This is a genomic window from Sphingobium sp. ZW T5_29 (assembly GCF_044987515.1).
Classification (GTDB): domain Bacteria; phylum Pseudomonadota; class Alphaproteobacteria; order Sphingomonadales; family Sphingomonadaceae; genus Sphingobium.
In genome coordinates this window covers 54478-109879 of the sequence record NZ_JBJDRM010000014.1, presented here as the reverse complement: position 1 = coordinate 109879, position 55402 = coordinate 54478, and the positions used below count along the sequence as shown (strand labels likewise).

At 63.5% G+C, this 55402-nt stretch carries 56 protein-coding genes, 1 tRNA gene and 1 riboswitch (2 of these 58 running past the window's edge); of the genes, 34 read left to right on the top strand and 23 right to left on the bottom strand.

Annotation, left to right across the window (positions count from 1 at the left end):
- From ACI3KQ_RS13195 to ACI3KQ_RS13180, 4 genes are all read right to left on the bottom strand, one after another.
- A protein-coding gene (locus tag ACI3KQ_RS13195) for an electron transfer flavoprotein subunit beta/FixA family protein (protein ID WP_404958310.1) crosses the window boundary here: on the bottom strand, nucleotides 1-63 show its 5' end (the start). Its footprint begins 687 nt before the window's first position; only the first 63 of its 750 coding nucleotides appear in the window; it begins with the start codon at nucleotides 61-63; the stop codon falls past the left edge of the window.
- Nucleotides 64-174: 111 nt separating this feature from the next.
- The gene (sucC, locus tag ACI3KQ_RS13190) at nucleotides 175-1374 is read right to left on the bottom strand and encodes an ADP-forming succinate--CoA ligase subunit beta (protein ID WP_404958308.1); all 1200 of its coding nucleotides are present in this window, start codon (nucleotides 1372-1374) and stop codon (nucleotides 175-177) included.
- 140 nt (nucleotides 1375-1514) lie between these two features.
- Nucleotides 1515-1847 carry a hypothetical protein gene (locus ACI3KQ_RS13185; RefSeq protein WP_404958306.1) on the bottom strand — a complete coding sequence of 111 codons (333 nt, stop codon included), beginning with the start codon at nucleotides 1845-1847 and terminating at the stop codon, nucleotides 1515-1517.
- A gap of 94 nt (nucleotides 1848-1941) precedes the next feature.
- On the bottom strand, nucleotides 1942-2121 hold the full coding sequence (locus tag ACI3KQ_RS13180) for a hypothetical protein (RefSeq protein WP_404958304.1): 180 nt from the start codon (nucleotides 2119-2121) through the stop codon (nucleotides 1942-1944).
- 333 nt (nucleotides 2122-2454) lie between these two features.
- Here ACI3KQ_RS13180 and ACI3KQ_RS13175 point away from each other — a divergent pair, with 333 nt between their 5' ends.
- From ACI3KQ_RS13175 to ACI3KQ_RS13160, 4 genes are all read left to right on the top strand, one after another.
- Complete coding sequence (locus tag ACI3KQ_RS13175) at nucleotides 2455-3831, top strand: glycosyl transferase family protein (RefSeq protein ID WP_404958333.1); 1377 nt, start codon at nucleotides 2455-2457, stop codon at nucleotides 3829-3831.
- A gap of 508 nt (nucleotides 3832-4339) precedes the next feature.
- Nucleotides 4340-4879, top strand: coding sequence for a hypothetical protein (locus ACI3KQ_RS13170; RefSeq protein WP_404958302.1), 540 nt, complete (start codon nucleotides 4340-4342; stop codon nucleotides 4877-4879).
- Between the two features lie 57 nt (nucleotides 4880-4936).
- Nucleotides 4937-5851, top strand: a complete 915-nt coding sequence (locus ACI3KQ_RS13165; RefSeq protein WP_404958300.1) for a sulfite exporter TauE/SafE family protein — start codon at nucleotides 4937-4939, stop codon at nucleotides 5849-5851.
- Between the two features lie 8 nt (nucleotides 5852-5859).
- The gene (locus ACI3KQ_RS13160) at nucleotides 5860-6612 is read left to right on the top strand and encodes a TIGR02186 family protein (RefSeq protein WP_404958298.1); all 753 of its coding nucleotides are present in this window, start codon (nucleotides 5860-5862) and stop codon (nucleotides 6610-6612) included.
- A gap of 3 nt (nucleotides 6613-6615) precedes the next feature.
- Here the strand turns inward: ACI3KQ_RS13160 and ACI3KQ_RS13155 are convergent, their stop codons facing one another.
- A complete protein-coding gene (locus ACI3KQ_RS13155) occupies nucleotides 6616-7047 on the bottom strand; it encodes a DUF488 family protein (RefSeq protein ID WP_404958296.1) in 432 nt (143 codons plus the stop codon).
- 105 nt (nucleotides 7048-7152) lie between these two features.
- Here ACI3KQ_RS13155 and ACI3KQ_RS13150 point away from each other — a divergent pair, with 105 nt between their 5' ends.
- The 8 genes from ACI3KQ_RS13150 to ACI3KQ_RS13115 all read left to right on the top strand — a co-directional run bounded on the left by ACI3KQ_RS13150 (nucleotide 7153) and on the right by ACI3KQ_RS13115 (nucleotide 13983).
- The gene (locus ACI3KQ_RS13150; protein ID WP_404958294.1) at nucleotides 7153-8148 is read left to right on the top strand and encodes an aspartate carbamoyltransferase catalytic subunit; all 996 of its coding nucleotides are present in this window, start codon (nucleotides 7153-7155) and stop codon (nucleotides 8146-8148) included.
- A gap of 32 nt (nucleotides 8149-8180) precedes the next feature.
- The gene (locus tag ACI3KQ_RS13145; protein WP_404958292.1) at nucleotides 8181-9404 is read left to right on the top strand and encodes a dihydroorotase; all 1224 of its coding nucleotides are present in this window, start codon (nucleotides 8181-8183) and stop codon (nucleotides 9402-9404) included.
- Nucleotides 9405-9472: 68 nt separating this feature from the next.
- Nucleotides 9473-9548, top strand: a tRNA-Trp gene (locus ACI3KQ_RS13140).
- Nucleotides 9549-9715: 167 nt separating this feature from the next.
- Nucleotides 9716-9922: a preprotein translocase subunit SecE gene (gene secE / locus ACI3KQ_RS13135; RefSeq protein WP_404958290.1), complete on the top strand. Its 207-nt coding sequence runs from the start codon at nucleotides 9716-9718 to the stop codon at nucleotides 9920-9922.
- An 81-nt stretch (nucleotides 9923-10003) separates the two neighbouring features.
- Nucleotides 10004-10540, top strand: a complete 537-nt coding sequence (gene nusG / locus ACI3KQ_RS13130) for a transcription termination/antitermination protein NusG (protein ID WP_167301860.1) — start codon at nucleotides 10004-10006, stop codon at nucleotides 10538-10540.
- 252 nt (nucleotides 10541-10792) lie between these two features.
- Nucleotides 10793-11224 (top strand): 50S ribosomal protein L11, encoded by a 432-nt coding sequence (gene rplK, locus ACI3KQ_RS13125; RefSeq protein WP_404958288.1) that lies wholly within the window; start codon nucleotides 10793-10795, stop codon nucleotides 11222-11224.
- A gap of 4 nt (nucleotides 11225-11228) precedes the next feature.
- Complete coding sequence (gene rplA, locus ACI3KQ_RS13120) at nucleotides 11229-11927, top strand: 50S ribosomal protein L1 (protein WP_404958286.1); 699 nt, start codon at nucleotides 11229-11231, stop codon at nucleotides 11925-11927.
- A 307-nt stretch (nucleotides 11928-12234) separates the two neighbouring features.
- Nucleotides 12235-13983 carry a DEAD/DEAH box helicase gene (locus ACI3KQ_RS13115; RefSeq protein ID WP_404958285.1) on the top strand — a complete coding sequence of 583 codons (1749 nt, stop codon included), beginning with the start codon at nucleotides 12235-12237 and terminating at the stop codon, nucleotides 13981-13983.
- A 43-nt stretch (nucleotides 13984-14026) separates the two neighbouring features.
- Here ACI3KQ_RS13115 and ybaL read toward each other — a convergent pair whose 3' ends face one another.
- Complete coding sequence (ybaL, locus tag ACI3KQ_RS13110; protein WP_404958283.1) at nucleotides 14027-15667, bottom strand: YbaL family putative K(+) efflux transporter; 1641 nt, start codon at nucleotides 15665-15667, stop codon at nucleotides 14027-14029.
- 321 nt (nucleotides 15668-15988) lie between these two features.
- On the opposite strand from ybaL, the gene ACI3KQ_RS13105 reads away from it, so the two are divergent.
- The 7 genes from ACI3KQ_RS13105 (at nucleotide 15989) to ACI3KQ_RS13075 (ending at nucleotide 21294) form a co-directional block, all read left to right on the top strand.
- Nucleotides 15989-16153 (top strand): hypothetical protein, encoded by a 165-nt coding sequence (locus ACI3KQ_RS13105; protein WP_404958281.1) that lies wholly within the window; start codon nucleotides 15989-15991, stop codon nucleotides 16151-16153.
- 288 nt (nucleotides 16154-16441) lie between these two features.
- Entirely contained in the window at nucleotides 16442-16741 is a 300-nt protein-coding gene (gene rplU, locus ACI3KQ_RS13100) for a 50S ribosomal protein L21 (RefSeq protein WP_404958279.1), read from the top strand.
- A gap of 36 nt (nucleotides 16742-16777) precedes the next feature.
- Entirely contained in the window at nucleotides 16778-17047 is a 270-nt protein-coding gene (gene rpmA, locus ACI3KQ_RS13095; protein ID WP_167301866.1) for a 50S ribosomal protein L27, read from the top strand.
- 273 nt (nucleotides 17048-17320) lie between these two features.
- Nucleotides 17321-17896: a GNAT family N-acetyltransferase gene (locus ACI3KQ_RS13090; RefSeq protein ID WP_404958277.1), complete on the top strand. Its 576-nt coding sequence runs from the start codon at nucleotides 17321-17323 to the stop codon at nucleotides 17894-17896.
- A 154-nt stretch (nucleotides 17897-18050) separates the two neighbouring features.
- A complete protein-coding gene (gene obgE, locus ACI3KQ_RS13085) occupies nucleotides 18051-19148 on the top strand; it encodes a GTPase ObgE (RefSeq protein WP_404958275.1) in 1098 nt (365 codons plus the stop codon).
- Nucleotides 19149-19242: 94 nt separating this feature from the next.
- The gene (gene proB, locus ACI3KQ_RS13080; protein ID WP_404958273.1) at nucleotides 19243-20373 is read left to right on the top strand and encodes a glutamate 5-kinase; all 1131 of its coding nucleotides are present in this window, start codon (nucleotides 19243-19245) and stop codon (nucleotides 20371-20373) included.
- A gap of 6 nt (nucleotides 20374-20379) precedes the next feature.
- A complete protein-coding gene (locus tag ACI3KQ_RS13075) occupies nucleotides 20380-21294 on the top strand; it encodes an NAD-dependent epimerase/dehydratase family protein (protein WP_404958271.1) in 915 nt (304 codons plus the stop codon).
- A gap of 36 nt (nucleotides 21295-21330) precedes the next feature.
- On the opposite strand, the gene ACI3KQ_RS13070 is transcribed toward ACI3KQ_RS13075, so the two are convergent.
- Together ACI3KQ_RS13070 and radA are read right to left on the bottom strand one after the other, a co-directional pair.
- Nucleotides 21331-21849 carry a CvpA family protein gene (locus ACI3KQ_RS13070; protein WP_404958269.1) on the bottom strand — a complete coding sequence of 173 codons (519 nt, stop codon included), beginning with the start codon at nucleotides 21847-21849 and terminating at the stop codon, nucleotides 21331-21333.
- A gap of 10 nt (nucleotides 21850-21859) precedes the next feature.
- Complete coding sequence (gene radA, locus ACI3KQ_RS13065) at nucleotides 21860-23227, bottom strand: DNA repair protein RadA (RefSeq protein WP_404958267.1); 1368 nt, start codon at nucleotides 23225-23227, stop codon at nucleotides 21860-21862.
- A gap of 100 nt (nucleotides 23228-23327) precedes the next feature.
- On the opposite strand from radA, the gene ACI3KQ_RS13060 reads away from it, so the two are divergent.
- The 7 genes from ACI3KQ_RS13060 (at nucleotide 23328) to ACI3KQ_RS13030 (ending at nucleotide 29489) form a co-directional block, all read left to right on the top strand.
- A complete protein-coding gene (locus ACI3KQ_RS13060; protein ID WP_404958265.1) occupies nucleotides 23328-24023 on the top strand; it encodes an endonuclease/exonuclease/phosphatase family protein in 696 nt (231 codons plus the stop codon).
- Nucleotides 24020-26425, top strand: coding sequence for a patatin-like protein (locus ACI3KQ_RS13055; RefSeq protein WP_404958263.1), 2406 nt, complete (start codon nucleotides 24020-24022; stop codon nucleotides 26423-26425). The genes ACI3KQ_RS13060 and ACI3KQ_RS13055 overlap by 4 nt, the downstream gene beginning before the upstream one ends.
- Complete coding sequence (locus tag ACI3KQ_RS13050) at nucleotides 26388-26861, top strand: hypothetical protein (RefSeq protein WP_404958261.1); 474 nt, start codon at nucleotides 26388-26390, stop codon at nucleotides 26859-26861. The genes ACI3KQ_RS13055 and ACI3KQ_RS13050 overlap by 38 nt, the downstream gene beginning before the upstream one ends.
- Nucleotides 26862-26943: 82 nt before the next feature.
- Entirely contained in the window at nucleotides 26944-27351 is a 408-nt protein-coding gene (locus ACI3KQ_RS13045) for a metallopeptidase family protein (protein WP_404958259.1), read from the top strand.
- Nucleotides 27348-27950, top strand: coding sequence for a heme ABC exporter ATP-binding protein CcmA (gene ccmA, locus ACI3KQ_RS13040; protein ID WP_404958258.1), 603 nt, complete (start codon nucleotides 27348-27350; stop codon nucleotides 27948-27950). The genes ACI3KQ_RS13045 and ccmA overlap by 4 nt, the downstream gene beginning before the upstream one ends.
- Nucleotides 27947-28594, top strand: coding sequence for a heme exporter protein CcmB (locus tag ACI3KQ_RS13035; RefSeq protein WP_404958256.1), 648 nt, complete (start codon nucleotides 27947-27949; stop codon nucleotides 28592-28594). Before ccmA ends, ACI3KQ_RS13035 begins: the two co-directional genes overlap by 4 nt.
- A 7-nt stretch (nucleotides 28595-28601) precedes the next feature.
- Nucleotides 28602-29489 (top strand): DMT family transporter, encoded by an 888-nt coding sequence (locus ACI3KQ_RS13030; RefSeq protein WP_404958255.1) that lies wholly within the window; start codon nucleotides 28602-28604, stop codon nucleotides 29487-29489.
- A 5-nt stretch (nucleotides 29490-29494) separates the two neighbouring features.
- Here the strand turns inward: ACI3KQ_RS13030 and ACI3KQ_RS13025 are convergent, their stop codons facing one another.
- Nucleotides 29495-29773, bottom strand: a complete 279-nt coding sequence (locus ACI3KQ_RS13025; protein ID WP_404958253.1) for a chorismate mutase — start codon at nucleotides 29771-29773, stop codon at nucleotides 29495-29497.
- Between the two features lie 101 nt (nucleotides 29774-29874).
- On the opposite strand from ACI3KQ_RS13025, the gene ACI3KQ_RS13020 reads away from it, so the two are divergent.
- The 7 genes from ACI3KQ_RS13020 (at nucleotide 29875) to ACI3KQ_RS12990 (ending at nucleotide 38482) form a co-directional block, all read left to right on the top strand.
- The gene (locus ACI3KQ_RS13020) at nucleotides 29875-30903 is read left to right on the top strand and encodes a polyprenyl synthetase family protein (RefSeq protein ID WP_404958251.1); all 1029 of its coding nucleotides are present in this window, start codon (nucleotides 29875-29877) and stop codon (nucleotides 30901-30903) included.
- 92 nt (nucleotides 30904-30995) lie between these two features.
- Nucleotides 30996-31775, top strand: a complete 780-nt coding sequence (locus ACI3KQ_RS13015) for a TSUP family transporter (protein ID WP_404958249.1) — start codon at nucleotides 30996-30998, stop codon at nucleotides 31773-31775.
- Nucleotides 31776-31813: 38 nt separating this feature from the next.
- Complete coding sequence (hrpB, locus tag ACI3KQ_RS13010) at nucleotides 31814-34270, top strand: ATP-dependent helicase HrpB (RefSeq protein ID WP_404958247.1); 2457 nt, start codon at nucleotides 31814-31816, stop codon at nucleotides 34268-34270.
- A gap of 60 nt (nucleotides 34271-34330) precedes the next feature.
- On the top strand, nucleotides 34331-34609 hold the full coding sequence (locus ACI3KQ_RS13005) for an ETC complex I subunit (RefSeq protein ID WP_404958245.1): 279 nt from the start codon (nucleotides 34331-34333) through the stop codon (nucleotides 34607-34609).
- A 117-nt stretch (nucleotides 34610-34726) separates the two neighbouring features.
- On the top strand, nucleotides 34727-34972 hold the full coding sequence (locus ACI3KQ_RS13000) for an acyl carrier protein (protein WP_404958243.1): 246 nt from the start codon (nucleotides 34727-34729) through the stop codon (nucleotides 34970-34972).
- A 133-nt stretch (nucleotides 34973-35105) separates the two neighbouring features.
- Nucleotides 35106-36368, top strand: a complete 1263-nt coding sequence (spt, locus tag ACI3KQ_RS12995) for a serine palmitoyltransferase (RefSeq protein ID WP_404958241.1) — start codon at nucleotides 35106-35108, stop codon at nucleotides 36366-36368.
- Nucleotides 36369-36508: 140 nt separating this feature from the next.
- Complete coding sequence (locus tag ACI3KQ_RS12990; RefSeq protein ID WP_404958331.1) at nucleotides 36509-38482, top strand: ATP-binding protein; 1974 nt, start codon at nucleotides 36509-36511, stop codon at nucleotides 38480-38482.
- Here ACI3KQ_RS12990 and ACI3KQ_RS12985 read toward each other — a convergent pair.
- Nucleotides 38439-39323 carry a hypothetical protein gene (locus ACI3KQ_RS12985; protein ID WP_404958239.1) on the bottom strand — a complete coding sequence of 295 codons (885 nt, stop codon included), beginning with the start codon at nucleotides 39321-39323 and terminating at the stop codon, nucleotides 38439-38441. The genes ACI3KQ_RS12990 and ACI3KQ_RS12985 overlap by 44 nt on opposite strands.
- A 391-nt stretch (nucleotides 39324-39714) precedes the next feature.
- On the opposite strand from ACI3KQ_RS12985, the gene ACI3KQ_RS12980 reads away from it, so the two are divergent.
- Nucleotides 39715-40623, top strand: coding sequence for a GDSL-type esterase/lipase family protein (locus ACI3KQ_RS12980; RefSeq protein WP_404958237.1), 909 nt, complete (start codon nucleotides 39715-39717; stop codon nucleotides 40621-40623).
- Nucleotides 40624-40749: 126 nt separating this feature from the next.
- Here the strand turns inward: ACI3KQ_RS12980 and ACI3KQ_RS12975 are convergent, their stop codons facing one another.
- The 13 genes from ACI3KQ_RS12975 to ACI3KQ_RS12915 all read right to left on the bottom strand — a co-directional run.
- Nucleotides 40750-41391, bottom strand: coding sequence for a DUF938 domain-containing protein (locus ACI3KQ_RS12975; RefSeq protein WP_404958235.1), 642 nt, complete (start codon nucleotides 41389-41391; stop codon nucleotides 40750-40752).
- Nucleotides 41388-42959 (bottom strand): aminomethyl-transferring glycine dehydrogenase subunit GcvPB, encoded by a 1572-nt coding sequence (gcvPB, locus tag ACI3KQ_RS12970; protein ID WP_404958233.1) that lies wholly within the window; start codon nucleotides 42957-42959, stop codon nucleotides 41388-41390. Before gcvPB ends, ACI3KQ_RS12975 begins: the two co-directional genes overlap by 4 nt.
- Complete coding sequence (gcvPA, locus tag ACI3KQ_RS12965; protein WP_404958231.1) at nucleotides 42956-44314, bottom strand: aminomethyl-transferring glycine dehydrogenase subunit GcvPA; 1359 nt, start codon at nucleotides 44312-44314, stop codon at nucleotides 42956-42958. The genes gcvPB and gcvPA overlap by 4 nt, the downstream gene beginning before the upstream one ends.
- 147 nt (nucleotides 44315-44461) lie before the next feature.
- Nucleotides 44462-44833 carry a glycine cleavage system protein GcvH gene (gene gcvH, locus ACI3KQ_RS12960; protein ID WP_404958229.1) on the bottom strand — a complete coding sequence of 124 codons (372 nt, stop codon included), beginning with the start codon at nucleotides 44831-44833 and terminating at the stop codon, nucleotides 44462-44464.
- 27 nt (nucleotides 44834-44860) lie between these two features.
- Nucleotides 44861-46012, bottom strand: coding sequence for a glycine cleavage system aminomethyltransferase GcvT (gene gcvT / locus ACI3KQ_RS12955; protein ID WP_404958227.1), 1152 nt, complete (start codon nucleotides 46010-46012; stop codon nucleotides 44861-44863).
- Nucleotides 46013-46191: 179 nt separating this feature from the next.
- Nucleotides 46192-46291, bottom strand: a riboswitch (glycine riboswitch).
- A gap of 107 nt (nucleotides 46292-46398) precedes the next feature.
- Nucleotides 46399-47556, bottom strand: coding sequence for a deoxyguanosinetriphosphate triphosphohydrolase (locus ACI3KQ_RS12950; RefSeq protein ID WP_404958225.1), 1158 nt, complete (start codon nucleotides 47554-47556; stop codon nucleotides 46399-46401).
- A 10-nt stretch (nucleotides 47557-47566) separates the two neighbouring features.
- On the bottom strand, nucleotides 47567-49405 hold the full coding sequence (locus ACI3KQ_RS12945) for an SPOR domain-containing protein (protein ID WP_404958223.1): 1839 nt from the start codon (nucleotides 49403-49405) through the stop codon (nucleotides 47567-47569).
- A gap of 115 nt (nucleotides 49406-49520) precedes the next feature.
- Nucleotides 49521-50978 (bottom strand): cell division protein FtsZ, encoded by a 1458-nt coding sequence (gene ftsZ, locus ACI3KQ_RS12940; RefSeq protein ID WP_404958221.1) that lies wholly within the window; start codon nucleotides 50976-50978, stop codon nucleotides 49521-49523.
- 109 nt (nucleotides 50979-51087) lie between these two features.
- Complete coding sequence (gene ftsA, locus ACI3KQ_RS12935) at nucleotides 51088-52374, bottom strand: cell division protein FtsA (protein WP_404958219.1); 1287 nt, start codon at nucleotides 52372-52374, stop codon at nucleotides 51088-51090.
- A gap of 3 nt (nucleotides 52375-52377) precedes the next feature.
- On the bottom strand, nucleotides 52378-53334 hold the full coding sequence (locus ACI3KQ_RS12930) for a cell division protein FtsQ/DivIB (protein WP_404958217.1): 957 nt from the start codon (nucleotides 53332-53334) through the stop codon (nucleotides 52378-52380).
- Nucleotides 53327-54286, bottom strand: coding sequence for a D-alanine--D-alanine ligase (locus ACI3KQ_RS12925; protein WP_404958215.1), 960 nt, complete (start codon nucleotides 54284-54286; stop codon nucleotides 53327-53329). The genes ACI3KQ_RS12930 and ACI3KQ_RS12925 overlap by 8 nt, the downstream gene beginning before the upstream one ends.
- A gap of 64 nt (nucleotides 54287-54350) precedes the next feature.
- Nucleotides 54351-55268 (bottom strand): UDP-N-acetylmuramate dehydrogenase, encoded by a 918-nt coding sequence (gene murB, locus ACI3KQ_RS12920; RefSeq protein WP_404958214.1) that lies wholly within the window; start codon nucleotides 55266-55268, stop codon nucleotides 54351-54353.
- Nucleotides 55250-55402 carry the 3' portion of a hypothetical protein gene (locus ACI3KQ_RS12915; RefSeq protein ID WP_404958213.1) on the bottom strand. It continues 45 nt past the right edge of the window, so 153 of the gene's 198 nt are visible here — the last part of the coding sequence; the start codon falls outside the window, past its right edge; the stop codon is at nucleotides 55250-55252. The genes murB and ACI3KQ_RS12915 overlap by 19 nt, the downstream gene beginning before the upstream one ends.

Genomic DNA, 55402 nt, shown 5'->3' with positions numbered 1-55402 from the left:
CGCCTTCACACGCGGCTTCACATTATAGTCAATGACCCGCTTCACGGGCACAAGGATCTTCATCGCAACATCCTTTCGTTTCAGGCCACAGCCCGCATATGCGGGCAAGGACGCAGGCGCCCCCTAAAGACCGCCTGCGCCCCATGGTGTTTGTTCAAATGGCTGGAAAGTGCCTCAGGCTGCCTTCCTCACTTCCGCCACGATCTTCTTTGCCGCGTCGCCCAGGTCGTCCGCAGGGACGATGGCGAGGCCGGACGAGGCCAGAATGTCCTTGCCCTGCTGGACGTTCGTGCCTTCCAGGCGAACGACCAGAGGAACCGACAGGTCAACTTCCTTGGCGGCGGCGACGATGCCCTCGGCAATGATGTCGCACTTCATGATGCCACCGAAGATGTTGACGAGAATGCCCTTCACCGCCGGGTCCTTCAGGATGATCTTGAAGGCCGCGGTCACCTTCTCCTTATTGGCGCCGCCGCCGACGTCCAGGAAGTTGGCGGGGAATTCGCCGTTCAGCTTGATGATGTCCATCGTCGCCATGGCCAGGCCAGCGCCGTTCACCATGCAACCGATGTTGCCGTCCAGCTTGATGTAGGCGAGGTCATATTCGCTCGCTTCGACTTCGGCCGGATCTTCCTCGGTCAGGTCGCGCAACTCGGCAATGTCCTTGTGACGGAACATCGCGTTACCGTCAAAACCCACCTTGGCGTCCAGCACCAGCAGGTTGCCCTGCTCGGTCAGCGCCAGAGGATTGACTTCGATCTGCTCGGCGTCGGTGTCGAGGAACGCGGCATAGAGCGAGGACGCAACCTTGGCGGCCTGCTTCGCCTGATCACCAGTCAGGCCCAAAGCGGCAGCGACCGAACGACCGTGATGCGGCATGAAGCCCGTGGCGGGGTCGACACCAAAGGTGTGGATTTTTTCCGGGGTCGAGTGAGCGACCTCTTCAATGTCCATACCACCTTCGGTCGATACGACAAAAGCGATCCGGCTGCTTGCACGATCGACCAGCAGCGCCAGGTAGAATTCCTTCGCGATGTCCGCGCCGTCGGTGACATAGAGACGATTGACCTGCTTGCCCGCGTCACCGGTCTGGATGGTGACCAGCGTATTGCCCAGCATGTCGGTGGCATGCGCCTTCACCTCGTCCAGGTTGAAGGCCAGGCGGACGCCGCCCTTTGCTTCTGCGCCAAGTTCCTTGAACTTGCCCTTGCCGCGGCCACCGGCGTGGATCTGCGACTTCACGACATAGAGCGGCCCCGGCAACTTCTTGGCGGCTTCGACGGCTTCTTCAACCGTGAAGGCGGCGTGGCCGGCAGCAACCGGCGCACCATATTTCGCCAGAAGTTCCTTGGCCTGATATTCGTGAATGTTCATGGGCCCGGCCCGTCCTTTCGCCTGAAAAGCTGTTTCAGCGGCTAAAGCACAGGCCCATCCGGGACTCCAGCGCCATTTCGCAAAATCACTTTGCAAAATTGCCAAATGGATTTGACCTGCCTGACCGGTTTATTGCAGAATCACCCTAGCAGCGTGCACGCAATGGCCGCTTTGCTGGTCACGATAAATATTTCAGGATCCTCGATCGCCCGCAGTTTGTGCAGGAAACGATCGACCGACAGAGCCCCCATGTGTGAGTTGCGGAGAGAGGCTAGTGACTGGACACGTCTGAGCTGCGCCAGGCTAAGGCGGTCGGCCATCCTTTCCGCCATGCACCCGGCGGTCACTGGGGGCAGACCGGCATCCGTCAGGCCAGCGCGCAAACGCGCTTCAGGCGACAGCGTCGCACAAGAGCCAAGGAGAAGCGCCGCAGGAAGCAGGCAACCAAGAATATGGAAAGATCGGACTGTCATGACCCGCCCATGGCTTCCAAAGCCTGAACGCAGCGTAAACGGTTGAGAGTCCGCGCCCTGGCAGAACTCGTTCACTACGGATTTTAGCGGAAGATCAGTGCGCGAGATTCACAAGCCGTGCATTTTCCCGCCGATAAGCGTCAATTTGATCGGAATAGCCGCGCGCGAGACTTTCATAGGCGATCTTTCCCTGTTGCGACCGACTCAGCTGCGCGCGGATCAGAGAAACCTGCTGCCTGCGCAGAAGATAGTTCACGTCCTTCTCTCCGGTCATTCACACCCTCCTATCTTGTCGTTTAAAGACATTGGCGGGATGCCGCGACTCTTCGCGAGTCGTCATTATGGCAAAGCGACCATAGCAGTCGCTCCAAGCCCTAGCGATTCGTCCCGACGCGCCAGAGGAGCATTCCAGCGAGAAAAATGAGCCTGGGGGCCGGGACTATGAGCACAACTTTGCCCATTCAAGTCCATCGATAACATGCCTCACCCCGCCTTACGTGGCAGGCAACTATTTGTCTTTTTTAAGAAAAGGCCAAAATATAATTGAAACCCCGGTCTGATGGTGGCAACCGCGCCACTCCATCAGGGGGGCGTCATCATGGGGGAAATGCTGGTCGCCACTCTGGCGATCATTCATCATGAGATTCTGCTGTTCGCGGTCGTGGGCCTTGCAGTGGGCGGCATAGACGATTTTCTCGTGGACGTAGTTTTCTTGTGTCGTCGATGGTGGCGCAATTTCACCGTTTATTCGCGGCATTCCCGGATGACCACGGCAACGCTGCCCAAATCGTCCAACCCCGGCCGGATCGCCATCTTCGTTCCCGCCTGGGGTGAAGCGGATGTCATCGGCCCCATGCTCCGCAATGCTTTGGCGCAATGGAAAATAGGCCAATATCGCATTTTTGTCGGCGTCTATCCGAATGACGAGGCCACGCTAGACGCCGTTGCCCAAGTCGCCAAGAATGAGCCGCGCCTCATCCTTTGCGTCAATGAAAAGCCCGGCCCCACGACGAAGGCTGATTGCCTGAACCTGCTATGGCGTACCATGCTACAGGAGGAAGGTCACACCGGCTGCCGATTCAAGGCTATCGCCCTTCACGATGCCGAAGATGTGGTTCATGCCGACGAAATCCGCCTGTTCGACCTCATGATCGATCGGTTCCCGCTGGTTCAATTGCCGGTCCTTCCGCTTCCTGGGCAAGGCAGCTGGTGGGCACGGGCTATCGCCAATCATTACTGTGACGAATTTGCCGAAAGCCACGGAAAGTCCCTGACTGTCCGCGAAGCGATGGGAGCTTCCATGCCTTCGGCCGGAGTAGCTTGCGCCTTTGACCGCGACATTTTGGAAAAAATGGTCGATCCGGGCAATGGCGGTCCGTTCGATCCCGCTTCCCTCACAGAAGATTATGAGGTTGGCCTGCGTATTGCCGACATGGGCGGTCGCGGCGTTTTCATCCGCATGCGCGACAGCGACGGACAACTGGTCGCCACTCGGGAATATTTCCCTGACAGCCTGCACGCCGCCGTTCGGCAGAAAGCGCGTTGGATCATCGGGATTTCGTTGGCGGGATGGGACCGGATGGGTTGGCACGGCGGACCCACCGAATGGTGGATGCGAATTCGCGATCGGCGTGCTGCACTGGCCGCCTTCATCCTGTTTGCCGCCTATATCGCATTTCTGCTTTGGTGGATTCTTCAGGTCGGGGCCTGGTTCGGCTTGGGGGACGCCTATCGGCCTTCTCCAACCGTCGAACTGCTTCTCTGGCTGAACTTCGCCTTCTTATCCTGGCGCGTTGCCATGCGCGTCGCCTTTGTCAGCCGGGATTATGGCTGGCGCTATGGATTAGGCGCAATTCCCCGAACCTTCCTGGCCAATTTAATCTCCTTGTTTGCGGCCCGGCGCGCCGTTTCCCGCTATCTCGATTCGCTGTTCGGCAAATCGCTGGTTTGGGAAAAGACACAGCACCGCTTCCCACCAATATAAGGTCCGCATGAGAACAAATAATAGCGGTCGCCCGGTTCGCTTCTTTGTCCTGCTGATGAGCAGTTGGGCGGCGGTCCGTTTCTTCAGCGCGATGAATGAAGGGCTGGACCCGCCCGTCAGCCCTGCACCCGACACACGGACCCCATCATTTGCCGGGATGAACGGAACATTCCGGCATATAGCGTCGCGTAACCCGATCCCTCTTCTCCACCAACGACCACATCCTCTTTTGCTGGATGCACTGTCGCCCAAGCCAATAAGGCTCCGCCGTCGATCATCGCTGCCCGTTCCAACAGCGGTTCAAAGCAGTTTTCTGGCATATCATGATGCCAGGCCAGGCGATGCCTTCATCCCTTCACCGGCCCTTCCACCCGGCATTTCGGCTGCATCGGCAAATCCCGGTCAAAGCACCAGATGGCGGGGCAGCGCATGGACGCTGTGGCGCGAAGGTAGTTCCACGTCAGCGGATGCCGCACCCATAGGTCGGTTGGGCGGATCGCAGGCGGGTATGCGACTGGACTATGATCTCACGCCTCACGCGCAGGGTCGCATCACGGCATATGGACGTTTCAGCGCCGCGCTGAACAGCCCTGCCTCACCTGAGTCGGCCTTGGGCGTCAGCTGGCAACCGATCAGGACGTTATCAATTACATTTGCAGCGGAACGCAGGATCGCGGCGGGCCGGGGCGCGCGGGACGCCAATGCCCTGCTGGCCGTCGGGGGATTTGGACCGACGCAGCTTCTGCCCGGATTGGAAGCTGAAGCTTATGCTCAGGGCGGCGTGGTCGGCTTTCGCGCACGCGATCTGTTTGCCGACGGCAAGTTTTCGCTCCTGATCCCGATTGCGAAGTCGCCTCTCAAGCTGGGGGCCAGCATTTCAGGAGGCGCGCAACCCAGCGTCGAAAGGCTGGACATAGGACCCGAAATACAGCTGCGACTGCCGTTACCGCGGTTGGCCACCCGTTTGAGCCTGGAATGGCGATCGCGCGTTGCCGGTCACGCCGCTCCACCATCCGGCCTGGCCGTGACCCTGGGTGCTGATTTTTGATCATCTGACGCGCACCGCCTTTATCTCGCCGCGCATTGGGCTTAACTCCATGGCTCAATGGATCTTTACCTCCCCGTCGCCAACCTGTCGGTCAACGCACTGGTGATCATCGCCCTGGGTGGCGTGGTCGGCCTATTGTCGGGCATGTTCGGCGTGGGCGGCGGTTTCCTGACAACGCCGCTCCTCATCTTCTATGGCATCCCGCCGACGGTGGCCGCAGCTTCCGCCGCAAGCCAGGTGACCGGCGCAAGTGTCTCTGGCGTGTTTACGCACATGGCGCGGGGAACGGTGGATGTGCGCATGGGCGGCGTGTTGACCGCCGGCGGCATTGTCGGAGCGGTGATCGGTGTTTTCCTGTTTCGCCTGTTCCAGGCCCTGGGCCAGATCGATACCATGATCGGCATTCTCTATGTCCTGATGCTGGGTGGCATCGGAATGCTGATGGCGAAGGAATCTATTCAGGCGCTCATCGCGCTCAAGACCGGAAAGCGGCCAGCAGCGCGCAAGCGGCGTCATCATCCGCTCGTTTCAGCATTACCGATGCGTTGGCGCTTCTACCGTTCGGGCCTGTATATTTCTCCGCTAGCGCCGCTGCTGCTCGGTATGGCCACGGGCATATTGACGATGTTGCTGGGCGTGGGCGGCGGCTTCATCCTGGTGCCTGCCATGCTCTATCTTCTGGGGATGACGACCCAATCGGTGGTTGGCACGTCCCTGTTTCAGATTTTGTTCGTGACCATGGCGACGACGATGATGCATGCCATGACAACGAAGGCGGTCGATCTGGTGCTCGCGCTGCTGTTGCTGATCGGCAGCGTCACGGGCGCGCAGATCGGCACGCGCATTTCCATGAAAGTGCGGCCCGAATATCTGCGAATTCTTCTCGCCTCGATCGTCCTCCTGGTGGCGGCGCGCATGGCGCTGGGCTTGGGATTCCGGCCAGACGAAATCTATACGGTCGAAGTCAATTGAATCGCCGCATGCGTCCACTATGGCTCGGGCCAGCGCTGCTGTTGCTGAGCGCCGCAGACCAGCCCATATTGGTGCCCGACGTATCGCAGCGCGAAGTGGAAATTCAGTACAGCTTCACCGGTGCGGACCTGCTGCTATTTGGGGCCATCGTCTACCCTGATGGGCGGCAACCCAAAAAGCCCGCCGATATTCTGGTCGTCCTGAAAGGTCCCGACCAATCGATCACGATACGTGAAAAGCAAAAAGTGGCTGGCATCTGGATCAATGCAGACACAGCCCGCTTCCGGTCCGCACCCAGTTTCTACGCGATGGCGTCCTCCCGCCCCATCGAACAGGTCGTGGACCAGCGCACCGCCGCGATTTACGAAATGGGCGTTGAAAAGCTCCAGCTATCCCCCTCCTCTCTCAATGAAAGCGCGGAACTCGATCGGTTCCAGGCGGGGCTGATCGACCTTAGGGAACGCGCTGGGCTGTATGTCGAGCGTGCTGGCACGGTGGAAATCACCGGGGGCGTTCTGTACCGCGCCCGCTTACCCTTGTCGGCACGGGTGATTGTGGGTGACTACACTGCCGAAACCTTCCTGGTGCAGGATGGCCGCGTTGTGGCCGCCGCAGTCCGGGACATCACCATCCGCAAATCCGGTTTTGAACAGTTCATGGCGGTGGCGGCAGAACAGTGGCCGTTTCTATATGGCTTGACCGCCATAGCTCTGGCGGTCGGAATGGGCTGGGCCGCCGGAGCGATCGCACGCCGGTTCTAGGCCTCAGGGATTAAGATCGACCCGCTCGTCCTCCGCAAACAGCATTTCCAGTAAAAGCGACCGATGACAGGCGCTCGCCTCCCGTTCAAAACACAAGAGCGCAGTCGGCCGCTCAGCCGCCATCTCCCGAAGCTGCTCGGACGCGACCACCGCCTCCGGCAGATCAAGCTGCGCTGTATAAATCTCCCGCAGCTTCACATGATCGCCCTTGCGCGCGGCCTCCCGGCCCTCAGGCGGCGTTCCCAACGCTTTCAAGCCCACATAGTCGATGCCCGCCTCGCGAAGCCCGGCCGCCAAAATATTCTTGGAAAAGCCGGGCCGCCGGGACAATGGCACGGCCCTGACGTCGGCCAGCAGCGTCACTCCCGCCTCCTGCAGAGCGGCGATGACCTCCGCCTGGGTCGCGCCCTCATATCCAATCGTGAAAATCCGCATACAGCAAACATAGGAAGGGCGAACGACTTTCCAACATCGGGTCTTCCGCTCAACAATCCCCGTCGATCTTGCCCTCTTTCTCGCCCTCGCTTAAAGGGTCCGTTCATGCCCGACATCACCGTTCCATCCGCCTCGCCTGACTTGACCGGTCGGGCGCTGTTTCCGCATCGGCATCTGCTTTCCATCGCGGACCTGAAGCCGTGGGAAATCCGCTTCCTGCTCGATGAGGCGGAACATTGGGCAAAGACCAATCGCGACAATGCCCGCAAACATGATGGCCGGCTGGCAGGGATGACGCAGATCAACGCGTTTTTCGAAAACAGCACGCGCACGCTGCTGTCGTTCGAGATCGCGGGCAAGCGGCTGGGCGCAGATGTCGTGAACATGCACGCCAGCCAGTCGAGCGTGAAGAAGGGCGAAACCCTGATCGACACCGCGATGACGCTGAACGCGATGGCTGCCGACGTGATCGTCATTCGCCATGCGAGTTCCGGCGCGGTGGCACTGATCGCGGACAAGGTCGACTGCCCCGTGCTCAATGCAGGCGACGGGTGGCACCAGCACCCGACCCAGGCATTGCTCGACGCGCTGACCATCCGTCGGCGCAAGGGAGGGTTTGAAGGGTTGATCGTCGCGATCTGCGGCGACGTGCTGCACAGCCGGGTCGCCCGATCCAACATGCTTTGCCTTGCCGCGCTCGGCGCTCAGGTGCGGGCGGTCGCCCCCCCGACACTGATGCCGCCAGAGGTGGAGATGCTGGGCGCGACGCCTTTCTACCGCATGGACGACGGACTGGATGGCGCTGACGTGGTGATGATGTTGCGCCTTCAAAATGAGCGGATGGACGGAGCGTTCATCCCCTCGCCGCGCGAGTATCATATGCTCTACGGCCTGACGCCTGAACGGCTCGCGATCGCCAAGCCGGACGCCCTGGTGATGCACCCTGGCCCCATGAACCGGGGGGTCGAAATCTCCAGCGTCGTGGCGGACCATCCTGAACGATCGGCCATCACGGAACAGGTCGAAATGGGGGTCGCCATCCGCATGGCATGTTTGGATGTGCTGACCCGCAACGCGCGCGGGGTGGAGGGATGGTCTTGAACATCCCTGCCAATAACGAGGAATCCTTGGGCATGAACAAGCTCGCCATCGTCAACGGAAAGCTGGCCGATCCCGCCGGTCAGGACCTCACCGACGGGGTCATCCTGATCGAGGGCGACCATATCATAGCGGCGGGTAATGTCGCCGTGCCGGACGACGTGGATCGGATCGACGCTGCGGGACTGGTGGTTGCGCCTGGCCTGGTCGACCTGGGCGTCTTTGCGACCGACAAGCCGGCCTTTCACTTCGGCGGGATAACCCGGGCGGCCCTGATGCCCGATCAATCATCGCCCCTGGATGAATCGGGCCTGATCCGCCAAGCCACGCGAGCGGGCAAACCTGATTTCTGGGTCCACCCGATCGCCGCCGCGACGCGCGCGCTGAAAGGGACCGAACTAGCCGAAATCGGCATGATGCAGGCTGCGGGGGCCAAGGCAGTCGGCACCGGGCGGCAATGGATCGCGGATTCCGGCGTGATGATGCGCGTGCTTGCTTATGCGTCGGGCCTGGGGCTGACCGTCATCACCCATGCAGAAGATGGCGGACTTACCGGGAAAGCCGTTGCCACCAGCGGCGAAACCGCCACTCGCCTGGGCCTGCCCCATGCCCCAGCCTGCGCCGAAGCCATGGCGATCGCGCGCGACATCATGTTGGCGCGCGTGACCGGCGCGGCAATCCACTTCCGGCTCGTCACCACAAAGGCGGGCTTCGACCTGATCCGCGCCGCGAAAGCCGAAGGGCTGAACGTCACCTGCGGCATCAGCCCCGCCTATCTCTTCCTGGCTGATAATGCCGTCACGGATTTCCGCACCTTTGCGCTGATGTCGCCGCCGCTGCGGTCGGAGGATGATCGAAAAGCCTCGCTCGCGGCAGTGGCGGACGGAACAGTCGACGTGATTACGTCCAGCCATGATCCCAGAGGGCCGGAGGATAAGCGACTGCCGTTCGCGGACGCCTCGCCCGGCATGGCGGGGGCCGAAACGCTGCTGGCCCTGTCGCTCAACCTGGTCCGCGACGGGCATGTATCGCTCAACCGGCTCATGGCCCTGCTCAGCGCCAATCCGGCAAGGATATTGGGCGTCAATGCAGGCAGCTTCGCGCCGGGCAGCGCGGCGGATCTCATCTTCATCGACCCCGATACGCCCTGGATAGTGGATTCGGAAAGAATGGCGGCGCAGGCAGGAAACACGCCCTTCGACCGGATGCCCGTGCAAGGCCGTGCACGCCGCATAATGAAGGGCGGCGTTTTCCTTTGACGGATGGCGCGATTATCTCCCTTGCCCTCCCCGGCAGGCCACGCTAAAGCGCCGTCCTTCGCCGGCACAGGAGTGTAGCTCAGCTGGTAGAGCGTCGGTCTCCAAAACCGAATGCCGGGGGTTCGAGTCCCTCCACTCCTGCCACGTCGCGCCTGCTTATCCTTGATTTTTCAGGGGTTCGGGGCTAGGCGGCAAAGCGAAGATGGGTCGCGGAGCCAGCGGCCGCACCCCCGGACGCCGACATGGCGGGATCGGGAGGGCGGACTGTTGCTTCGCGCTTTGGTGTTTGGTTCGAAGGTTTAGAGGCAACGATGGCGAAGGTTTCTCCGGGCGAATTCGTCAATCAGGTGAAGACTGAGGCGTCGAAGATCGTATGGCCGACCGGCCGCGAAACGGTGATGACCGCAATCATGGTCGCCATCATGACGACGGTGCTGGGCCTCTTCTTCTTCGGCATCGACACCTTCTTCGGCGCGATTGTTCAGTGGCTGCTGGCGTTCGCCGCCAATCAGGCCTGAACGATTATTTGTGGCGCGATTTCCGATCCAGCCGGTTTGACCGGCTTCGAAATTGCTCTGACGGGAGTTTGAGACGGTAACATGGCGCGCTGGTACATCATCCACGCCTATTCGGGCTTCGAAAACAAGGTCAAGGAATCGATCCTGTCCGAAGCCGAGCGCATGGGCCTCTCCCAACTGGTCGAGCAGGTGGAAGTCCCCACCGAGACCGTGACCGAGGTTAAGCGCGGCAAGAAGGTGCAGGTCGAACGCAAGTTCATGCCTGGCTATGTCCTTGCCAAGCTGGCGTTGAACGACGACATCTATCACCTCGTCAAGAACACGCCGAAGGTGACGGGTTTCCTCGGTTCCTCCGGCAAACCGCAGGCGATCAGCGAAACCGAGGCAGCTCGCTATTTCGGCGCCCGCAAGGAAGCTGAAGCCGCGCCGAAGCACAAGGTCAGCGTCGATTACGAAATCGGCGACAGCGTCAAGGTGCTGGACGGTCCCTTCGCCAGCTTCAACGGCACGGTCGAAGAACTGGATTTCGAAAAGAACCGGGTCAAGGTGTCCGTGTCGATCTTCGGCCGCGCGACGCCAGTCGAACTGGACTTCGAACAGGTCGAACTGTCGAAGTAAGAATTTCCCTCTCCCGCAAGCGGGAGAGGGCAGCGAGACTTGGCGGCTCAGCCGCCTAGTCGCAGCGGGAGAGGGCTTAACCCCCTCTCCAAATCGGTCTAAGCGGCGAGCCGCTAAGACCTCCTAGTCCTCTCCCCTGAAGGGGCGAGGATATATATGCAGTGCGGGAGGCTTTCTTCGGAATGCCGCTTGACCGCTAAACTTGAACCGGTGGATTTGCCCGCAAATCTGCCAGCAACAGAGTGAGTGAAAATGGCCAAGAAGATTACGGGCTATATCAAGCTCCAGGTGCCCGCTGGAGCCGCCAACCCCTCGCCGCCGATCGGTCCGGCGCTGGGTCAGCGCGGTGTGAACATCATGGAATTCTGCAAGGCGTTCAACGCCTCGACGGAAAAGATGGACAAGGGCACGCCGCTGCCGACCATCATCACCGTTTATGCGGACCGTTCGTTCAGCTTCGTCACGAAGCAGCCGCCCGCCACCTATCTGATCAAGAAGGCGGTTAACCTGAAGTCGGGTTCCAAGGAACCGGGCAAGGTCGTCGCCGCCCAGATCAAGCGGTCGCAGCTCGCCGAAATCGCCCAGGCCAAGATGGTTGACCTGAACGCGAACGACATCGACGCAGCGACGAAGATCATCGAAGGCTCCGCTCGCGCGATGGGCCTCGAAGTGGTGGAGGGCTAAGATCATGGCAAAGCTGACGAAGAAGGCGAAGGCTCTCGCCACTGCGGTTGACCGCGAAAAGCTGCACGGCGTTGATGAAGCGCTGGGCCTGATCAAGACCCATGCGACCGCCAAGTTCGACGAAAGCGTCGAAATCGCGATCAACCTGGGCGTCGATCCGCGTCACGCCGACCAGATGGTCCGTGGCGTCGTCACCCTGCCCGCTGGCACCGGCAAGACCGTTCGCGTCGCCGTGTTCGCCCGTGGCGACAAGGCTGAAGCCGCAACCGCCGCTGGCGCAGACATTGTCGGCGCGGAAGATCTGCTGGAATCGATCCAGGCTGGCAACATCGACTTCCAGCGCGTGATCGCCACCCCTGACATGATGGGTCTGGTTGGTCGCCTCGGTAAGGTTCTGGGTCCCAAGGGCCTGATGCCGAACCCGAAGCTGGGCACCGTGACTCCGAACGTCGCCGAAGCGGTCAAGGCCGCCAAGGGTGGTCAGATCGAATTCCGCGTTGAAAAGGCCGGCATCATCCATGCCGGTCTAGGCAAGGCCAGCTTTACCCAGGACGACCTGCGCAAGAATTTCGACGCCTTCGTTGACGCGATCGTCAAGGCGAAGCCATCGGGTTCCAAGGGCAAATATGTCCGCAAGATCGCCCTGTCGTCTTCGATGGGTCCGGGCGTGAAGGTCGATGTGGCGGAAGTCGCTTCAGCCTGATCTGACGGATAGAATTGATAGGGGAGCCTCCTTTCTCCACGCGGGGAAGGAGGCTTTCTTCTTTTGTGCTACTATAGCCTGAACAGCAACGTGCTCCTGCGCAGGCAGGAGCCCAGTTCAGAGCGTGGGACTGGGCTCCTGCCTGCGCAGGAGCACGGCATTTCTAAACACCGCTGGGGACCTCCCAACGACGGTGTGAACTTCGGGGTGTGTGACCTTGCATCCCGGACTCCTCCATAGGCAGGAGCGCATCAGGTCATCATGTATCCGTCGGGAATGGCGGGTCGCTTTACCGACGGAAATTATAATGTCTTTTGAACATCTCCCCCCCCTCCTCTCCGACGCATTGACGCGGAAAGGATATGAAAAACTCACCCCGGTGCAGGCCGAAGTGACACAGCCCGAAGCGCAGGGTCGCGACCTTATCGTTTCGGCGCAGACCGGCTCCGGCAAGACAGTCGCGTTTGGTCTGACAATGGCTGGCGAACTGCTGGGCGAACACAACCGCCTTCCCGTTGCGGGCAAGCCACTGGCGCTCGCCATTGCGCCGACCCGCGAGCTGGCGCTCCAGGTGAGCCGTGAGCTTGAATGGCTCTATGGCGAGGCTCGCGCCCGCATCGCGACCTGCGTCGGCGGTATGGATGCCTCCAAAGAACGCCGGGCACTCAGCCACGGCGCGCATATCGTCGTCGGCACGCCCGGTCGTCTGCGCGACCATCTCGAACGCGGGGCGCTTGACCTGTCTGGCCTCAAGACCGTGGTGCTTGATGAAGCCGACGAAATGCTCGACATGGGTTTTCGCGAAGATCTGGAAGAAATTCTGGACGGCGCGCCCGATGATCGTCGCACCCTGCTGTTCTCCGCCACCATGCCCAAGCCGATTGTGGCGCTCGCCAAGCGCTATCAAAAGGACGCGCTGCGCATCTCCACAGTCAGCGATGAGCGCGGCCATGGCGACATCAGCTATCAGGCAGTGACCGTCGCTCCCGCCGACATTGAAAACGCCGTGGTCAACCTGCTGCGCTATCATGAGGCGGAAACCGCCATCCTGTTCTGCGCCACTCGCGACAACGTCCGTCACCTCCACGCCAGCCTCACCGAACGTGGTTTTGCCGCCGTGGCGCTATCGGGCGAGCATAGCCAGAATGAGCGCAACCACGCGCTTCAGGCACTGCGCGACCGTCGTGCACGGGTCTGCGTGGCCACCGACGTCGCTGCGCGCGGCATCGACCTGCCCAACCTCAGCTTGGTCGTCCATGTCGAAATTCCACGCGACGCCGAAACGATGCAGCATCGGTCCGGTCGAACCGGACGCGCGGGCAAGAAGGGAACCGCGGTTCTCGTCGTGCCATATCCGCGCCGCCGCCGCGTCGAATCCATGCTGCGTGGAGCGAAGATCCCCGTCGAATGGGGCACCCCTCCGAGCAAGGAAGCCATTCAGGAACAGGATAACGCCCGGCTGCGCTCCACTCTGATGGAGCGGACGGACCTGGACGAGCAGGATTGGGCATTGGGCGCGGAACTACTGGCGGAAAAGAGCGCCAAGGAAATCGCGGCGATGCTGGTGAAGAGCGCTCGGGCCGCGCTCCCCGCCCCTGAGGAATTACTCGACGCCAGTGAAGCCCCTGTCCGCCGGGAAGGACCCCGTCCGGGCTTTGAAGACACTGTCTGGTTCCGCATGGACATCGGACGGCGGCAAAATGCCGACCCCCGCTGGATACTTCCGCTGATCTGTCGACGCGGACATGTATCGCGGCAGGATATCGGCGCGATCAGGATCGCGGCGAACGAAACCATGTTCGAAATCCCGTCGGCCTTCGCTGAGCGCTTTTTGAGCGCGGTGAAACGGACCGGTCAGGCCAGCGACGAAGGGGCAGAGGTCGCGATTGAACGGATCGAGGGGGCGCCGCGAGAAGTCGCGCGGGAGAATCGCCGGGACCGCGCTCCCGGAAAAGGTCGTCCCAACAGCGACCGGGGACCGCGTCCCCCAGCACACAGTCCACGACCGTTCAAAGGCGGACCCAGGCAGGGCGGCCCCCGAAAATCTCGCGGGTGAATTTTACAGGGCCGCTTCTGATAAAGCGGCCCTGATCATCGCCTCATCCTGCACCGCAAAGCGACAACATCCGCGCAGCCAGTTCTCGCTCACCCATGACAACATGCCGCACGCCCAGCTTTTCAAGATGAGCGACCTCCGCATCGGAATGGGCACGGGCGATGACCTGAAGTTCAGGGTTGAGATGGCGGGCATGTTCGTGAATCGCGCCACCCTCAAACCCTTCGGGGACCGCGATCAACATGCGGCGTGCTTTACGGATACCCGCTGCCAGCAGATGACGATCATCCAGCGCGCTGCCCCGGACCACTGACAGGCCGTCCTCTTCGGCTTCATCCGCCCGATCAGCATCGCTTTCCATCACGACGAAATGCACTTTCCGTTCTGCCAGTCGGGCAGCAATCAACTTGCCGACGCGCCCATATCCCACGAGCAAAACGTGGCCGATCAGGGGGACCTGCCTCGCTTTTTCCGCCGCTTCCTCTTCTTCGATCTCCTCTTCCTTATGGTCGCGCACGATGAGGGAAAATATGAATGGATTAAGGAAGATCGATACGATCGCACCCGCCAGAATCAAATCACGCGCCTCGGCGGGCAGCACTCCCAGTGTCGTCCCCAGCGACGCCAGGATGAAAGAAAATTCACCGATCTGGGCAAGACTGGCCGCGATGGTCAGCGCCGTGTCGCCCGGATGGCCGAACGCGCGCATGATTGCAAAAGCGGCGATGGACTTGCCGATTACAATGATCAGGACCGTCACCAACAATGGCAGGGGCTGTTGTACCACGATCGCAGGATTGAAGAGCATACCCACGGACACGAAAAACAGCACTGCAAAGGCATCGCGCAATGGCAGCGTCTCTTCAGTCGCGCGCCTACTCAACGGAGTTTCGCCCAGGATCATTCCGGCGAAAAAGGCACCCAATGCGAAGGAAACATCGAACGCAATCGCCGCGCCAAATGCGACGCCTAGTGCGATGGCGAGCACGGCAAGGCGAAAAAGCTCCCGCGAGCCGCTGTGTACAACCCAATGCAGCACCCAGGGAATGATACGACGACCGACAACGAGCATGAGGGCGACAAAGCCCGCAACCTTGAGGAGCGTACTCAAAAGCGGTGCAAGCAAAGCCTCCGCTCCGCCTGAACCATCCGCGCTGTTCATAACCCCCGCGAGCGCGGGAAGCAGTACCAGAGCCAGGACCATGACCAGATCTTCGACGATCAGCCAGCCCACCGCGATCCGCCCCCGTCGGGTTTCGACAAGGTCAGCTCCCTGCAGCGCGCGCAGCAGGACGACGGTGCTGGCCACCGATAGCGCTAATCCGAAAACAAGCCCTCCCAGGACAGACCATCCCATGAAGTGGCCCAACCCAATCCCCATGAGAGTCGCGACGGCTATCTGTCCAATAGCGCCGGGGACGGCGATATTCTTGACCGAAAGAAGATCGCGGAGGGAAAAATGAAGGCCGACGCCGAACATCAGCAAGATGACCCCGATCTCGGCAAGTTCGTTCGCGAGTCCGGTATTGGCGACGAAGCCAGGTGTGAAGGGACCGACGAGTATCCCCGCGATGAGATATCCGACGAGCGGCGACAATTTCAGCCGGTGGGCAATGGCGCCCATTATGAAGGCGACGACCAAACCTGCTACGATCGTGCCGATCAGCGGCGTGTGATGGGGCATATATGCTATTCCTGTGCGTCGACGTGATCGCGTGGTGCGTGAATGTTGTTCGCTTGGCTAGCATCGCTGCCAGAGCGATTAACGCTAGCCCACCCCCATTTTCGGTGGGGAATGGAAAATATCTTCCGATTGGTGGCGGTCCGCAAAGCGTGGCCGACACAATTATCAGAAGAACGCTGGAGGTGCGCGGGCGTGTTGGTCGGATACGAGCGCAGGATGGCGGTCATGGCTGCGATACTGTCTTGCCCAGCGTTTCGCGACTATTGTGGGAGCGCCGGGAGAAAGGATCGTGACAGGGGAAAACCATGAATGAGGCACAGGATGGAAATGGATTTTCGATCGATCGCCGTCTGGTTCATGCAGGACGGGGCCAGCCGCTACCAGGGGGGACCGGGCCTTCAGGATTACGCTGGTCGTGGCGGGGTTGAAGGCCGATCCGGTCAGCCTGCTGGAAGGCAGTCCCAGCGGCGCGAGGGCGGAGAATAGCGCGACGACGATCGCCATGCACAGGGCCGCGAAGAAGAGGCCACGCCCCTTCCCCCTGCTGCCCGTGAGCGACGTTGACCTCATGCGCTTTAATGATCCCTTCGGCCCATCAGATAGCGACGGATCGGGTCGAAAACCAGTGCCCATCGCCAGTGGCCGTCACAGCCCATATCAGTTGACAGGTCCGAGTCATTGCACTACCGGGCCACATTCCCACGCGGGTCAACAGGACTTCAAAGGTCCTCGACGATCTGCGTCAAAGCAGATTTGAACGAGAAGAGAAGAGCCATGTTCGCAGTCGTGCGCACGGGCGGCAAGCAATATCGCGTCGCCGCCGGAGACAAGATCGTCGTTGAAAAGCTGGCCGGTGAGGCTGGCGACAAGGTGACCCTGGACGACGTCCTGTTCGCCGGTGAAGGCAAAGACGTCAAGGATGCCCAGAAGCTGACCGTAGCCGCCGAGATCATCGCGCAGGCGAAGGGTGAGAAGGTCATCGTTTTCAAAAAGCGTCGCCGTCATAATTATCGCCGCAAGAACGGCCACCGCCAGAATCACACGATCCTGAAGATCGTATCGATCGGCGCCTGAGCGCTGCTGGCAAACAAGTTTCGAGGAGTTTGAGTCATGGCACATAAGAAAGCTGGCGGTTCATCGCGTAACGGTCGCGATTCGGAATCGAAGCGCCTTGGCGTGAAGAAGTTCGGCGGTCAGGAAGTGATCGGCGGCAACATCATCATTCGCCAGCGCGGCACCCGCGTCTATCCCGGCCGTAACGTCGGCATGGGCAAGGACCATACGCTGTTCGCACTGGGCGAAGGCCGCGTGGTATTCCACACTGGCAAGCTGGGCCGCAAATATGTGTCGGTCGATGCAATGGCAGCAGCAGCCGAATAACGGACGATCGATGACGGATCGTTCCTCACCAACGGGGCGATCCTTTCGGCACAAGCTTTTCCAGCCTGCCGATATTCGAGGGAAAAAGGGGGCGCCTCCATCAGGGAGCGCCCCCTTTTTCCGTTCAGCGGCGTTCCCCCTCATTTTCCCTCAAAGCTCTGGAACAACTGATCGCCTCGCGCGTCCTGCGGGCGGGGCTCAGCCAGAGAAATATCGTCGTCAAGCCGTAACTTTTTGCGGCCATTGGCGAGCCGACAGAGGAGAGATTTGAAGATGTTCGCCCGTACCCCACGCCTGCTGCTGAGGCCCGGCTGGATCGAAGACGCCCCCGCACTTGCCAAGGCGATTAATGACCCGGCGGTCCTGCGCAATTTGAGCCGCGTTCCCGCGCCCTATGGCGAAGAGGATGCGCGCAATTTCCTGTCGCAGCCGCATGATTTGCGCATGCCGCAACTGCTGGCCTTCACCCGCACCCAGGGCGCCCCCCGGCTGGTCGGCGGATGCGGCGTGCATCTGGCGGACGATGGTGCGCCGGAGATCGGCTATTGGGTCGCTCGCCCCTATTGGGGACTGGGCTTTGCCACCGAAGCCGCAGGCGCGATCATGAGCATGGCGCGCGCAGCGGGCATCGGCGCGATTCGCGCGGCGCACTTCGCCGACAACCCCGCGTCGGGCAACGTGTTGCGCAAGATCGGTTTCCGACCGATGGGCCGGATCGAACAACGTTACAGCCCCGCGCGCGGCGCGATGGCCGACTGCCTGGTGTTCGAAGAAGGCGTAGGCGGTCGAATGCCCACGGACGTGGCGATCGACCTGTATCGGGACGCGGCCCCGGCGCTGGCCGCATGAAGCAGACATGACAGGATAAGGCGGTACATTCGCGACTGCCTTATCCTGACGAAAGCGTGCCGCGCCGCCGGTCGCAGACCTGTTAAAATCGATCGCCAATCTTGCTGCGTGAGACGAGGTTTAATTCCGCGTCATAAGCGGCTATGGGCCAGCGATGCATTTTCTGGATCAGGCTAAGATATTCATCAAATCCGGCTGGGGCGGACCCGGCGCGGTCAGTTTCCGGCGGGAAAAATATGTCGAATATGGGGGCCCCGACGGCGGTAACGGCGGCAAGGGCGGCGACATTATTTTCGAAGCGGTCGCCGGGCTGAACACGCTTATCGATTTTCGGTACACCCAACATTTCAAGGCGCAGCGCGGCAAGGGCGGCGCGGGCAAGAATCGCTATGGCGCGGGTGGCGAAGACCTGATCGTCAAGGTGCCGGTCGGAACCCAGATCCTGTCGGACCCCGTGCCGATCGATGGCACCGAAGATGAAGACGGCTATCCCGAATATGAAGAGCAGGAAGTGCTGGCCGACTTTACCGAAGTTGGCCAGCGCATGGTATTCCTGCGCGGCGGCGATGGCGGTCGAGGCAATCTGTCCTACAAGACCAGCACCAACCGCGCCCCGCGCCAGCACGGCACGGGGTGGCCGGGGCAGGAAATGTGGGTGTGGCTGCGCCTGAAACTGCTGGCCGATGTCGGACTGGTCGGGATGCCCAACGCAGGCAAGTCGACCCTGATCAACCAGGTCACCAATACCAAGGCCAAGGTCGGGGCCTATGCCTTTACCACCACCAAGCCGCAATTGGGTGTGGTCCAGCATCGTGACCGCGAATTCGTGCTGGCCGACATTCCCGGCCTGATCGAAGGCGCAGCCGAAGGCGCGGGCATCGGCGACCGATTTTTGGGACATATCGAAAGGTGCCGCGTGCTGTTGCACCTGATCGACGCGACCAGCGACGACCCGGTCGATGCATTCCGCATCGTGCAGGACGAACTGGCGGCCTATGGCGGCGGCCTGGATGAAAAGCCGCAGATCGTGGCGCTGAACAAGGGTGACCTTTTGGGTCAGGAGTTGATGGAGGATATCGCCGCCCAGCTTCGCAGCGAGGCGGGCGTGAAGGATGTGTTCATCATTTCCGGCGCGACCGGGGAAGGTGTGCCCGCACTGCTGGACGCGGTGCTGCCCCTGTTCGGAGAGGCCAAGGCCAAGGACGTGGACGCGCCGGACGAAGAAGGCGAAACGTCGTGGTCGCCGATCTGAACGGAACGCCCAAGACGCGTGCGCCGCAGTCCCTGGCGGACAGCAGGCGTGCGGCTATCCTGCGTTGCGTTCTAACCTGATGGATATTGTTTCCGTGACCCCTTCGCTATCCGGCTTTCCCCCTGCCCTGATCCGCCGTCTGGTCATCAAGATCGGGTCGGCGCTGCTGGTCGATGCAGATGGGCAGGTGCGGGAAAGCTGGTTGCGGACGCTGGTCGATGACATCGCCGCGCGCAAGGCAGCCGGGCAGCAGATCATCGTCGTGTCGTCCGGTGCGATCGCATTGGGTGCGCGGCGGTTGAAACTGCCCAAGGGCGGGCGCGGCAGCCTGGAAGACGCGCAGGCCGCCGCCGCGACGGGCCAGATCGCCCTGTCGCAATGCTGGGCCAGCCTGTTGCAGGACCGCGGCATCACCGCCGCGCAGATGCTGGTGACGCTGGACGACCTGGAACATCGGCGGCGTTACCTGAACGCTTCGGCGACGCTGGAACGGTTGATGGCGCTGGACGTGGTGCCGGTGGTCAATGAAAATGACAGCGTGGCGACGGCGGAAATCCGCTTTGGCGACAATGACCGGCTGGCGGCAAGGATCGGACAGGCGGCACGGGCTGACGCGGTTGTGCTGCTGTCGGACGTGGACGGGCTTTACACCGCCAATCCGCACGCCAATGCGGACGCAATGCTGATAGAGACAATAGAGCGCATCGATGCGCAAATCGCCGCTATGGCGGACAGCGGTTCCGCGTCCGGCATGGGATCGGGCGGCATGACGTCAAAGATCGAGGCGGCCCGAATCGCCACCGGCGCGGGCGCTCACCTGGCGATCATTTCCGGCAAGGTCGATGCGCCGCTGTCGCATTGGGAGAATGGCGGGCGCGGGTCCATTTTCGTGGCAGCCCCCGCCAAGCGTGCGCGCAAGGGCTGGCTGGCCGGACGGTTGACGGTACGCGGCCGCATCACCGTGGACGCGGGCGCGGAACGGGCGCTGGGCAAAGGCAACAGCCTGTTGCCAGCGGGTGTTTCCGGGGTCGAAGGCGTGTTTGAGCGCGGCGATGTCGTGGACATTCTGACCCAGGATGGCCGCGTGATCGCGCGTGGGCTGAGCGAATATGACAGCGCGCAGGCGACCCGCATCATCGGCAAGCGCAGCGAGGATATCGCTGCTTTGCTGGGCGAACTGCCCCGATCGGTGCTGGTCCATCGCGATCATATGGCGATGGTCTGACGCATCATGAACCTACGCATTGCAATGACGGGCGCGACGGGATTCGTCGGCGCCGAAACACTTAATCAGGCGCTGGCCGCCGGTCATCATGTCACCGCCATCACCCGCCGGGCGCAACCGCCGCGCGCGCGCCTGAAATGGGTGCCGGGTTCGCTGAGTGATCGAGCCGCGCTGAATACGCTGGTGCGCGACGCCGATGTCGTGATCCACATCGCGGGCGTGGTGAACGCGCCTGACCGGGAAGGTTTCGAAGTCGGCAATGCGCGCGGCACCATGGCGCTGGTCGACGCCATGCGCCAGCGCGGGGTGCGGCGGTTGATCCATGTGTCGTCGCTGGCGGCGCGGGAACCGGACCTGTCCGACTATGGATGGTCCAAGGAACTGGCCGAACGCCATGTGAAGGCCAGCGGGCTGGATTGGACCATCGTGCGGCCCCCCGCCATTTATGGACCGGGCGACCGCGAGATGCTGGAACTGTTCCGCATGGCCCGGCGCGGCATCATGCTGCTGCCTCCGGGCGGACGGCTTTCGCTGATTGAGGTTGGAGACCTTTCCCGATTGCTGCTGGCAGTGGCGGCCGAGCAGGAAGAGAGCCTGGCCCAATGTTATGAAGCCGATGACGGCACACCGGGCGGTTGGGACCATCTGGAGTTCGGCCAGGCGATCGGGCGCGCGGTCGGGCGTTCGGTGCGGACCTTTTCGACGCCAAGCTGGGCGTTGGGTGTGGGCGCGCGGCTGGACCGGATATTGCGCGGCAAGGGCGCGAAACTGACACAGGATCGGGTCAGCTATTTCTGCCATCCCGACTGGGTCGTGGCGAAGCGGAAGAAGCCGCCCAAGTCACTGTGGCAGCCGCAGGTCGCGACCGAGGACGGATTGAAGGCGACGGCAGAGGCCTATCGGGTCAAGGGCTGGATTTAGAGCGTCTTCGGAGCAGGTAGGACGCCCGCCGAACGGCTACTCATCCTCCGGCGCGGGTGGGCGGGCGCGGCGTTCCGCGACGAATTCACTGATCGCCTGGCCGCTGGCATTGAGCAGCGGATAGGTGCGCGCGTCGGACAGCCAATCGGGCCGCCGGGCGGTGCTGCCATAAAAAGTGTCGTAGACGAGGCTGAAGGCAAGGAAGACGAGCGTCGCGCCGATCAGCCCCTTTACCGCGCCGAAACCCGCGCCCAGCACGCGGTCCACTGGCCCCAGCACCGACTGGCGGGTGCGGCGGCCAATGGCGTGGGCAAGGATTTTTCCAGCGCCAAAGGTGATGCCGAAGACAAGGACGAAGGCGAGTACTGCCGCGCCGCTGCTGGTGCCGACGAAGGGTGTCAGCAGTTCAGCGACCGAACTGTGGAACAGGCGGATGGCGAAAATGCCCGAAACCCAGGCGATCAGCGACAATGTTTCGAGGACGAAACCACGCAGCAGGCCCAGGACAGCGCATCCACCCAGCGCGAGGAGGACGAGGATATCGACGGCGTTCATGGCCGATGGGCTATCCGCGCCCAAGCATCTGGTCAACCAATTGACTGAGCGCGCGATAGCCGCTGACCGAAATGCCCTTCACCCCGTCAGCGGCGGCGGCGGGCACATAGGCGCGGTTGAAGCCGAGCTTGGCCGCTTCGCGCAGACGCAGTGGCGAATGGGCGACCGGGCGGATCTCACCTGAAAGTGCGAGTTCGCCGAACAGGACGACATCGGCGGGCACAGGCCGTTCGGACAAAGCCGACATGAGCGCGGCGGCGACGGCAAGGTCAGCGGCAGGGTCGGAAAGACGGTAGCCGCCCGCGACGTTCAGATAGACTTCGCAGGTCGAAAAGCTGAGGCCGCAGCGCGCCTCCAGCACGGCCAGGACCATGGCCAGCCGACCGCTGTCCCACCCCACGACCGCGCGGCGGGGCGTCGCGCCGCTGGACAGGCGGACGACCAGCGCCTGGATTTCCACCAGCACGGGCCGCGTTCCTTCCAGCGCGGGGAAGACGGTGGCGCCGGTCACATTTTCATCGCGGTGGGTGAGGAACAGCGCGGACGGGTTCGCCACCTCCTCCAGCCCTTCGGCGACCATGGCAAAGACGCCGATTTCATCGGTGCCGCCAAAGCGGTTCTTGATCGCCCGCAGGATGCGATATTGATGGCTGCGCTCACCTTCGAAACTGAGCACGGTATCGACCATATGTTCCAGCACGCGCGGCCCGGCGATGCTGCCGTCTTTTGTCACATGGCCGACGAGGATGAGCGCGGTGCCGCGCTGCTTGGCGAAGCGGATCAGTTCCTGGCTGGAGGCGCGGACCTGGCTGACCGTGCCCGGCGCACCTTCGATCAGGTCGCTGTGCATGGTCTGGATCGAATCGATGACGAGCAGAGCGGGCGCCTCCCCTTCCCCCAGCGTCGTCAATATGTCGCGAACCGACGTGGCGCTGGCAAGCTGAACCGGCGCGTTGCCCAGGCCCAGGCGTTGGGCGCGCAGCCGGACCTGATCGGCCGCTTCCTCCCCGCTGATATAGGCGACCGACAGGCCGCGCGCGGCGATGCGTGCCGCCGCCTGAAGCAGCAGGGTCGATTTGCCGATGCCGGGGTCGCCGCCGATCAGAGTCGCGGAGCCCGCCACGATCCCGCCCCCCAGCGCGCGGTCGAATTCGGCGATGCCGGTGCTGGTGCGGGGGGGAAGTTCGACTTCGCTGTCCAGCCCCACCAGAGTGAGGGCGCGGCCACCGGTATGGAGATCGTGCCGTGCGGAAAAGACGGTTTCGGCGGCTTCTTCGGCGATGCTGTTCCATTCGCCGCAATCGTCGCACTGGCCCTGCCAGCGGTTGGAGACGGTGCCGCACTGTTGGCAGACGAATTTGCGCTTTGCCTTGGCCATGCGCGACCTATGGCGCGGCTTTGCGAACGTTTCAAGAACAAAGCGGGCGAGAGTTTGCAAGCCTATGGCAACCGGCGGGCGAGTGAGGCATTGTTTGGGAATGAAGTCCTTTCGCGTCGCCAGCTACAATATCCGCAAGGCCATAGGAACCGACCGCCGCCGCAACCCGGAAAGGGTGCTGGAGGTGCTCAACGAAATCGACGCGGACGTGATCGCGTTGCAGGAGGCGGACCGGCGGTTCGGCGTCAGGTCGGCGGCGATCCCGCCGTGGCTGCTGGAGAGCGTCAGCCCCTACAAGGCGGTTCCGCTGAACATCCAGGTGGATTCGATGGGCTGGCACGGCAATGCGATATTGGTCCGCAAGGAGGCGGAGGTCGGCGTTCACGACGTGGTCCACCTGCCCTGCCTGGAGCCACGCGGCGCGACGCTGGCCGAAGTCACGCTGGGCGGGACGACGATGCGGTTTTTCGGCATGCATCTGGACCTGTCGGGCCTGTGGCGCAGAAAGCAGGCGGCGGCTGTCATCCACGTGGCCAGCACGCGCGAGGCCATGCCGACCGTGTTGATGGGCGATCTTAATGAATGGAGCGCCAACCGGGGATGCCTGGCCGATTTCGCGCGGCATTACAGCTTTGCCCCCTGCGGCCGGAGCTTCCACGCGCGACGGCCAGTGGCGCAGTTGGACCGCATCATGCATTGCGGCAAGTTGAAGCTGCTGGATTGCGGCGTGCATGACAGCGCAGCCGCGCGCAAGGCGTCGGACCATCTGCCGATCTGGGCGGAGCTGCGGGCATGAAGGAGCGGGAGCTTCGCCTTGCGCTGGTCTGCTATGGCGGGATCAGCCTGGCGGTCTACATGCACGGCATCACCAAGGAAATCTGGCGGCTGGCGCGGGCGAGCCGGGGATTTCATGACGGCACGGTCAGCGGCAACAGCAGCGAAGCGGTCTACCGCAAGCTGTTGGAGGATCTGGAGGCCGCCAGTGGCGTTCGGCTGCGCATCATGCCCGACATCATAGCAGGCGCGAGCGCGGGCGGGATCAACGGCATTTTCCTGGCGCAGGCGATTGAGACAGGCCAGTCGCTGGAGCCATTGACGGACATGTGGCTGGAAAATGCCGATGTCGAAAAATTGCTGCATCCCGACGCCCGACCGGCGCGACGGATCACCAAATTCTGGGCCGCGCCGCTGGTCTGGATGGCGGCGCGGCACCCAGGTGACACGGTCGAGAGGACGGTCGCCCCCGGCGCGCGAGAGGAAGTCCGCCACAAACTGTCCCATTTCATCCGATCCCGCTGGTTCGAGCCGCCCTTTGGCGGAGCAATATTCACATCGATGCTGCTCGACGCGTTCGACGCGATGGAAAAGACGGAGCGCGGGCCGACATTGCTGCCCGAAGGCCATCCGCTGGACTTGTTCGTCACCGTCACGGACTTTGAAGGCCATCCCCAGAGCCTGAACCTCAACAGCCCGGCGCAGGTCATCGAAACCGAACATCGGCTGTCGATCGGTTTCCGGGCGCGCGGGCGCGATGTGGGCGGCAGTCGCCGCACATTCGCCGATCCCGCAGAACTGGTTTTTGCCGCGCGGGCCACGGCCAGTTTCCCCGGTGCCTTCCCACCCTTTACCGTGCGCGAACTGGATCAGGTGCTGGACGAACGGCATCGCAAGTGGCCGACGCGCGACGCTTTCCTGGCCCGTGCGCTTCCCCTGCATTGGACGCGGGGCACGGCAGAGGACGCCATATTGATCGACGGTTCGGTATTGGCGAACGCGCCCTTTGCACAAGCGATCGGCGCCCTGCGCAACAGGCCGTCACGCCGCGAAGTGGACCGCCGATTCGTCTATATCGACCCCAAGCCCGGCCGCCGTTCAGTGCGTTTCAATAAGCCGGATATATCGGAAGAAGAGGCAGGCAGCGACAGCGCCGTCCTTCCCGGATTTTTCAGGACGATCTTTGGCGCGCTGAGCGACATTCCGCGCGAACAGCCGATCCGCGACAATCTGGACGCGATCGATCATCACAGTTCACGCATCCGTCGCATGGTCCGCATCCTGAATGCCCTGAGACCGGGAATCGAGGCGGAAGTCGAAAGCGCGATCGGCAGGCTGTTGTTCCTGGACCGGCCAACCCCGGCGCGGCTGTCCGCATGGCGGGCGAAGGCGCAGCAACGCGCCGCGAATTCCGCGGGATTTGCCTTTCCCGCTTATGGCCATCTGAAACTGTCCGGCATTGTCGAGGACCTGGCCGCGCTGTTGTTCGGCCTGAGCGGTGAGGAAAGCCCGTTGATGCGGGAAAGCTATCGACAGGCGCTGTGGTCGCATGTCCGGGCCATCGGCGCGGACCAATTGACCGAGGATGTGGGGCCGGTTTCTCCGCCCGTGACATTCTTTCGCACGCATGACCTGGCTTTCCGCATTCGCAGGCTGCGTTTCCTGGCGCGGCGGCTGGCGGAGACATTGGAGGTGGAATCAGAGGCTGACAGTAGCGTCGTCCAAAAGATGCACGATGCCATCTATGCCGCCATCGCCCATTATACCGAGTGCGAAGGCGCGGACTTTTACAATGGTGCGATCCGGGAAGCGGCCAAAGAGGTGCCCAACGATCCGGGCAAGGCGCTGGACGCCATCGCCCAGGCACGCGGGTTGAAGGAGCGGGATGAAACCGCCGACCTGATGCTGGCCGAAGCACTGGCCGACCTGCCCAAGGCGGAACGGCGGGTCATGTTGCTGTCCTATCTGGGCTTTCCATTTTACGACATAGCCACGCTACCGTTGCTCCAGGGACACGCCATGGATGAATATGATCCGGTCAAAGTCGACCGGATTTCGCCGGAGGATTGTTCGGCAATCCGGCCCGGCGGTGCGGAGGCGACATTAAAAGGCATAGAATTCAATAGCTTCGGTGCCTTTTTCAGCAGGGCCTATCGAGAAAATGACTATCTGTGGGGGCGGCTGCATGGCGTGGAGCGGCTTCTGGACATCGTGATTTCCACAATACCCATGGCAAGCCGCCTTTCGGAAGAAGCGGTGCAGGCCTATAGGCAAACCGCTTTCATGGCGATTCTCGATGAGGAAGAGCAGCGGCTGCCACATGTCGCTGACCTGATCGCCATTTTGCGGGAGGAAATCGTTGGGCGCACGGGTGGGGCTGTTTCCGATGATGCTGATACTGGCGCTGGCCGCCGGGTGCCGTGATTCGTCCAGCGAAGATGCCCCCGCCGATAACGGCCTGACGCCTGTCGCCGACGTCGCCGCCAATGTCGTGGACACTGCGCCGCCGGTGGACATTGCCAGCGCGCCTGTCAGGCCATCCCCCAAGGTGACGGTCAGGGCGCATCCCGCACCGCTGGAATCGCTGGACCTGCCCCCTTCCCCCGACGCCGCCCAGTTGACGGCCTTCCCCGATGAAGTCACCAGTTTCATGGTGGTGCGCGACAGTTGCGACCATTTCCGGGGCGAGGAACCCTATGACGGCGAACGACGTGTGTTCCTGGCCGAAAGCGTCGCAAGGCTGTGCACTGGCACGGACGCTCAGTTGGCGATGCTGCGCCGGCGTTATGCAGGCGACCCGTCGGTTGTGTACGCGCTGCGGGGGTATGAGGACCGGATCGAGAGCGTCCGTCGGAATTGACCGGTCGGGACGCGGCGGCACGGCAGGGCGGCAGGCGATGATCGCTCTATCCACATGACAGGCTTTCGCTTATGGCCCGGCCATGTCCGATAAGGGTCCATACAGCCAGATCGCGCCGACGCGCGCCCAGATCGAAGCCCTGGCGCTGGCTGCGCTGTCGCGCCTGCCCGATCCATTCCGGTCCCATCTGTCCAACGTCGTCCTGTTCGTCGAGGAATTTGCCGACGCGCAGGTCCTGAAGGACATGGAGATTGACGATCCGTTCGGCCTGACCGGCCTGTATAGCGGGCGGCCCGTGGGCGATCCGGTGCAGACCGGCGACAGTCCACCGACGGTCCATTTGTTCCGCAGACCTCTGCTGGATGAATGGGTCGAAACCGGGGTGCCGCTGGACGCGCTGATCACCCATGTCGTGGTGCATGAGATCGGCCATCATTTCGGCCTGTCCGATATCGACATGCACGTCCTGGAGGACATGGTCGCACCATGAGCGGGGCGGCGCTGCGCCTGTCGGGCGTTGCCTGCGCGCGGGGCGGGCGGTTGTTGTTCCGGGGCGTGGACCTGTCGCTGGAAGCGGGCGGCAGCGCGTTGTTGCGTGGCCCCAATGGCGTGGGCAAGTCCAGCCTGATGCGCATTTGCGCCGGGCTGCTGCGGGAAGCCGCAGGCTCCGTCGAACGGTGCGGGCGGATCGCGATGGCCGATGAACGGCTGGCGCTGGACATGGAGCAGTCGCTGGCGGGGGCCCTTTCCTTTTGGGCGCGGATCGATGGTGTGGACGGGGCGGCGCTGGACCGGGCCTTGTCGGCGATGGCGCTGACGCCATTGCGCGACATGCCGGTGCGGATGTTGTCGACCGGGCAGCGCAAGCGGGCGGCGCTGGCGCGGGTGATTGCGAGCGGTGCGCCGGTCTGGCTGCTGGACGAACCCGGCAACGGGCTGGACGATGCTTCGCTGGCGCTGCTGGGGAGCTGTGTCGAACGGCATCTGGCCGACGGCGGTGTCGTGCTGGCGGCATCGCACCAGCCCTTGCCCCTGCCTGCGCCGGTGACGCTGGACCTGATCGATTACGCCGCAGAGGATGTGGCATGAGGGTGCTGGCGCTGCTGGTGGCGCGCGACCTGCGGCAGGCGTGGCAGTCGGCCGGGCTATGGTTGCCCGTTGCGTTCCTGCTGCTGGTGGCCAGCCTGTACCCCTTCGCGGTCGGGCCGGACGCTGCGCTGCTAAAGCGGTCGGGGGGCGGCATGTTGTGGATCGCGGCGCTGCTGGCCAGCCTGCTGCCGGTTGACCGGCTGGTCGCGCCGGATCGCGATGCGGGCGTGCTCGACCAGTTGGCGGCGCGCGGCATTGGCGAGGAAATGGTGGTGCTGGCGCGATTGGTGGCGCACTGGCTAGGATTTGGCCCGGCGCTGATGCTGGCGACGTTGCCCGCTGCCGCGCTGCTGAAGCTGGACGGCGCGACCATCGGACTGCTGGAACTGGGGCTGTTGATCGGCACGCCCGCGCTGGCGGCGCTGGGGCTACTGGTCGCGACGCTGACGGCAGGATTGCGGTCGAGCGGGGCGCTGGCGGGGTTGCTGGCGTTGCCGCTGGCGGTTCCGCTGCTGATATTCGGCGCGGGGACGATGGGCGACGGGAGCGGTGCGGCGTTCAAATTCCTGGGCGCGGCTTCGTTGCTGCTGGTCGCCATCACCCCCTTTGCCGGGGGTGCGGCGATCCGGGCGGGGCGGGAATGAAGCGCAGATGATCGCGCTGGTTGCGTCCGTCCTGTTCGTGCTGATCTGGTCGACCGGCTTCATCGTCGCACGGGCGACGGTGCCGCATGGCGCGCCGGAATTGATATTGAGCGTGCGGCTGACGCTGACGGCGCTGCTATTGGGACTCATCGCGCTGAAGGCCGGACAACGACTGCCGCCGGGCAAGCGGCTGCGGTTGCATCTGGTGGCGGGCGCGATGCTGCATGGGCTTTACCTGACGGTGAGCTGGTGGGCCGTCTATCACGGCATGCCTGCGGGCATCATGTCCTTGCTGGGCGCGCTGCAGCCGCTGATGGTGGCGGTGGCGAGCGTCGCCCTGATGGGTGAGCGGCTGCCGGGGCGCGCCTGGGCGGGGCTGGCGATTGCCATATTGGGCGTGGGATGCGTGCTGATGCCCGCGATCGAGCGGTCGGGCGTGGGTGGAATCCCGGTCCTGCCCGCCGTCGCCGGGCTGCTCGCGGTCATCGCCATGACTGGCGGGACGTTGATCCAGCGGGGCACGATTTCCGGCGATGGCATATGGATTTCAGGCGCGGTGCAGAATGCGGGCGGCGCGATGGTCGCGATTATGGCGGCGGCGACGATTGGCGAGGTCCGTTGGGACAATGCGCCGTTGTTGTGGGTCGGGCTGGGCTGGTCGGTCCTGGGGCTGTCGGCAGGCGGGCTGTCACTGCTGGTCTGGCTGGTGCGCACGCAGGGACCGACGCGCATGTCGATGCTGTTGCTGCTGGTCCCGCCGCTGGCCGCCATCGAAGCCTGGGCATTGTTCGGCGAAAGACTGGGGCCTGTGCAACTTGCCGGATTTGCGCTGGCGCTGGCGGGCGTGCTGCTGGGCCGGTCGCAGGGTCGGCAACCGGTGGCGGAACCTGCGTAGCGGGGTTAGCCGTCGCGCAAGCGTTCGTGGTGCCGGATCACTTCGTCGATGATGAAGCGCAGGAATTTCTCGGTGAAATCGGGGTCGAGGTTGGCGTCCGTCGCCAGCTGACGCAGGCGGCCGATCTGCCGTTCCTCACGGCCTGGGTCGGCGGGCGGCAGCGCGTGCTGCGCCTTATATTCGCCCACGGCCTGCGTGATCTTGAAGCGTTCGGCCAGCATGAACACGAGCGCCGCGTCGATATTGTCGATGCTTTCCCGATACCGCTTCAATGTGTCGTCCACGCCGGTCCTCCCTGTTCCGCGCGCTTTTTGCGCCTTCCCGCCGCCCGCGCAAGCTATTCCCGCTTGCTATATGCATTTTGCACCGCCACATGGGCCGGGTCATGACCGCACCCGCCTCCGGCAATGTCCACACCATCGGCCGCGCCAACGGCGCGCCTTCGCTCGACCCGATGATGGCGCTTGTCGCCGACGGGATGAACCAGGTGAACGCGGTGATCCTGGACCGAATGCAGTCGCGCATTCCGCTGATCCCCGAACTGGCCGGGCACCTGATCGCGGGCGGCGGCAAGCGGATGCGGCCCATGCTCACGCTCGCCTGCGCGGACCTGGTCGGCTATGCCGGAACCCGCCATTACAAGCTGGCCGCAGCGGTCGAATTCATCCACACCGCCACCCTGCTGCATGACGATGTGGTCGACGGGTCGGGCCTGCGCCGGGGCCGCAAGACGGCGAACATCATCTGGGGCAACAGCGCCAGCGTGCTGGTGGGCGATTTCCTGTTTTCGCGATCATTCGAACTGATGGTCGAGGCGGAATCGCTCAAGATCCTGAAAATCCTGTCCAACGCGTCCGCCGTGATTGCGGAGGGGGAAGTCAACCAGCTGACCGCACAGCGCCGGATCGATACCAGCGAAGAACAATATCTGGACATTATCGGCGCAAAAACCGCCGCCCTGTTCGCCGCCGCCTGCCGCATTTCCGCTGTCGTCGCCGACCGGGACGAGTCGGAGGAAAAGGCGCTGGACGTTTATGGCCGCAACCTGGGCATCGCATTCCAGCTGATCGACGACGCTATCGACTATGAATCCGATGGCGCGACCATGGGCAAGGATGCGGGCGACGATTTCCGCGATGGCAAGGTCACGCTGCCGGTGATCCTGGCCTATGCCCGTGGACCAGAGCAAGACCGCGCTTTCTGGAAGCAGGCAATTGCCGGCAACCGGACGAGCGACGAGGATTTGGCGCACGCGACGCAATTGCTGCGCGCAACCGGCGCCATCGACGACACGCTGGCCCGTGCGCGCCATTATGGGCAGCGGGCCATCGACGCGCTGGGCCGGTTCGACAGCGGCAAGGCGAAAGCGGCGCTGGTCGAGGCTGTCGAGTTTGCGATTGCGCGAGCTTATTGAGAGATGCCCGTGGGGCGGAGGCGCGCTCCCATGATGAAGCGGGACTGGGTTCCTGCCTTCGCAGGAACATATGAGCATATAAGGGGGAGGGTGTGATCCTTTCTCCTGAAACGCTGGGCTTTCTGATGGCGGCGGCGCTGATGGCCGGGTGCATCGATGCGATGGCCGGTGGCGGAGGCTTGATCACCTTGCCCGCATTGATGGCCGCAGGCGTTCCGCCGGTCGCGGCGGTGGCCACGAACAAGCTGCAATCGTCGATCGGGACGCTGGGCGCCTGCATCGCCTATGCGCGGGCGGGGCATATGAACCTGAGCGCCTATCGATGGCCGATCGCCGCCGCCTTTGCCGGATCGGTGGGTGGCGCGTGGCTGCTGCAGCGGGTCGATCCGTCGATCCTGGCGGGGCTGATGCCGGGATTGCTGATCGCACTGGCCGCCTATTTCACCTTTTCGCCCCGGATCGGCGAGCTGGACCGGCATAGCCGCCTGGGGACGGCGGGGTTGAGCCTGCTGATCGGCGCAGTCGGATTTTACGACGGCTTCTTTGGTCCGGGCGCTGGAGCCTTTTACGCGACCGTATTTCTGACGATGGGCGGGCTGGGGCTGGTGCGGGCGACCGCGCAGACCAAGGCGGTGAACCTGGCCAGCAACGTGGCGGGCCTGCTGACCATGGTCGCGGGCGGGCATGTGATATGGATTGCGGGGCTGGTCATGGCCGTTGGCAGCATCACCGGCGGCCAGATCGGATCTCACCTGGCCATGCGGTTCGGAAGCCGGTTGATCAGGCCGCTGCTGATCATCATGTCGCTGGGCCTGACGGCCAAGATGCTGCTGGACCCCAACAACCCGATCCACAGGCTGCTGTTCGGCTGACCATTGCGCTGAGGCGCGAATGGAGCGAGAGGATCGGCATGACTGTCGCCCTGCCCATCGCCCAGGTGCTTCCCCAATTGATCGACGCCCTGCGCGCGGGAAGCAATGCCGTGCTGGTCGCGCCGCCGGGCGCGGGCAAGACGACGGCGGTGGCCCCTGCCCTGCTGAACGAACCATGGTGCACGGGGCAGATATTGCTGTTGTCGCCGCGCCGACTGGCGGCCCGCGCCGCGGCTGAGCGTATTGCCGAACTGATGGGGGAGCAGCCGGGGGGAGCGGTCGGCTACGCCACGCGCATGGATTCGAAATCATCCGCCCGCACCCGCATTTTGGTGCTGACCGAAGGCATTTTCGTGCGGCGCGTACAGGACGACCCGGAACTGTCCGGCGTATCCGCCATATTGTTCGATGAAGTGCATGAGCGCAGTCTGGGCAGCGATTTCGGGCTGGCGCTCGCGCTGGACGCTCAGGCAGCGCTGCGGCCGGACCTGCGGATCGTCCCGATGTCGGCAACGCTGGACGGCGCGCGTTTTGCCCAGTTGCTGGACGGCGCGCCGGTGATCGAAAGCGAGGGGCGCATTCAGCCGCTGGAACTGCGTCACATCGGACGAGCGGCGGAAAAGCGGATCGAGGATGAGATGGCGGCGGCGATCCGCCGGGCGCTGAAGGATGAGGCGGAGGGCGACATATTGGCGTTCCTGCCCGGCGTGGCGGAAATCGAGCGCACGGCGGAACGGGTGGAAGGCGAAGGCGTGGAGATTCACAGGCTGCACGGCAGTCTGGACCCCGCCGCCCAGCGCGCCGCCATCCGCCCGTCGCGCGACGGACGGCGCAAGGTCATATTGGCGACGTCGATCGCCGAAACCAGCCTGACCATCGACGGCGTCCGCATCGTCATCGATTCAGGACTGGCGCGACGGCCCCGCTATGACCGGGCGGCGGGCGTCACCCGGCTGGTGACCGAGCGGGCGAGTCAGGCGGCGGCGACGCAACGGGCCGGGCGCGCGGCCAGACAGAGGCCGGGCGTCGCCTATCGTTTGTGGGAGGCAGCGGCGACGGCGGGCATGCCGCCATTCGACCCACCCCAGATATTGGAAAGCGACCTGTCGAACCTGTTGCTGGACTGCGCGCTTTGGGGTGTGACCGACCCGGCCAGCCTGCGCTGGCTGGACCCGCCCCCTGCCGCAGCGGTGAGTGAGGCGCGCAAAAGGCTGAACGTGCTGGAGGCGCTGGACGACGACGGGCGGATCACCAGCCATGGCAAGGCGTTGGCGAAGCTGCCGCTGGAACCCCGCATTGGCCACATGCTGGTGCGCGCGGGCGAACTGGGGCTGGCCGATGTGGCGGCTGAGGTCGCGGTGCTGCTGGGCGAGCGCGGCATAGGCGGGCAGGACACCGACCTGTCGCAGCGACGGGTCCGATGGCGCAGGGAAAGCGGCAAGCGAGCGGATACAGCGCGGGCGATGGCGAAGCGCTGGGCGCGGCTGATGCCCGGCAGGGAAGCAGGTCGCACAGGGGAGACAGGTAATCACGACACGGGCCTGTGCCTGGCCATCGCCTTTCCCGATCGGGTGGCGAAGCGGCGGTCCGCCGACGGTTCGGAGTGGGCGAGCGTGGGCGGGCGCGGCTTTCGGCTCGATCCGCTGAGCGCGCTCGCCCGCGAGGACTGGCTGGCGGTGGGCGAGGTGCAGGGCAGCGCTGCGGGCGCGCGCATCCTGTCCGCCGCGCCGATCAGCGAAGCGGAAGTGCTGCGCCTGTTCGGCGGACATGTCGCCGAACATCGCACCGTTCGCTTTCGCGCTGAAACCGGCGGGATCGAGGCGTTGCGCGAGCGCCGTCTGGGCGCTGTGCGGCTGTCGTCCGGGTCCGACGACCGGCCCGACCCGGACGCAGTGGCGCAGGCGTTGATGCATGGCGTTCGCCAAGGCGGCCTCAGCCTGCTGCCCTGGTCCGATGCGGCGCAATCGCTGCGGATGCGGGCCGATTTCGCTGGGGTGGATATTATTTCGGACGACAGGCTGATGGCGACGCTGGACGAGTGGCTGCCTTCACTGCTGACGGGCAGGCGGCGATTGTCGGACATCGACCGGTCGCAACTGTCCGCCGTGTTGGAAGGATTGATCGGATGGGACGGCAAGCAGCAGATCGACCGGCTGGCTCCGCCCGATTTCCGGTCACCGGCGGGCAGCAGCCATGCGATCGATTATACAGCCGAAGGAGGACCGCGCGTCGAATTGCGGCCCCAGGCGCTGTTCGGGCTGGCCGAGCATCCGGTCGTGGGCAGCCAGCGCATTCCGCTGGTCCTGTCGCTCACGTCCCCGGCGGGGAGGCCGATCCAGACGACGCGCGACCTGCCCGGTTTCTGGGCAGGCAGTTGGAGCGCGGTGGCCAAGGAAATGCGCGGGCGCTATCCCCGCCATCCCTGGCCGGACGATCCGGCGGGCGCGGCAGCGACGCTGCGCACGAAACGCGCCGACGCGCGCGCCAAGCCTTGACTTTGCGCCTTGCGCTGGTGCAACGCAAAGCCGGTTTCCCAAAGGGAGTTTGACGTTTCGATGTCCGCGCGCATCCACCAGATTCAAAAGAACGCCATGCAATCGGGCAAGGCGCGCACGAGCACATGGGTGCTGGAATTTGCGGCAGCCGAAGCCAAGCGCCCCGATCCGCTGACCGGCTGGGCCGGTTCGGGCGACACGCAGGCGCAGGTCCGGTTGAACTTTCCGACCCAAGCCGCGGCGATTGCCTATGCCGAAAAATACGGCCTGTCCTACACCGTCATCACGACCCCGCCCAAGACGTTGAAGATTCAGGCCTACGCCGACAACTTCCGCTGATCGTGCCACGGACGGCACAATCGGGCGCGAAGATGCCCGATTGCCGCCTTATTCCCTTGCCAAGAGGCAGCGCTTGGGGGCAAAAGCCGCCCTTTGACGGGAAAGCCTGAAGACATAATGACGGATCGCCAGCAGATTTTCGACAACATCGCGGCGCAGATCGCTCCCTTCAACAAGAAGGGCGTCGAACTCACCGAAGCCACATCCTTCGCAGGCGACCTGGAATGGGATAGCCTGACCGTCATGGACTTTGTGGCGGCGATCGAAGATGAATTCGACATCATCATCACCATGAACATGCAGGCAGAGATCGAAAATATCGGCCAGCTTGTCGACGCCGTGGCGAAGTTGAAGGCCGCCTGATTTACTTGTGTGCCGTTCGGCCTGAGTGACGTCGAATAGACGCTGATGGAGCGAAGGCGGAGCGTGACGGCCCTGATTTCGCCCGGCAAGGCGGTTCGACCTGGCTCAAATCCTGAACGGTTAGGGGACTGTTATGACCGACGCCGCTGAAACCGCCACCGACGCCCACACACCCGCAGAGGTGGCCGGAGCGCGTGACCTGTTTTCCAAATTCGATCCGTTGATTGCCGAGCGCGAGGCGCTGTTGGCGACGGGTGTGCGCGATCCGTTTGCCATCGTCATGGACGAAGTGAAATCGCCGACCCTGGCCATCATCAAGGGCCGCGAAACGATCCTGCTGGGCACCTATAATTATATGGGCATGACGTTCGACCCGGACGTGGTCGCCGCGGGCAAGAAGGCGCTGGACGAATTCGGTGCGGGCACCACCGGCAGCCGCGTGCTCAACGGCACCTATCTGGGGCATACCGAAGTCGAAAACGCGCTCAAGGATTTCTACGGCATGTCGGGCGCCATGGTGTTTTCGACCGGCTATCAGGCCAATCTGGGCATGATTTCCACGCTGGCGGGCCGGGGCGACTATGTCGTGCTGGACGCCGACAGCCATGCATCCATCTATGATGGCTGTTTCCTGGGCGATGCCGAAGTCGTCCGCTTCCGCCACAACAGTGTCGAGGACCTGGACAAGCGTCTGGGCCGCCTGCCCGCCGACGCGCAGAAGCTGGTCGTGCTGGAAGGCGTCTATTCCATGCTGGGCGACGTTGCGCCTTTGCCGGAAATGGTCGCGGCGGTGCGCAAGCATCCCAACTGCATGATCCTGGTCGACGAGGCCCACGGCATGGGCTTTTTCGGCGCGAATGGCCGGGGCGTCTACGAAGAACAAGGCGTGGACAAGGATGTGGACTTCGTGGTCGGCACCTTCTCCAAATCCGTTGGCACGGTGGGCGGCTTCTGCGTGTCCAACCATCCCAAGTTCGAAGTGCTGCGGCTGGTTTGCCGCCCCTATGTCTTTACCGCTTCGCTGCCGCCCAGCGTCGTCGCGACCGCCGCCACGTCGATCCGCAAGCTGATGAATGCGGGCGAAAAGCGCGCGCATCTGTGGAAGAACAGCAAGCGGCTGCACAAGGGGCTGACCGACCTTGGCTTTACATTGGGCACGAAGCAGCCGGAATCGGCGATCATCGCCGTCATCCTGACCGACCAGACGCAGGCCGTCGCCATGTGGCAGGCGCTGCTGGAACTGGGCCTGTACGTGAACATGGCGCGCCCTCCGGCGACGCCTGCGGGCACTTTCCTGCTGCGCTGTTCGCTGTGCGCGGAACATAGCGATGAGCAAGTCGGGCAGATTATCAAGATGTTCGAAGCGGCTGGACACGCGACCGGCGCAATCGGCTGACCGACGGGGAGCATCCTTCGCACGATGAGCCGGGCGAAGGGCGGGACGAACCGAATGGATGAAGGAGTAGCGCCTCATCCATTATATTCCGCCGGTCGCACTGTTCGACTAATGTGCCGATAATGCCGGACAGCTATTATATGGAAGATCAGGCGACGGGGTGGCGGGCCGCAGTGGGACGCTTCCTGCCGCTGATCCTTGTCGTCCTGCTGATCGGTTCGCTCGGCACCCTGCTCTATAATGCCAGCCAAGCGACGCGCGACCATGAGCGCGCCCTGAAGGAACAGCGCCGCAGTTTCGAGATTATCGCCGTCGCTCGCGCGTTCGAGGCCAAAACCGCGCGCGCCGAAGTCACGCTGGCGCGATATGTCATCAGCCTGGACCCCGACGTGGGGCGGCTGTTCCAGGATCAATGGCGCACGGCTTCGAGCCAGTTGAAGCTGCTGGCCTACGCCACGCGCAAGTCGGGATGGCAGCGCAACAATGTGCGGGAATTGCAGGCGGCTTTCACGCAGCGCGGCAAGACACTCGCCGAAATCGGCCTGCGCACCACCTATGACCAGAAAATGACTGCGCTGGGCCAGTTTCATCGGGCGGGCCGGTCGGCCGACCTGCAGCAGATCACTGTCCTGCTGGATCGCGTCATCCGGGCCGAAAATGCGCGTTTGCAGGAACGCAGCGTCGCCGTAACGCTGGCGGGCGACCGCACCGAATGGGTCGGGAAGACGTCGCGCCTGTTCGGGCTGGTCCTGCTGGTCTGCGTGCTGTTCGCGCTGTGGATCGCCAACGCCGCCTATACAGACCGACGCAATGCGGGGCGCATGGCGGAAATAGAGGCGGAGCGCGCCGACCGGATGGAGGCCGCCGTCGCGGCGCGCACCGCTGAACTGTCGGACGCCTATGAGCAGCTGAAAAAGGAAACGGCCGATCGCGCGGTGGCCGAGGAAAATCTGCGGCAAATGCAGAAAATGGATGCAGTGGGTCAGTTGACCGGCGGCATTGCCCATGACTTCAACAATATGCTGGCGGTCGTCGTCGGCGGACTGGAACTGGCCAAGCGCAAGCTGCGTCTGAAACCCCGGGAAGCCGCCCATCATCTGGACAATGCGATGGAAGGCGCGACCCGCGCGTCCGCCCTGACGCGCCGCCTGCTCGCCTTTGCCCGGTCCGAACCGTTGTTGCCCAGCGCGGTGGCGCCCGAAGCGCTGGTGTCTGGCATGGCCGACCTGATCGACCGGTCCATCGGCGACCAGATCAAGGTGTCGATCGTGAACCAGTCCAAGGGCTGGCGCATCTTCGTCGACCAGCATCAGATGGAAAATGCCATCCTGAACCTGTGCGTGAACGCGCGCGATGCGATGGACGGACGGGGCGAGTTGATCATCGAAACGGCGCAGGTCCATCTGGCCGCCAATGAAGTCGGGGAATGCGCGGAAGGCGACTATGTCATGCTGAGCGTTACCGACAATGGCTGCGGCATGAGCGCGGACGTCGCCGCGCGCGTGTTCGAACCCTTTTTCACCACCAAGCCGGTCGGCAAGGGCACGGGCCTGGGCCTCAGCCAGATTTTCGGATTCGTGCGCCAGAGCGAGGGCGAAATCCGCATCGAATCCGAAGAGGGCAAGGGCACCAGCGTTCACCTCTATCTGCCGCGCACGATCGGGGCGGAGGCGGAGGAGCGCGCCGACCTCGCCATGGCGGAGCGGGAGCCGGTGTTGCACCCCCCTACCCGCATTCTGGTGGTGGAAGACGATCCGCGCGTTTTGAACCAGACGATGGCGGCGCTGGCCGAGCTTGGCCATCTGCCCATCGCCTGCGAGCATCCGTCGCAAGCCACGAAACTGCTGTCCAGCTATCGCGACATCGGCCTGATCGTCAGCGACGTGCTGATGCCCGACATGACCGGGCCGGAGATGATTCGCAACCTGCCCCCGGCCCACGCGCATGTGCCGGTGCTGTTCGTCACCGGCTATGCGGGCGACACAGCCATCAGCACCGACTTCGGCGGCCATGAAGTCCTGCGCAAACCTTACACGCTGGCGGGCCTGTCCCAGGCCCTGTCCCACGCGCTTAGCGGATCGCACCGCCCCGGAACAGCCGCGGCAGCAGAGTGATCGCGCCCAGCAGTGGCCAGCGCCGCTGCCATGCTTTAATCTGGATCGCCGTTCCCGCGTGCCGGTTGATCTTCCACGCGAGATAATCGATGCCGCCGGCATAGGTGAAGCTGGCCTTCGCCAGGCGGATGACGGACAGCCATTTGCCACGCCGTTGCAAGCGCCGCCAGCGCGCGGCGGCCTGTTCAGGGCCGGGCGATGGCGTCAGGCCGTGCGCCAGAGCCGCTTCGCCGAAGCGACGGTAGCGGTCCGGATCGGCATCGACGATTGAGAAGGATCGCCCCTTTCGCTCCGCACGCAGCTCTGCATTGTAGGTGAGGGAAAAGCCGGTCTTCCACAGGGTCAGAACATCCTGTTGCCCCGGCGTCATGGGCCGGGCGAGGGACAGTAATGTCGGCGCGGACTGGGCGACAGCGGTGATGGCGCGATGGCGGGCGAGGTCATTCGCGGCCCACAGCAGCCGCGAAGGCTGAGCGAAACGTGCCCAGACCGAAATATTGTCGGCTGTCGGGCTGTTGAGCCGGGCAAAGTCCGCTTCCGACAGGACAGCATATTTGGCGATCAACCCGCCATGTTCGAACGGAAAGACGTTGGGCGGGATCAGGCGATTGGCGGTCGCGAGCCAGCTTTTGCCATAGGCCGCCGCATAGTCCGAAACGATCAGGTAGAAATCGAGCATCAGCCCATCGAGATTTTCCTCTCGCAAGCAGGAGCCGTAGAACAGGACGGCGCGGGCGGCGTCGGGATATCTGGCAGCGAGCGCCCCCGCCATCGCGCTGGCGCGGGGATCAGCCGGGCCGGAAAGTTCGGCGGTGACAAGGGCGATGAGCGGATTGGACATTGGAATGCTGCCATATCGTGTCGGTTCGCGCTTGTCGAAGGTCGCTTGCCCTGCCCATGAGGGAAACGGGAAATATGCGCGCATTCGCCTTCATGGGTCGGAAGCGGACATCGATGTTCGCTCTGGATGAAAGGTGCTTGTGCGAAGGCAGGAGCCGAGTCCCGCCCGGAGTGGATCATTGCAACGTCTGAACTGGGCTCCTGCCTTCGCAGGAGCACGGCGTGCCTACCGGCAGTAACTGGTCGGCTGCCGCCAAGCAGCTTGCCAGCTTGGAAACGGATCAGCGGCTTATCGGCCATGCGGTTCGCAGTATGGCAGCGGCCATGCGGGTCGTTTCCAGTCGGTCCTCTCGCCGAAAAGTAATTGGCGATAGCTGACGCTTCTGGATGAAATGATCCTGAGGAACGATCGCCCAATTGAGAATATTCGCTTTTTCTGCAAGGGTCGACCAATGATGTTCCGTTTTCATGTCTTGCAGATTGGCCTCGTGCTTGGTCTGGGTTCTCCCGCAGTCGCGGCCGAGCCTACCCCATTGCCGGTGGGCGTCATGGCCGATCCCTGCGCCTCCCTTCCTCGTCTGCCCAAAGTCGCAGCGGAATATCTCGCGGCAAGCGTGCGAGGGAAAGTTGACCAAGAACCGGCCCCTGATGGCTTGGCGGCATATCAAGCATGGCAACAGAGCCGACTAGCGACGGACTTCCCAAACCTTTGTCGCTATGAAGCTGCCAATCGGGGACTTCCTGCTCCAAGCAAACACCGCACTGTCTTCATCGGGGACTCGATCACGGAAGCGTGGCGGGGCACCAGGCCAGACTTTTTCAAGGGCGATCGGATAGGTCGTGGTATCAGCGGCCAAACCACGGCACAAATGATCGGGCGCTTTCAAGCCGATGTCATCGCCTTGCGACCAGCGACCGTCCACATTTTGGCGGGAACGAACGACGTCGCAGGCAACACGGGTCCGACCGACATCGGTCGTATCCAAGCCAACATTCGCACCATGGTGGAGCTTGCCAAAGCCCACCATATCAGGGTTCTTCTGGGCACCGTGTTGCCGACGACAAAGTTCAACTGGAGACCGGAAATCGAACCAGTAGCGTCAATTAAGGCGCTGAACGACTGGCTACGCGCTTATGCGAAAGAACAACATGTAACGATCGTTGATTACTACACTGCCCTCGACGATGGACGGTCCGGTTTGACGGAGAGCGACAGCAAGGACGGAGTGCATCCCACCGCTTCGGCCTACGCGAAAATGGAAGTGGTTTTTGAAAAAGCGCTAGCATCCGCGCCCAGGTGATCCCGCGACGTCTGCAATCTTCCAGATCAAGTCATTCGCTCCTGCACTTGCCATTTGATGAACGACCGGTTTCAGGAATGCGGCTGGTGATATTCGATGACCATAAATGGTCGCTTTCCGAACGATCTATCCCCTGCGGTAGATAAGGGTCAGGTTATTTGCTGGCATTTCCGTTCGTCCTGTACGGCGAAAACCGGACTGGGCAGCGACGTGATCGATGTCGGCCACATCGCGCAAGCCCCAGTCGGGGTTGCGGTCCTGCAACGACTGATGGAACGCCAGATTGGATGGTGCCGTTTGGACGTCGCCCTCAATGTAGGGGCCGTAGAGGATCAAGGGCGCGCCAATGGGCAGCACTTGCGCAGCGCCCCCGAACAACCCGACCGTTGCTGCCCATGGGCTGATGTGGACCATGTTGATGCAGATGATCGCGGCGGCCATTTCGATTGGCCAGACATTGGCGGCGTCGAGTTGGATCGGGGCCAGCAGATTGGGCAGGCTAGCGTCCCGGCGCCATGCTTCAATCGAGGCGAGTGCGGTCGGGTCGGGATCGCTGGGCTGCCAGTCGAGGTTCGGCAGCGCGGCGGCGAAGTGGATTGCATGTTCGCCGCTGCCGCTCGCCACTTCCAGCACCAGGCCGGACGATGGCAACTCATTCCGCAAGATGGACAGGATCGCGTCGCGGTTGCGTAGCGTCGCGGGGGCGTGACGTTTGCCCGCGACCGCCGGGCCGGAACCGGGTGCCCACGGTTCCGGCCTGTCCGTCATTCCGCCGCCTGCGCCAGCATCGGATCGGCCCAGGTGAGGACCGGCTTGCGCGCGGCCAGGGTTTCATCCAGGCGGCGGCGCGGGGCGTGATATGGCGCGCCCTTCAGCGCTTCATCGCCCGCCTTGGCCCGTTCGGCCAGGCTGCGCAGCGCCATGATGAACTGGTCCAGCGCCGCCTTGCTTTCCGTTTCGGTCGGTTCGATCAGCATTGCGCCGTGAACGACCAGCGGGAAATACATGGTCATCGGGTGGAAGCCTTCGTCGATCAGCCCCTTGGCGATGTCGAGCGTGGTGAAGCCTTCGGCAAGGCCCTTGTCGCTGAACAGCGCCTCATGCATGCAAGGGCCGCTGCCGCCGAACGGGGCGTCCAGAACATCGTCCAGGCTGCGCAGGATATAATTGGCGTTCAGCACCGCATCGCTGGCCACCTGGCGCAACCCGTCGGCACCGTGGCTCAATATATAAGTCAGGGCGCGGGTGAACATGCCCATCTGGCCGTGGAAAGCGACCATGCGGCCGAAGGTCGAGCGATGATGCTGCTCGGCCGTTTCCTCCTCCACCAGCACGAACTGGTTGCCCTTTCGCTCCACGAAGGGCAGCGGCGCGAAGGGGGTCAGCGCTTCTGACAGCACCACCGGACCGGAGCCGGGGCCGCCGCCGCCATGGGGCGTCGAAAATGTCTTGTGCAGGTTGATGTGCATCGCGTCGACGCCAAGGTCGCCGGGGCGAACCCGTCCGACGATGGCGTTGAAGTTGGCACCGTCGCAATAGACGAAGGCTCCGGCGGCGTGGACCGCGTCGGAAATCGTCTTCATATCGCGTTCGAACAGGCCGCAGGTGTTGGGGTTGGTGATCATCACCGCCGCCACGTCGGGTCCCAGCCGGGCCTCTAGCGCTTCCAGATCGACGCGCCCGTCGGGGGTCGCCGGAATATCTTCTACCTTATAGCCGCAAAAGGCCGCCGTGGCCGGGTTGGTGCCATGCGCGCTTTCCGGCACCAGGACGACGCTGCGGGCGTCGCCACGTGCTTCCAACGCGGCGCGGATCGCGAGCAGGCCGCAAAGCTCGCCATGCGCGCCTGCCTTGGGGCTCATCGCGACCGAATGCATGCCGGTCAGCGTGACCAGCCATTGCGCCAGTTCATGGATGACGGCGAGCGCACCCTGCACCGTCGATTGCGGCGCGAGCGGGTGGAGATCGGCGAAACCGGGCATCCGCGCGACTTTCTCATTCAGGCGCGGATTATGCTTCATCGTGCAGCTGCCCAGCGGAAAGAGGCCAAGGTCGATGGCATAATTCTGGCGGCTGAGGCGGGTATAGTGGCGCACCGTTTCCTGTTCCGACAGGCCAGGCAGGCCGATGCTGTCGGTGCGGGCGAGATTGCCGATGCGGCTGGCGACCTTTGGCGCTTCGGCAAAATCGACGCCGGTCGTGCCGGGCGATCCGATTTCGAAGATCAGCGCTTCCTCCAGCATCAACGCGCGATTGCCGGTGGCGGTCGCGGGGGCCATATGGGCTTCCTTGACAGGAACGGGGGTGGTCGGGCGGCCTTCCCTCATCATGGTCATGCCAGTTCCTCCTCAAGCGCCTTGGCAAGGGTTTCGATATCCTCCGGCGTGACAGTTTCAGTGACGGCGACCACCAGCCCGTTGCCGATCTGTGGCGCGTCGGGGAACAGTCGGCCCAGCGACACGCCACCCAGCACGCCCCTGTCGGCGAGTTTACGGACGACTTCACGGGCGTCCTTCGACAGGATCAGCGTGAATTCGTTGAAGAAGCTGTCATTCATCAACGTGATGCCCGGCACCTGGCTCAAACGATCGGCAGCCTGGCAGGCGAGGGCGTGGTTGAGGCTGGCCAGATCGCGCAGCCCCTTTTCGCCCAGCAGCGTCATGTGGATGCTGAACGCCAGGGCGCAAAGCCCGGAGTTGGTGCAGATGTTGGACGTCGCCTTTTCACGGCGGATATGCTGCTCACGCGTCGAAAGGGTCAGCACGAACCCGCGCTTGCCCGCCGCGTCCACCGTCTCGCCACAAAGGCGGCCCGGCATCTGCCGGACATATTTCTGTTTGCAGGCGAACAGGCCAAGATAGGGGCCGCCGAACTGAAGCCCGACGCCGATCGACTGACCTTCGCCGACGACGATGTCCGCGCCCATCTGGCCCGGAGCCTTGATCGCGCCAAGGGCCACTGGCTCTGTCACGACGACCACCAGCAGCGCGCCTGCTGCATGGGCGGCGTCGGCAATCGGGGTCAGGTCGGCAATGCGGCCCAATATATCGGGATATTGGACGACGACGCAGCTGGTATCCTGGTCGATGCCCGCGATCAGCGCGTCGATATCCGTCGCGGCGTCAAGGCTGGGCGCTTCATGCGCCAGCGTGTCGCCAGTGAATTTTGCCATGGTGTTGGCGACGGAGACATAATGCGGATGCAGGCCGGACGACAGGATCGCCTTGCCACGTTTGGTAATGCGGCGGGCCATGCCGATCGCTTCCCAGCAGGCGGTCGACCCGTCATACATCGACGCGTTGGCGACGTCGCAGCCGAGCAGGCGAGCGACCTGCGTCTGGAATTCGAACAGCACCTGCAATGTGCCCTGCGCGATTTCGGGCTGATAGGGGGTGTAGGCGGTCAGGAACTCACCGCGCTGGATCAGATGATCGACGCTGGCCGGGATGTGATGCCTGTACGCACCGGCGCCCAGGAAGAAGGGCGCTTCCCCCGCCGACAGGTTTTCCCGCGCGAGCGTCGCCATATGGCGCTCGACCGCCAGTTCGCTGGCATGATCGGGCAGGCCCGCGATCTTGCCGGGAAGGCGCGCCTCGACCGGCACGTCCACGAACAGGTCATCGATCGAATCCGCGCCGATGACGGAGAGCATCTCACGCCGGTCGCTGTCGGTAAGGGGTAGGTAGCGCATATTCCAAGAACTCTCCCCCCTCCCTTTCACGGGAGGGGCTGGGGGTGGGTCGCGAGCGGGGCGAGCGCTGCTCCGTAGCGATAGGGCGGACGCGCCCTGCGGTCGCGACCCACCCCTTCCCCCTCCCTTGAAAGGGAGGGGCTTATTTTAGAGCGAGGCCACGAACTTCTTGTAGGCGGATTCGTTCATCAGCCCTTCCAGTTCGGTGGCGTCGGTGATGCGCAGTTTGAAGAACCAGCCGTCCTCCTCCGCATCGCTGTTCACCAGCGCGGGTTCGTCCTCCAGCGCGCCGTTGGCTTCGACGACTTCGCCGGAAATGGGGGCATAGACGTCGGAGGCGGCCTTGACCGATTCCACGACGGCGGCGTCGTCGCCCTTGTCAAAGGTCGCGCCTTCCACGGGCAGTTCGACGAACACGATGTCGCCCAGCTGCTCCTGCGCATAGTCGGTGATGCCGACCGTGGCGATTTCGCCCTCTACGTCGATCCATTCATGTTCGTCGGTAAAATAACGGCTCATGGTTTTCTCCCCTCGGAAAAAAGTGGGTCAGGCTTTGCGGCGGTAGCGGTGCGGCACGAACGGCATCGGCGCGACGGTGGCGGCGATGCGCTTGCCGCGCACTTCGATTTCGAGCGCGGTGTCGATGGCGGCGTGGGGCATGCTGACCCAGCCCATGGCGATCGGCGCGCCGACAGTGGGCGCGAAACCGCCCGATGTGACTTCGCCCACCAGCACGTCGCCCGCATAGATGGTCGCGCCCTCACGCGCGGGCAGGCGACCTTCGATTTTCAGGCCCACGCGGCGGCTGCCAGATCCTTCGGCCAGTTCCTTCATCACGCGGGCGTGACCGATGAAGCCGCCTTCTTCGCGGCGGCGCTTCTGGATGGCGAAGCCGAGATCCGCGCCTATGGTGCTGACAGCAGGGGTCAGGTCGTGGCCGTAGAGCGGCAGGCCTGCTTCCAGACGCAGCGAATCGCGCGCGCCAAGGCCGATGGGCTTGACCTGCGGCAGTTCACATAGCGCATCCGCAAGCAGCTTCGCGGCGTCCGCTGGCAGGCTGATTTCGAACCCGTCCTCACCCGTATAGCCCGACCGGCTGATCCACAGCGGCACGCCGCGCCATTCGAACAGGCCGGATTGCATGAACAGGAGGTCGGCGGCGCCGGAGACAAGGACAGCCATCGCCTCCCCGGCTTCGGGTCCCTGCAGCGCCAGCAGCGCCTGTTCGTCCATATGGTTCATGACGACTTCGTCAGGCAGATGTTCGATCATCCAGCCAATATCGTCATATTTGGTCGCGCCGTTCACGACCATGTAGATGTCCGCACCGTCGAACGCGCCATCGCCGAGGCGCGAGACCATCAGGTCGTCGAGTATGCCGCCATCTTCGTCGAGCAGCATCGAGTAGCGCTGGCGACAGGGTTTCAGCCCCTTGATGTCGCTAGGCAAAATCTGTTCGAGCGCGTCGTCCACACCGTCGCCCGAAAAAGTCAGCTGGCCCATGTGGCTGACATCGAACAGCCCCGCATGTTCGCGCGTCCAGCTATGTTCGGCCATGATGCCTTCATACTGGATGGGCATATGGTAGCCTGCGAAGCCGACCATGCGCGCGCCCTTCGCGCGGTGCCACGCGTCGAGCGGCAGATCCTGCAGCGGCAATTCTTCTTCGAGATGAGTGACGTCTTCACTGCCGGACATAAGCGGCCTTTCCGTGCGGGTTTACGAGCGACAAACGCCACAGGCCCGAACCCGGACCCATCGCGTGATGCCACCCCCTCTGTCACGGGACCTGAGAGCTTTGACCACCGGTCAGGCGACCGGATGGCTTACCCCTTCGGTGGGACGACGTTGAACGCAGTCCGCTTTCCAGAGTGCCTGCCCATGATGCGGTCCTTGCGCCTGAGAGATTCCGGGGCGGTTGCTCCTTCGGCGACGGGGTGGCCTGAAAGGCTTCCCATACTCTCCCGCATCATGTCCAAAGGCCGAATCCGATCGGCCCGTGAAGACCCCTTCGCATTGCTGGAATTGAAGCGCGGCGTCAATCGCTCAATCGGCGCCATCCTCCTTTGCCAAGCGCGGCTGCGTCAGGCGGACAGCAATTCCCCGAATATCTCGGCATGACGCCGTTCGGCATAGCGATCGGTCATGCCCGCTATGAAGTCGGCGACGTGGCGGCTGCGGCGGGGTTCATCCAGCGAACAATCGTCGCGCCATTCGGGGGGCATCAGGCCGGGTTGTTCGCGATAGGCGCGGAACAGGTCGCTGACGATGACGCGGGCGCGGTCGGCGGCGGCCTGCTGTGAGGGATGATGATAGAGCATGGCGTACATGAAGCGTTTGAGGTCGCGTTCCTGCGCCGCCAGTTCGGGGGAAAAGCCGACCAGTGTTTCCCCAGCCGCGCGAACATCGTCGACCGTGCGCACGCCCGACCGCCGAATATTCTCACGCGTGGCGGCGATCAGGTCATTGGCCATCACGCCGATCTGTTCGCGCACAAGTTCGCGCAACAGCCGGTCCTGCGCCACATCGGGATAGCGGGCGCGCACGCGGTCCCAGCAGCTTTTCACCAACGGCACGCTGAGCAGCTGGTCCAGCGTCAGCAATCCCGCGCGCAGGCCGTCGTCAATGTCGTGATTGTCATAGGCAATGTCGTCGGACACCGCCGCCAGCTGCGCTTCGAGCGATGCGTGGTGGCCAAGGTCGAGCGGCAGCAGCGCGTCGACTTCCCGCATCGCCCAGCCGGGATGATCGATGGGGCCATTATGCTTGGCCAGGCCTTCCAGCATTTCCCAGCTGAGATTCAGCCCCTGAAACAGCGGATAGGGCGATTCGAGCAGCATGAGCGTGCGCAGAGTGTGGGCATTGTGATCGAACCCGCCATGATCATCCAGCGCTGCCTCCAGCGCATCTTCCCCTGCATGGCCAAAGGGTGGATGGCCGATGTCATGGGCCAGGCAAAGCGCCTCGGTCAGATCTTCATTGAGGCCCAACGTGCGGGCGGTGGTGCGGCCAATTTGCGCAACTTCCAGGCTGTGGGTCAACCGAACGCGGAAATGGTCGCCATCGGGGGACACGAACACCTGCGTTTTATGGCGCAGGCGGCGGAAGGCGATGGAGTGGATGATACGGTCGCGGTCGCGCTGAAAAATATCGCGCGGGCCGCGAACCTCTCCCCCGATTTCAGGATGGAGCCGTCCACGGCTGTGGTCCGGGTGCGACGCATAGGAGGCAAGGCTCGACATGCGGGCGCCTTTACTTGGTTGTCAGCCGTTCGACCAGTTCGCCCGCTTCGCTTTGCCAGGCAAAGGCGTCGGCCCCCGCCCCTTTCAGCTTCGATTCCACGGCCTTGGCACGGGTGAAGCTGGCGAACGGGCCGATCAACAGCCGGTTGGTCCGACCCCAATTGGCGACCCAGCCGTCCTGCGGGGCCACATCATCATATTTGCGGCGCAGATTTTTGAGCGTGAAGGCCAATGCGCCGCGATTGCTGCCCACGCCAAGCTGCACCCAGTTGCGCGAGGGATTGGCCGCCAAGCGGGCCTTTTCTTCAGCCGCTTTCTTTGCCTTGGCGTCGGCCTCAGCCTTTAGCTTGGCGGCGGCAGCGGCCTTGGCCTTTGCAGCCAGCGCGGTCTTTTTCACTTCTTCGGCGGCAGCCTGCTGTTCCGCCCTGCGCGCGGCCTGAAGCGCCGCGACCTCCGCCAGATCGACGGCGGCCACGGTCGGACGGCGTTCGGAATCGGGCACGTCGATCGTGCGGATGATGTCGGCGAGCGTCCGCGTGGCTGCCGGGTCTGGCTGCGGCGTGGTGGGCGTCGGGGTCGGTGGGGTCGCAGCCTGGGCGGGCGCGGATTGTACCGGAGCAGGCTGGATGGCGGCTGGCTGGGCGGCTTGTGCCGGAGCCTGTGTCGGAGCCGGGGTCGCGGCCAGTGGCGCGGAGGGCGGCGTGGAGGGCCGAGCGGAAAGAGATTCGAAGCCCGGTGCGGGTGGCCCCTGAACCTGAGCGGTGCCCGACGCAGATGGGCGGGCAGGTGTGGCGGTAGGCGGCGGGGCGGCAGGCGGCATGGTCGCGGACGGGGCTGCGGCTGGCGAAGAAGTCGGCTTTGTTTCCTCTCCCGGCTCAACCGGCGTTGTTGCGCTGGTGGTGGCCGCGCGCGTCTGGACGGAGGCGGATGGGGCAGCGCGATTGTCCGCGCGGGCGAGCGTCACAGGCTTCGCCGATCGCCGTTGCGCCCGCGTCTGCCGCGTCGGAGCGGCTGCCACGGTTGCAGGAGCCGCTTGAGACGGCGCGACTGCGGAAGGCGTCGCTGGCGAAGGCGCAGGCGTTGGTGTCACGGCGGCGACGGTGGACCCGACTGTGGTGGGGAAATGGCCGAAATGCACCGCTGCGGCTTTCTGGGCCGCCGTCAAATAGGGCATCTTGACCATATAGGGCGTGATTGCGGCGGCGAGTTGGGCAGGCATGGTCTGGCTGGCGATCTTGCGCGCGTCATCCTGCCGGTTGTTCATCGCCAGGATGAAGGCGCGAAAACGCCAGGCCGGCCGGTCGCTCTTGTGCAAAAGCGGCTGGAGCACCTTGTCCGCCGCCTCCACCTGGCCGGATATGCCGAGCGACGCGGCATAGCGATAGGTCAGTTCCGTGTTGTCGGGCGTGTGCTTGAGCGCTGCCTGATAATCCCGCTGGGCACCCGCCTGATCGCCGGTGAGGTCCCGCGCAAGCCCGCGATCGCTGAGCAAGGTTGCTTCGGGATAGCCGAGCTTGGTCGCCTGATCGAACATCCGTAGCGCTTCGGTGGGATTCTGCGTTTTCAGCATGACCCTGCCGAGGCCTGCCTTCACCCGGCCATTGTTGGGCTGGATCATGTCGGCGCGCGCGAAAAATCCAGCGGCTGCACGGGTATCGTCAAGGTCGATCGCCGCCTCTCCAGCGCCGATCAACGCATCGACGTCGCGCGGATTGGACGCAAGGCGCGAAAGATGGCGGTTCAGATTTTCGGTGCTGGGCGGGCGAATAGCCTGCACCATCCCCGATTGCGCCTGAGCAGTCCCCGCTACAAGCAGGCCCGCCATGATCGATATAGCCGAAAGTTTCACACCATCCCTTTAGCGAATTGCTGCGTGAATGGGCAATTTACCATCACGAAAAGCGCGCCGGATCGCCTTGGGCGACCGACGGCGCGCTCTTAAGCCAATGGGCAGCGCCCAAGGATTACTGATTGCTCTGACGATTGAGGAAACGCGGAATGTCCGGCGTGGCCGCATCATCATCAGCCAAAGGTGCAGTCCTGTCCGTTCCGCGGGTCAAACCGGCCATGCGTTCGAACAGGGTGCCGCCCGTAGCGACGCGAGGGGCGGGCTGCGACGTAGCGGCAGGTGCCGGAGCAGGGCGAGCCGGTTCCGGTTCCGCTTCTTCACTGCCCAGCAGCAATTCGTCCTGCGACGGGTCCTCATCCGAGAAAACAGCGGCAGGGCGCGACGACGCTGGCTTTTCCGCGACGGGCGGGGCCAGCGGCGCTGGCTCCGGCGCGGCGGGGACGTCGAGTTCCAGCGGTTCCGCTTCCTCTTCGACGGCGGCAACGGGTGCGGGCGCGGGGGTGGCCTGCGGCGCTGGGCGGGACGGCGCGGCGGCGGTTGGCACGGAAACGGCCGGACGGCTGGCGAAGCTGAAGGGCTGGGTCAGCGGAGCCGCGCCAGCCGTTACGTCGCTGTCGATCCCGGTCGCGACGACGGAAACGCGAATCTTGCCATTCAGGCCGTCGTTGAAGGCGGAACCCCAGATGATGTTCGCGTCCGGGTCGACCAGTTCACGAATATGGTTGGCCGCTTCGTCCACTTCCATCAGGCGCATGTCTTCGCCGCCGACGATGGATACGATCACGCCCTTCGCGCCGCGCATCGAAACGCCGTCGAGCAAGGGGTTGGCAATGGCCTTTTCAGCGGCCTGCAGCGCGCGGCCATCGCCTTCGGCTTCGCCCGTGCCCATCATCGCCTTGCCCATTTCGCCCATCACCGACCGGACGTCCGCGAAGTCGAGGTTGATGAGGCCTGGCATGACCATCAGGTCGGTGATGCCACGAACACCCTGTTGCAGCACCTCGTCCGCCATCTGGAAGGCTTCCTTGAAGGTGGTGTTGGGATTCGCGATCAGGAACAGATTCTGGTTCGGAATGACGATGAGCGTGTCGACATGCTTCTGCAGCTCATCGATGCCCGATTCCGCCGACTTCATGCGGCGATTGCCTTCGAAGGTGAAGGGCTTGGTCACGACGCCGACGGTCAGGATGCCCTTGTCGCGCGCGGCCTTGGCAATGACGGGAGCAGCGCCGGTGCCGGTGCCGCCGCCCATGCCAGCCGCGATAAAGCACATGTGCGCGCCGTTCAGCGCGTCGTCCACCGAAGCGATGGTTTCTTCCGCCGCCGCCTTGCCGATTTCAGGACGCGAACCCGCGCCCAGACCTTCGGTGATTTGCGGGCCAAGCTGAATCCGGCGCTCCGCGGGCGAGGCGTTCAGCGCCTGCGCATCGGTATTGGCGACAATGAAATCCACACCCTCAACCGACGCAGCGATCATGTTCGCAATGGCATTGCCGCCCGCGCCGCCGACGCCGATCACCGCAATGCGTGGTTTTAGTTCATCCACATGCGGTGGGCTGATTTCAATGCTCATAAATATTAGCTCCCTTCAGCTCCGGCGACATGAGCCAAACTGTCATCGAAGGTTAATGCAACAGATAATGGCGTATTTCACTAGTAAAATTCGTTTAGCTTCCGATTATTCAATAGTTGGTCTTTATGGCGCGGACCATACGCTGCCACCATTGCGGCGCGCCGATACGGTGCACGGTCTGCGGGGTCGGCGCTATCGTCCTAAGGTCAACCGGGTTCGAAGCGCCATAAAGCGCAAGTCCAGCCAAAGTGGCGAAAGCCGGGCCGCTATGCGCTTCGGGCAAGGCGGCCAGGCCACGAGGACGGCCAATCCGCACCGCACGGCCCAGCGCGCCCTGCGCATAGTCGGCAATCCCCTTCATTTCCGCGCCGCCGCCGGTCAGAACCACCTGTCGGCCCGTCGGCGTGTTGAAGCCCATCCCCGCGAGCGCGGCGTTGATTTCGGTCATCAACTGGTTCAGCCGCTCGCAAATTACCGCGACTAGGGCGGCACGCGTGATCTTGCCGCCGTCGGCGTTCGGCCCGGCGCTTTGGCCGGGAAGCGCGACGTCGCCGTGGGGCGGCGCGATCTCTATCATCTCGCGGAAATCGCGGCGGTTCTGCATCGCGGATCCGTAAAAGCATTTGATCCGTTCGGCCTGGCTGCGGCGGATGCCGAAGGCCGAGGCGATGTCGTCGGTGATGTCGGACGCGCCGATCGGGATGCTGTGCAGCCCGACCAGCATGCCGCCCGCATAGAGGGACACGTTGGTGACACCCGCGCCCATTTCGATGAGGGCCACGCCAAGGTCCCTTTCCTCTTCGGACAGGCAGGCAAGGCCGGTCGCGATGGGGGACGCGACGATGCTGTTGACGTTCAGATAAGCGCCGCGCACGCACAGGTCGAGATTGGCGAGCGGTGCGCCGTCCGCCAGCACGACATGGATATCGACGCCCAGCAGGTCGGCGTGCATGCCGAGCGGCTTTTTCACCGGCACGCGGCCATTGATCGTGAAACAGGTCGGTTGAGCATGCAGCACGACGCGGCCATCAGGGTCGATGCCCTGTTGGCCGGTGGTCAGCAGATCGTCGATATCCGATTGTTCGATGCGGTAGCCGCCCATGTCGCGTTCGACCGTGACGACGTCGCTGACCAGGCTGCCGCCCGAAAAGCTGACCCACACATCTTCGATATTGGTGCCCGCGACCCGTTCGGCCTGCTCCACCGTTTCGCGCACGGCAAGTTCGGTGCGCTCCATATCGGCGATGAAGCCGCGCCGGACGCCCCGGCTTTCACGCTGGCCAGTGCCCAGGATCGCCAGTTCGCCTGTATCGGTCCGCCCGGCGATGAGGGCCGACACCTTCCACGATCCGATGTCGATCGCGGTGACGAGCTTTTCGACCTTGGGCTGTGCCACGGGTCAGCCCTCCTCGCCCACGGAGGCGGTTTCAGCCTGATCCTTGCCCGCTTCCGAAGCGACGGGCTTTTCCCGTGCCTGGTCGCGCGGCAGACGCAGGACAAACCGGTCCGGGTCACGCATGTCGAATTTCACGATACCCCGGCCCAACAGGCGGTTGACGCCATCCATCCGGGCGAAATTGACGAGCGCGGTGGCAGAGGATTTATCTCCTTCCGGCAGAGAAAGTGTTTCGCCCGATTGAAAGCGCAGGTCCCACCGGCGGTTCCCGACCCATGTGGCCCCCGCCAACATGGGCTTGAGCGCCGGGGCGTTTTCCATGAGCTTGTTCAGGCCCGCCGTCTGACGATTGGCGCTAGGCCCGACGACCAACGGCAGGTCGGGCATTGCGTTCGCGGACACGGACTGCAGGACGACGCCCTGCACATCGATCAGGTGGAGTTGGCCATCATGCTGCCACACCGCGACCGGATCACGCTCGACAATATCGACCACCAGCGTATCGGGCAGGCGGCGGGAGATGCGGGCATCCTTGACCCAGCCAAGCCCCAGCATTTCCGACCGCACCTTGGGCAGGTCGAGCGACAGCATCGAGCGATCCACCTGGCCGAGCGCGATATTATAGACCGGCAGTTCATCCATCCGTTCGACACCGCGAACTTCGACCTTCTGCACTTCGAAGCCCGCATTGGCGGCAACCTCCGCCGCCTTTTGCCCGGCCATCGCCGGAACGCCCATCAGCACGGCGACGCCGCCAACGACAGCGATGACGATGCCAACGATCGCCCAGCTGGCCATGCGCTGGAGCATATCATCGCTGACCGGCAGCGCGTGGACCATGCGCCCGATCCAGGACCGGCGCTTGCCCGGTTGTCCGCGCGCGCCGCCCTTGCGTCCGCCCATCGAGGCGGTGCGCGCCAGCCGCGCCGTGCCGCCGCGCCGGATGCGTGCTTCAGCCATGCCCTGCCCCCTGTTTTCCCTGTGCCTGTATCAGGGCGTCTTCGACAATCCGTTCGACCAATTCGGCATATTCGATGCCCAGCTTCGCCGCCTGTTCAGGGACGAGGCTGAGCGGGGTCATGCCGGGCTGGGTGTTCACTTCCAGAAGGAACAGCCCGTCTACGCCCTGCGTGTCGTCCCAGCGGAAATCGGATCGTGACGCCCCCCTGCAGCCCAGCAACTGGTGCGCGCGCAGGGCGATGGCCTTGCACGCTTCGCCAATTTCGTTGGGGATGTCGGCGGGGCAGACATGTTCGGTCATGCCGTCGGTATATTTGGCGTCGAAATCGTAAAAGCCGCTTTTCGGGCGCAGTTCCGTCACCAGCAACGCTTCATCGCCAAGAACGGCGGTCGTCAGTTCCCGGCCGCGAATATAGGGTTCGGCGAGCAGTTGGTCGAAATGCTGCCAGGGCCCTTCGACATCGCGGCCGATGGGCGATCCATAATTACCGTCCTGCGTCACGATGGCGACGCCGACTGAACTGCCTTCATTGACCGGTTTCACCACATAGGGACGCGGCATGGGATCGGTTTCGAACAGGCTGGCGCTGTCGACGATGTGACCGCCGGGCATGGGAATGCCGTGGGGCACCAGCGCCTGCTTCGTCAACTGCTTGTCGATGGCGATCACCGACGTTGCGAGGCCCGAATGGGTGTAGGTGAGGCCCATGAGGTCCATCATGCCTTGCACCGTGCCGTCCTCCCCCGGAACGCCATGAAGCGCGTTGAAGACGACGTCCGCCCCGGCTTGCGAAAGGCGCTGCGCCACATTGCGGTCCATGTCGATGCGCGTCACCTTATGACCGCGCGATTCCAGCGCCTTGGCCACGCCCTCGCCCGACGACAGGGAGACGGAGCGTTCAGCCGACCAGCCGCCCATCAGAACGGCGACATGCCAGGGGCCACGAGTCATAGCAAAACCTCATATAATATGTTCGGGCCAGGCATGGGGATGCCCTCTTTGTCAGGGGCGGTGCTCACCGGGGCACCCCCACCCTCTGAATTTCCCATTCCAGTTCGACGCCGCTTTTTTCCTTCACCCGGCGGCGAACTTCTTCGCCCAGCGCCTCTATGTCGTCGCTGGTAGCATCGCCTGTGTTGAGCAGGAAATTGGTGTGTTTTTCCGATACCTGTGCGCCGCCCAGTTGCAGGCCACGGCAACCGGCTTCGTCCACCAGCGCCCATGCCTTGTGCCCGGCAGGATTTTTGAAGGTCGACCCGCCGGTCTTGCTGCGCAGCGGCTGGCTTTCTTCCCGCGCCGTGGCGATGCGGTCCATTTCCGCCTGGATGGCGACAGGATCACCGGGCATGCCGCGAAATAGGGCGCTGACGACAACCGCGCCGTCGGCCAGGCTGCTGTGGCGGTAGGTATAATCCAGTTCGTCCCGCGATAGCGTCACTTGCTCGCCCGACCGCAACACGACATCGCATTCAACCAATATGTCGCAGGTTTCGCGGCCATAGGCGCCGCCGTTCATCCTCACGAAGCCGCCCACCGTGCCGGGAATGGAACGCAGAAATTCAAGCCCGGCAATCCCAGCGTCGCGTGCGGTGGAGGACACAAGAATGCCCGACGCGCCGCCGCCGCAGCGCAGCGCTGTCGCATCGATCCGATCCACCTTTGCGAACGGCTTGCCAAGTCGCACGACCACGCCCGGCACGCCGCCGTCACGGACGATCAGGTTGGAACCGAGACCCAGCGCCATCACCGGAATAGCCGGATCAAGGCGCGCCAGGAAATCGGACAGATCCGGCGCATCCTTCGGTTCGAACAGCCATTGCGCGGGTCCGCCCGCCTTGAACCAGACCAATGGGGCCAGCGGCGCATCTGCCTTTAGCGTGCCGCGAACCGGGGGAAGGGTCGCCGCCGTCAGCGTCAAGCGCCTATACCCCACAGCCGCATCCAGCGCGTGACCGCTTTTGTCCCGGCCTGTCCCGCCGGAGAGTCGGCCAGACCGGCGTCGACGTTGCGTTGCGCCGTTTCCACCATCTCCTGCGCTGCTTCGATGCCCTGCATGTGGATGTCGAT

Bases quoted from the DNA above. Each gene is read 5' to 3' on its own strand.
- ACI3KQ_RS12985 (WP_404958239.1), bottom strand. From the start codon at position 39,323: ATGTCCAATCCGCTCATCGCCCTTGTCACCGCCGAACTTTCCGGCCCG.
- rplK (WP_404958288.1), top strand. From the start codon at position 10,793: ATGGCCAAGAAGATTACGGGCTATATCAAGCTCCAGGTGCCCGCTGGA.
- sucC (WP_404958308.1), bottom strand. From the start codon at position 1,374: ATGAACATTCACGAATATCAGGCCAAGGAACTTCTGGCGAAATATGGT.
- ACI3KQ_RS13165 (WP_404958300.1), top strand. From the start codon at position 4,937: ATGGATCTTTACCTCCCCGTCGCCAACCTGTCGGTCAACGCACTGGTG.
- ACI3KQ_RS12930 (WP_404958217.1), bottom strand. From the start codon at position 53,334: ATGGCTGAAGCACGCATCCGGCGCGGCGGCACGGCGCGGCTGGCGCGC.
- ccmA (WP_404958258.1), top strand. From the start codon at position 27,348: ATGAGCGGGGCGGCGCTGCGCCTGTCGGGCGTTGCCTGCGCGCGGGGC.
- ACI3KQ_RS13175 (WP_404958333.1), top strand. From the start codon at position 2,455: ATGCTGGTCGCCACTCTGGCGATCATTCATCATGAGATTCTGCTGTTC.
- ACI3KQ_RS13185 (WP_404958306.1), bottom strand. From the start codon at position 1,847: ATGACAGTCCGATCTTTCCATATTCTTGGTTGCCTGCTTCCTGCGGCG.
- ACI3KQ_RS13005 (WP_404958245.1), top strand. From the start codon at position 34,331: ATGTCCGCGCGCATCCACCAGATTCAAAAGAACGCCATGCAATCGGGC.
- ACI3KQ_RS12950 (WP_404958225.1), bottom strand. From the start codon at position 47,556: ATGTCGAGCCTTGCCTCCTATGCGTCGCACCCGGACCACAGCCGTGGA.
- ACI3KQ_RS13045 (WP_404958259.1), top strand. From the start codon at position 26,944: ATGTCCGATAAGGGTCCATACAGCCAGATCGCGCCGACGCGCGCCCAG.
- ACI3KQ_RS13090 (WP_404958277.1), top strand. From the start codon at position 17,321: ATGTTCGCCCGTACCCCACGCCTGCTGCTGAGGCCCGGCTGGATCGAA.
- gcvT (WP_404958227.1), bottom strand. From the start codon at position 46,012: ATGTCCGGCAGTGAAGACGTCACTCATCTCGAAGAAGAATTGCCGCTG.
- ACI3KQ_RS12975 (WP_404958235.1), bottom strand. From the start codon at position 41,391: ATGACGGACAGGCCGGAACCGTGGGCACCCGGTTCCGGCCCGGCGGTC.
- ACI3KQ_RS12990 (WP_404958331.1), top strand. From the start codon at position 36,509: ATGGAAGATCAGGCGACGGGGTGGCGGGCCGCAGTGGGACGCTTCCTG.
- rplU (WP_404958279.1), top strand. From the start codon at position 16,442: ATGTTCGCAGTCGTGCGCACGGGCGGCAAGCAATATCGCGTCGCCGCC.
- ACI3KQ_RS13020 (WP_404958251.1), top strand. From the start codon at position 29,875: ATGACCGCACCCGCCTCCGGCAATGTCCACACCATCGGCCGCGCCAAC.
- spt (WP_404958241.1), top strand. From the start codon at position 35,106: ATGACCGACGCCGCTGAAACCGCCACCGACGCCCACACACCCGCAGAG.
- ACI3KQ_RS13170 (WP_404958302.1), top strand. From the start codon at position 4,340: ATGCGACTGGACTATGATCTCACGCCTCACGCGCAGGGTCGCATCACG.
- ACI3KQ_RS13115 (WP_404958285.1), top strand. From the start codon at position 12,235: ATGTCTTTTGAACATCTCCCCCCCCTCCTCTCCGACGCATTGACGCGG.
- ACI3KQ_RS13160 (WP_404958298.1), top strand. From the start codon at position 5,860: ATGCGTCCACTATGGCTCGGGCCAGCGCTGCTGTTGCTGAGCGCCGCA.
- ACI3KQ_RS13180 (WP_404958304.1), bottom strand. From the start codon at position 2,121: ATGACCGGAGAGAAGGACGTGAACTATCTTCTGCGCAGGCAGCAGGTT.
- nusG (WP_167301860.1), top strand. From the start codon at position 10,004: ATGGCGCGCTGGTACATCATCCACGCCTATTCGGGCTTCGAAAACAAG.
- gcvPB (WP_404958233.1), bottom strand. From the start codon at position 42,959: ATGACCATGATGAGGGAAGGCCGCCCGACCACCCCCGTTCCTGTCAAG.
- ACI3KQ_RS13050 (WP_404958261.1), top strand. From the start codon at position 26,388: ATGATGCTGATACTGGCGCTGGCCGCCGGGTGCCGTGATTCGTCCAGC.
- ACI3KQ_RS13030 (WP_404958255.1), top strand. From the start codon at position 28,602: ATGATCGCGCTGGTTGCGTCCGTCCTGTTCGTGCTGATCTGGTCGACC.
- ACI3KQ_RS12980 (WP_404958237.1), top strand. From the start codon at position 39,715: ATGATCCTGAGGAACGATCGCCCAATTGAGAATATTCGCTTTTTCTGC.
- ACI3KQ_RS13105 (WP_404958281.1), top strand. From the start codon at position 15,989: ATGGAAATGGATTTTCGATCGATCGCCGTCTGGTTCATGCAGGACGGG.
- ACI3KQ_RS13060 (WP_404958265.1), top strand. From the start codon at position 23,328: ATGAAGTCCTTTCGCGTCGCCAGCTACAATATCCGCAAGGCCATAGGA.
- ACI3KQ_RS12925 (WP_404958215.1), bottom strand. From the start codon at position 54,286: ATGACTCGTGGCCCCTGGCATGTCGCCGTTCTGATGGGCGGCTGGTCG.
- ACI3KQ_RS13155 (WP_404958296.1), bottom strand. From the start codon at position 7,047: ATGCGGATTTTCACGATTGGATATGAGGGCGCGACCCAGGCGGAGGTC.
- rpmA (WP_167301866.1), top strand. From the start codon at position 16,778: ATGGCACATAAGAAAGCTGGCGGTTCATCGCGTAACGGTCGCGATTCG.
- gcvPA (WP_404958231.1), bottom strand. From the start codon at position 44,314: ATGCGCTACCTACCCCTTACCGACAGCGACCGGCGTGAGATGCTCTCC.
- ACI3KQ_RS13000 (WP_404958243.1), top strand. From the start codon at position 34,727: ATGACGGATCGCCAGCAGATTTTCGACAACATCGCGGCGCAGATCGCT.
- rplA (WP_404958286.1), top strand. From the start codon at position 11,229: ATGGCAAAGCTGACGAAGAAGGCGAAGGCTCTCGCCACTGCGGTTGAC.
- hrpB (WP_404958247.1), top strand. From the start codon at position 31,814: ATGACTGTCGCCCTGCCCATCGCCCAGGTGCTTCCCCAATTGATCGAC.
- ACI3KQ_RS13150 (WP_404958294.1), top strand. From the start codon at position 7,153: ATGCCCGACATCACCGTTCCATCCGCCTCGCCTGACTTGACCGGTCGG.
- ACI3KQ_RS13055 (WP_404958263.1), top strand. From the start codon at position 24,020: ATGAAGGAGCGGGAGCTTCGCCTTGCGCTGGTCTGCTATGGCGGGATC.
- ACI3KQ_RS13070 (WP_404958269.1), bottom strand. From the start codon at position 21,849: ATGAACGCCGTCGATATCCTCGTCCTCCTCGCGCTGGGTGGATGCGCT.
- ACI3KQ_RS13035 (WP_404958256.1), top strand. From the start codon at position 27,947: ATGAGGGTGCTGGCGCTGCTGGTGGCGCGCGACCTGCGGCAGGCGTGG.
- ACI3KQ_RS13145 (WP_404958292.1), top strand. From the start codon at position 8,181: ATGAACAAGCTCGCCATCGTCAACGGAAAGCTGGCCGATCCCGCCGGT.
- ACI3KQ_RS13075 (WP_404958271.1), top strand. From the start codon at position 20,380: ATGAACCTACGCATTGCAATGACGGGCGCGACGGGATTCGTCGGCGCC.
- gcvH (WP_404958229.1), bottom strand. From the start codon at position 44,833: ATGAGCCGTTATTTTACCGACGAACATGAATGGATCGACGTAGAGGGC.
- ybaL (WP_404958283.1), bottom strand. From the start codon at position 15,667: ATGCCCCATCACACGCCGCTGATCGGCACGATCGTAGCAGGTTTGGTC.
- ftsZ (WP_404958221.1), bottom strand. From the start codon at position 50,978: ATGAGCATTGAAATCAGCCCACCGCATGTGGATGAACTAAAACCACGC.
- obgE (WP_404958275.1), top strand. From the start codon at position 18,051: ATGCATTTTCTGGATCAGGCTAAGATATTCATCAAATCCGGCTGGGGC.
- secE (WP_404958290.1), top strand. From the start codon at position 9,716: ATGGCGAAGGTTTCTCCGGGCGAATTCGTCAATCAGGTGAAGACTGAG.
- radA (WP_404958267.1), bottom strand. From the start codon at position 23,227: ATGGCCAAGGCAAAGCGCAAATTCGTCTGCCAACAGTGCGGCACCGTC.